58 protein-coding genes (1 of these 58 only partly in view) are annotated in these 57,171 nt (G+C 59.9%); 8 read left to right on the forward strand and 50 right to left on the reverse strand.

Annotated features, from left to right (window positions below; genetic code table 11):
- Positions 1-164: 164 nt before the first annotated feature.
- The gene (locus tag GXB78_RS15295; protein ID WP_329515975.1) at positions 165-1,352 is read left to right on the forward strand and encodes an MFS transporter; all 1,188 of its coding nucleotides are present in this window, start codon (positions 165-167) and stop codon (positions 1,350-1,352) included.
- Between the two features lie 98 nt (positions 1,353-1,450).
- On the opposite strand, the gene GXB78_RS15300 is transcribed toward GXB78_RS15295, so the two are convergent.
- The 12 genes from GXB78_RS15300 to ccmA all read right to left on the reverse strand — a co-directional run bounded on the left by GXB78_RS15300 (position 1,451) and on the right by ccmA (position 10,894).
- The gene (locus GXB78_RS15300) at positions 1,451-2,053 is read right to left on the reverse strand and encodes an HNH endonuclease family protein (RefSeq protein ID WP_329515976.1); all 603 of its coding nucleotides are present in this window, start codon (positions 2,051-2,053) and stop codon (positions 1,451-1,453) included.
- Positions 2,050-3,369 carry an AAA family ATPase gene (locus GXB78_RS15305; RefSeq protein WP_329515977.1) on the reverse strand — a complete coding sequence of 440 codons (1,320 nt, stop codon included), beginning with the start codon at positions 3,367-3,369 and terminating at the stop codon, positions 2,050-2,052. The genes GXB78_RS15300 and GXB78_RS15305 overlap by 4 nt, the downstream gene beginning before the upstream one ends.
- A gap of 131 nt (positions 3,370-3,500) precedes the next feature.
- Positions 3,501-3,902 carry a hypothetical protein gene (locus tag GXB78_RS15310; RefSeq protein WP_329515978.1) on the reverse strand — a complete coding sequence of 134 codons (402 nt, stop codon included), beginning with the start codon at positions 3,900-3,902 and terminating at the stop codon, positions 3,501-3,503.
- Positions 3,903-3,927: 25 nt separating this feature from the next.
- Positions 3,928-5,127, reverse strand: a complete 1,200-nt coding sequence (ccmI, locus tag GXB78_RS15315) for a c-type cytochrome biogenesis protein CcmI (RefSeq protein ID WP_329515979.1) — start codon at positions 5,125-5,127, stop codon at positions 3,928-3,930.
- Entirely contained in the window at positions 5,124-5,594 is a 471-nt protein-coding gene (locus tag GXB78_RS15320) for a cytochrome c-type biogenesis protein (protein WP_329515980.1), read from the reverse strand. Before GXB78_RS15320 ends, ccmI begins: the two co-directional genes overlap by 4 nt.
- A complete protein-coding gene (locus GXB78_RS15325) occupies positions 5,591-6,127 on the reverse strand; it encodes a DsbE family thiol:disulfide interchange protein (protein WP_329515981.1) in 537 nt (178 codons plus the stop codon). Before GXB78_RS15325 ends, GXB78_RS15320 begins: the two co-directional genes overlap by 4 nt.
- The gene (locus GXB78_RS15330; RefSeq protein WP_329515982.1) at positions 6,124-8,112 is read right to left on the reverse strand and encodes a heme lyase CcmF/NrfE family subunit; all 1,989 of its coding nucleotides are present in this window, start codon (positions 8,110-8,112) and stop codon (positions 6,124-6,126) included. Before GXB78_RS15330 ends, GXB78_RS15325 begins: the two co-directional genes overlap by 4 nt.
- 3 nt (positions 8,113-8,115) lie before the next feature.
- Positions 8,116-8,571, reverse strand: coding sequence for a cytochrome c maturation protein CcmE (gene ccmE, locus GXB78_RS15335; protein WP_329515983.1), 456 nt, complete (start codon positions 8,569-8,571; stop codon positions 8,116-8,118).
- Entirely contained in the window at positions 8,568-8,744 is a 177-nt protein-coding gene (ccmD, locus tag GXB78_RS15340) for a heme exporter protein CcmD (RefSeq protein ID WP_071171457.1), read from the reverse strand. The genes ccmE and ccmD overlap by 4 nt, the downstream gene beginning before the upstream one ends.
- Positions 8,741-9,496 carry a heme ABC transporter permease gene (locus GXB78_RS15345; protein WP_329516231.1) on the reverse strand — a complete coding sequence of 252 codons (756 nt, stop codon included), beginning with the start codon at positions 9,494-9,496 and terminating at the stop codon, positions 8,741-8,743. The genes ccmD and GXB78_RS15345 overlap by 4 nt, the downstream gene beginning before the upstream one ends.
- Positions 9,497-9,593: 97 nt before the next feature.
- Complete coding sequence (gene ccmB, locus GXB78_RS15350) at positions 9,594-10,262, reverse strand: heme exporter protein CcmB (protein WP_039763615.1); 669 nt, start codon at positions 10,260-10,262, stop codon at positions 9,594-9,596.
- Entirely contained in the window at positions 10,259-10,894 is a 636-nt protein-coding gene (ccmA, locus tag GXB78_RS15355) for a cytochrome c biogenesis heme-transporting ATPase CcmA (protein WP_329515984.1), read from the reverse strand. The genes ccmB and ccmA overlap by 4 nt, the downstream gene beginning before the upstream one ends.
- Before the next feature lie 197 nt (positions 10,895-11,091).
- On the opposite strand from ccmA, the gene fliK reads away from it, so the two are divergent.
- Both fliK and GXB78_RS15365 read left to right on the forward strand, forming a co-directional pair.
- Complete coding sequence (fliK, locus tag GXB78_RS15360; RefSeq protein ID WP_329515985.1) at positions 11,092-12,666, forward strand: flagellar hook-length control protein FliK; 1,575 nt, start codon at positions 11,092-11,094, stop codon at positions 12,664-12,666.
- Positions 12,663-12,992: an EscU/YscU/HrcU family type III secretion system export apparatus switch protein gene (locus tag GXB78_RS15365; RefSeq protein WP_041479625.1), complete on the forward strand. Its 330-nt coding sequence runs from the start codon at positions 12,663-12,665 to the stop codon at positions 12,990-12,992. The genes fliK and GXB78_RS15365 overlap by 4 nt, the downstream gene beginning before the upstream one ends.
- Positions 12,993-13,112: 120 nt before the next feature.
- Here GXB78_RS15365 and GXB78_RS15370 read toward each other — a convergent pair whose 3' ends face one another.
- From GXB78_RS15370 to flhA, 14 genes are all read right to left on the reverse strand, one after another.
- The gene (locus GXB78_RS15370) at positions 13,113-13,508 is read right to left on the reverse strand and encodes a DUF2802 domain-containing protein (RefSeq protein WP_016771049.1); all 396 of its coding nucleotides are present in this window, start codon (positions 13,506-13,508) and stop codon (positions 13,113-13,115) included.
- A 1-nt stretch (position 13,509) separates the two neighbouring features.
- Positions 13,510-13,995 (reverse strand): chemotaxis protein CheW, encoded by a 486-nt coding sequence (locus GXB78_RS15375; RefSeq protein ID WP_186552045.1) that lies wholly within the window; start codon positions 13,993-13,995, stop codon positions 13,510-13,512.
- Between the two features lie 90 nt (positions 13,996-14,085).
- A complete protein-coding gene (locus tag GXB78_RS15380) occupies positions 14,086-15,039 on the reverse strand; it encodes a CheW domain-containing protein (RefSeq protein WP_329515986.1) in 954 nt (317 codons plus the stop codon).
- A 118-nt stretch (positions 15,040-15,157) separates the two neighbouring features.
- Positions 15,158-15,946, reverse strand: coding sequence for a ParA family protein (locus GXB78_RS15385; RefSeq protein ID WP_329515987.1), 789 nt, complete (start codon positions 15,944-15,946; stop codon positions 15,158-15,160).
- A gap of 43 nt (positions 15,947-15,989) precedes the next feature.
- Positions 15,990-16,883 (reverse strand): flagellar motor protein MotD, encoded by an 894-nt coding sequence (gene motD / locus GXB78_RS15390; RefSeq protein ID WP_408005133.1) that lies wholly within the window; start codon positions 16,881-16,883, stop codon positions 15,990-15,992.
- Positions 16,884-16,895: 12 nt separating this feature from the next.
- Positions 16,896-17,636: a flagellar motor protein gene (locus GXB78_RS15395; RefSeq protein WP_329515988.1), complete on the reverse strand. Its 741-nt coding sequence runs from the start codon at positions 17,634-17,636 to the stop codon at positions 16,896-16,898.
- Positions 17,636-18,772, reverse strand: a complete 1,137-nt coding sequence (locus tag GXB78_RS15400; RefSeq protein ID WP_329515989.1) for a protein-glutamate methylesterase/protein-glutamine glutaminase — start codon at positions 18,770-18,772, stop codon at positions 17,636-17,638. The genes GXB78_RS15395 and GXB78_RS15400 overlap by 1 nt, the downstream gene beginning before the upstream one ends.
- Before the next feature lie 49 nt (positions 18,773-18,821).
- Entirely contained in the window at positions 18,822-21,092 is a 2,271-nt protein-coding gene (locus GXB78_RS15405) for a chemotaxis protein CheA (RefSeq protein ID WP_329515990.1), read from the reverse strand.
- A gap of 36 nt (positions 21,093-21,128) precedes the next feature.
- On the reverse strand, positions 21,129-21,917 hold the full coding sequence (locus GXB78_RS15410; RefSeq protein WP_042607546.1) for a protein phosphatase CheZ: 789 nt from the start codon (positions 21,915-21,917) through the stop codon (positions 21,129-21,131).
- A gap of 18 nt (positions 21,918-21,935) precedes the next feature.
- Positions 21,936-22,307 (reverse strand): chemotaxis response regulator CheY, encoded by a 372-nt coding sequence (locus tag GXB78_RS15415; protein ID WP_024012118.1) that lies wholly within the window; start codon positions 22,305-22,307, stop codon positions 21,936-21,938.
- Positions 22,308-22,474: 167 nt separating this feature from the next.
- Positions 22,475-23,215 (reverse strand): RNA polymerase sigma factor FliA, encoded by a 741-nt coding sequence (gene fliA, locus GXB78_RS15420; protein ID WP_016771059.1) that lies wholly within the window; start codon positions 23,213-23,215, stop codon positions 22,475-22,477.
- A complete protein-coding gene (fleN, locus tag GXB78_RS15425; RefSeq protein ID WP_016771060.1) occupies positions 23,212-24,042 on the reverse strand; it encodes a flagellar synthesis regulator FleN in 831 nt (276 codons plus the stop codon). Before fleN ends, fliA begins: the two co-directional genes overlap by 4 nt.
- A gap of 116 nt (positions 24,043-24,158) precedes the next feature.
- Positions 24,159-25,499: a flagellar biosynthesis protein FlhF gene (gene flhF / locus GXB78_RS15430; protein ID WP_137216012.1), complete on the reverse strand. Its 1,341-nt coding sequence runs from the start codon at positions 25,497-25,499 to the stop codon at positions 24,159-24,161.
- An 11-nt stretch (positions 25,500-25,510) separates the two neighbouring features.
- Positions 25,511-27,640 carry a flagellar biosynthesis protein FlhA gene (flhA, locus tag GXB78_RS15435; protein WP_329515991.1) on the reverse strand — a complete coding sequence of 710 codons (2,130 nt, stop codon included), beginning with the start codon at positions 27,638-27,640 and terminating at the stop codon, positions 25,511-25,513.
- A gap of 618 nt (positions 27,641-28,258) precedes the next feature.
- Between flhA and GXB78_RS15440 the strand changes: the two genes are divergently transcribed.
- The 5 genes from GXB78_RS15440 (at position 28,259) to GXB78_RS15460 (ending at position 35,343) form a co-directional block, all read left to right on the forward strand.
- Positions 28,259-28,618, forward strand: a complete 360-nt coding sequence (locus tag GXB78_RS15440) for a DUF6124 family protein (protein WP_016771063.1) — start codon at positions 28,259-28,261, stop codon at positions 28,616-28,618.
- Between the two features lie 272 nt (positions 28,619-28,890).
- A complete protein-coding gene (locus tag GXB78_RS15445; RefSeq protein ID WP_329515992.1) occupies positions 28,891-31,146 on the forward strand; it encodes a hypothetical protein in 2,256 nt (751 codons plus the stop codon).
- Positions 31,147-31,608: 462 nt separating this feature from the next.
- Complete coding sequence (locus GXB78_RS15450) at positions 31,609-31,968, forward strand: DUF6124 family protein (protein ID WP_217850644.1); 360 nt, start codon at positions 31,609-31,611, stop codon at positions 31,966-31,968.
- 289 nt (positions 31,969-32,257) lie between these two features.
- Complete coding sequence (locus tag GXB78_RS15455; protein WP_329515993.1) at positions 32,258-34,462, forward strand: Ig-like domain-containing protein; 2,205 nt, start codon at positions 32,258-32,260, stop codon at positions 34,460-34,462.
- A gap of 521 nt (positions 34,463-34,983) precedes the next feature.
- Complete coding sequence (locus GXB78_RS15460; protein ID WP_329515994.1) at positions 34,984-35,343, forward strand: DUF6124 family protein; 360 nt, start codon at positions 34,984-34,986, stop codon at positions 35,341-35,343.
- Between the two features lie 184 nt (positions 35,344-35,527).
- Here GXB78_RS15460 and flhB read toward each other — a convergent pair whose 3' ends face one another.
- The 24 genes from flhB to fliD all read right to left on the reverse strand — a co-directional run.
- Positions 35,528-36,667 carry a flagellar biosynthesis protein FlhB gene (flhB, locus tag GXB78_RS15465; RefSeq protein ID WP_329515995.1) on the reverse strand — a complete coding sequence of 380 codons (1,140 nt, stop codon included), beginning with the start codon at positions 36,665-36,667 and terminating at the stop codon, positions 35,528-35,530.
- A gap of 3 nt (positions 36,668-36,670) precedes the next feature.
- Positions 36,671-37,456 carry a flagellar biosynthetic protein FliR gene (gene fliR, locus GXB78_RS15470; protein WP_073472764.1) on the reverse strand — a complete coding sequence of 262 codons (786 nt, stop codon included), beginning with the start codon at positions 37,454-37,456 and terminating at the stop codon, positions 36,671-36,673.
- Between the two features lie 3 nt (positions 37,457-37,459).
- Positions 37,460-37,729 (reverse strand): flagellar biosynthesis protein FliQ, encoded by a 270-nt coding sequence (gene fliQ, locus GXB78_RS15475; RefSeq protein ID WP_101158647.1) that lies wholly within the window; start codon positions 37,727-37,729, stop codon positions 37,460-37,462.
- Positions 37,726-38,484 (reverse strand): flagellar type III secretion system pore protein FliP, encoded by a 759-nt coding sequence (gene fliP, locus GXB78_RS15480; RefSeq protein WP_329515996.1) that lies wholly within the window; start codon positions 38,482-38,484, stop codon positions 37,726-37,728. Before fliP ends, fliQ begins: the two co-directional genes overlap by 4 nt.
- The gene (fliO, locus tag GXB78_RS15485) at positions 38,484-38,936 is read right to left on the reverse strand and encodes a flagellar biosynthetic protein FliO (protein ID WP_329515997.1); all 453 of its coding nucleotides are present in this window, start codon (positions 38,934-38,936) and stop codon (positions 38,484-38,486) included. Before fliO ends, fliP begins: the two co-directional genes overlap by 1 nt.
- Positions 38,937-39,395 (reverse strand): flagellar motor switch protein FliN, encoded by a 459-nt coding sequence (gene fliN, locus GXB78_RS15490; protein WP_016771070.1) that lies wholly within the window; start codon positions 39,393-39,395, stop codon positions 38,937-38,939.
- Between the two features lie 55 nt (positions 39,396-39,450).
- Positions 39,451-40,419, reverse strand: a complete 969-nt coding sequence (gene fliM, locus GXB78_RS15495) for a flagellar motor switch protein FliM (RefSeq protein WP_003222890.1) — start codon at positions 40,417-40,419, stop codon at positions 39,451-39,453.
- A gap of 9 nt (positions 40,420-40,428) precedes the next feature.
- The gene (gene fliL / locus GXB78_RS15500) at positions 40,429-40,932 is read right to left on the reverse strand and encodes a flagellar basal body-associated protein FliL (protein WP_016771071.1); all 504 of its coding nucleotides are present in this window, start codon (positions 40,930-40,932) and stop codon (positions 40,429-40,431) included.
- A gap of 298 nt (positions 40,933-41,230) precedes the next feature.
- Complete coding sequence (locus GXB78_RS15505) at positions 41,231-42,598, reverse strand: flagellar hook-length control protein FliK (RefSeq protein ID WP_329515998.1); 1,368 nt, start codon at positions 42,596-42,598, stop codon at positions 41,231-41,233.
- A 105-nt stretch (positions 42,599-42,703) separates the two neighbouring features.
- Entirely contained in the window at positions 42,704-43,051 is a 348-nt protein-coding gene (locus tag GXB78_RS15510) for an Hpt domain-containing protein (RefSeq protein ID WP_329515999.1), read from the reverse strand.
- Positions 43,052-43,081: 30 nt separating this feature from the next.
- Positions 43,082-44,785 carry an ATP-binding SpoIIE family protein phosphatase gene (locus GXB78_RS15515; protein ID WP_329516000.1) on the reverse strand — a complete coding sequence of 568 codons (1,704 nt, stop codon included), beginning with the start codon at positions 44,783-44,785 and terminating at the stop codon, positions 43,082-43,084.
- Between the two features lie 5 nt (positions 44,786-44,790).
- A complete protein-coding gene (locus GXB78_RS15520; RefSeq protein ID WP_137216031.1) occupies positions 44,791-45,096 on the reverse strand; it encodes an STAS domain-containing protein in 306 nt (101 codons plus the stop codon).
- Between the two features lie 191 nt (positions 45,097-45,287).
- Complete coding sequence (fliJ, locus tag GXB78_RS15525) at positions 45,288-45,737, reverse strand: flagellar export protein FliJ (RefSeq protein WP_016771076.1); 450 nt, start codon at positions 45,735-45,737, stop codon at positions 45,288-45,290.
- A 6-nt stretch (positions 45,738-45,743) separates the two neighbouring features.
- A complete protein-coding gene (gene fliI, locus GXB78_RS15530; RefSeq protein WP_016771077.1) occupies positions 45,744-47,102 on the reverse strand; it encodes a flagellar protein export ATPase FliI in 1,359 nt (452 codons plus the stop codon).
- Positions 47,092-47,898 (reverse strand): flagellar assembly protein FliH, encoded by an 807-nt coding sequence (fliH, locus tag GXB78_RS15535; RefSeq protein ID WP_329516002.1) that lies wholly within the window; start codon positions 47,896-47,898, stop codon positions 47,092-47,094. The genes fliI and fliH overlap by 11 nt, the downstream gene beginning before the upstream one ends.
- Before the next feature lie 4 nt (positions 47,899-47,902).
- The gene (gene fliG / locus GXB78_RS15540; RefSeq protein WP_039761172.1) at positions 47,903-48,922 is read right to left on the reverse strand and encodes a flagellar motor switch protein FliG; all 1,020 of its coding nucleotides are present in this window, start codon (positions 48,920-48,922) and stop codon (positions 47,903-47,905) included.
- Positions 48,915-50,702, reverse strand: coding sequence for a flagellar basal-body MS-ring/collar protein FliF (gene fliF / locus GXB78_RS15545; protein ID WP_329516003.1), 1,788 nt, complete (start codon positions 50,700-50,702; stop codon positions 48,915-48,917). Before fliF ends, fliG begins: the two co-directional genes overlap by 8 nt.
- A 14-nt stretch (positions 50,703-50,716) precedes the next feature.
- Complete coding sequence (gene fliE, locus GXB78_RS15550; protein WP_016771081.1) at positions 50,717-51,046, reverse strand: flagellar hook-basal body complex protein FliE; 330 nt, start codon at positions 51,044-51,046, stop codon at positions 50,717-50,719.
- A 128-nt stretch (positions 51,047-51,174) separates the two neighbouring features.
- Positions 51,175-52,557, reverse strand: coding sequence for a sigma-54-dependent transcriptional regulator (locus GXB78_RS15555; protein ID WP_329516004.1), 1,383 nt, complete (start codon positions 52,555-52,557; stop codon positions 51,175-51,177).
- A 5-nt stretch (positions 52,558-52,562) separates the two neighbouring features.
- On the reverse strand, positions 52,563-53,774 hold the full coding sequence (locus GXB78_RS15560) for a sensor histidine kinase (protein WP_329516005.1): 1,212 nt from the start codon (positions 53,772-53,774) through the stop codon (positions 52,563-52,565).
- 110 nt (positions 53,775-53,884) lie between these two features.
- The gene (locus tag GXB78_RS15565; protein WP_041479014.1) at positions 53,885-55,360 is read right to left on the reverse strand and encodes a sigma-54 dependent transcriptional regulator; all 1,476 of its coding nucleotides are present in this window, start codon (positions 55,358-55,360) and stop codon (positions 53,885-53,887) included.
- Positions 55,361-55,532: 172 nt separating this feature from the next.
- Positions 55,533-55,829 (reverse strand): hypothetical protein, encoded by a 297-nt coding sequence (locus tag GXB78_RS15570; RefSeq protein ID WP_016771085.1) that lies wholly within the window; start codon positions 55,827-55,829, stop codon positions 55,533-55,535.
- An 11-nt stretch (positions 55,830-55,840) separates the two neighbouring features.
- Entirely contained in the window at positions 55,841-56,239 is a 399-nt protein-coding gene (gene fliS / locus GXB78_RS15575; RefSeq protein WP_041479013.1) for a flagellar export chaperone FliS, read from the reverse strand.
- 129 nt (positions 56,240-56,368) lie between these two features.
- A protein-coding gene (gene fliD / locus GXB78_RS15580) for a flagellar filament capping protein FliD (protein ID WP_329516007.1) crosses the window boundary here: on the reverse strand, positions 56,369-57,171 show its 3' portion. 652 nt of this gene lie beyond the right edge of the window; the window shows 803 of its 1,455 coding nt (coding positions 653-1,455); the start codon falls outside the window, past its right edge — the gene reads right to left on this strand; the stop codon is at positions 56,369-56,371.

Consider the following 57,171-nt stretch of genomic DNA (forward strand, 5'->3'; position numbering starts at 1 on the left):
CTAGGGTGAGGGGCTTTTGTTGAATGAACAAACACATCCAGCCTTCCTCCGTAACCATCCAGAAGTTACACAACGTAATAACAGTTATCATCCGAAAACGTCTTCTGCCAGTCCACATTGTCCATTAGCCTCAGCCCTTTCCTGTGCCCGACCCGAGATTCCCTATGACCACCACTCCTCACACAATGACCCGAGGCATGGTCCTGCTGTTCGCGTTCTGCTGCGGCGCCATCGTTGCCAACATCTACTACGCACAACCGATCATCGGCCTGATCGCGCCGGACATCGGCCTCTCCGACACCATGGCCAGTTTCATCGTCTCGCTGACTCAGATCGGCTATGCGTTGGGCTTGTTCTTTCTGGTGCCGTTGGGGGACCTGCTGGAGAACCGGCGGCTGATGATCATCACTACGCTGGTGGCGATCGCCAGTCTGCTCGGCGCAGCGTTTACCGAGCAGCCCAACGTATTTCTGCTGATCTCGTTGCTGGTCGGCTTCAGCTCGGTGTCGGTGCAGATTCTGATTCCGCTGGCCGCGCATCTGGCACCGGAAGAATCCCGTGGCCGGGTGGTCGGCGGGATCATGGGCGGCTTGCTGCTGGGTATTCTGTTGGCGCGACCGGTGTCGAGCGTGGTCGCCGATCACCTCGGCTGGCGCGCCATGTTCATGATCGCCGCGGCGTTGATGGCGGCGATCAGCGTGGTGCTGGCGCTGACCGTGCCCAAGCGCCAGCCCGATCACAGCGCCACCTACGGCCAGTTGATCGGCTCGCTGTGGACACTGCTGCGCCAGCAACCGGTGCTGCGTCAGCGGGCGTTTTATCAGGGCTGCATGTTCGCCACGTTCAGCCTGTTCTGGACCGCCGTGCCGCTGGAACTGGCGCGCAACTATGGCCTGTCGCAAAGCGAAATCGCGATCTTCGCCCTGGTCGGTGCTATCGGAGCCATCGCTGCGCCAATCAGTGGCCGCCTCGCCGATGCCGGTCACACACGCATCGCTTCGCTGCTGGCCATGCTCTTTGCCAGCCTGAGCTTCCTGCCCGCCTTCATCCACCCGGCCTACAGCGTCATCGGTCTGGCCGTGACCGGCGTGGTGCTCGACTTCTGCGTACAAATGAACATGGTTCTCGGCCAACGCGCGGTGTACTCGCTGGACGCGAAAAGTCGCGGCCGCTTGAACGCGCTGTACATGACCAGCATCTTCATCGGCGGCGCCTTCGGCTCGTCGGTGGCCAGCGCGGTGTACGAGCATGGCGGCTGGTTGTGGATCGTGATTGTCGGCAGCGTGTTTCCGTTGTTGGCGTTGTTGCGGTTTTTGAGTGTCTTGCAGGAACGGTCACTGGCGCCTGCCTGAGTCATTGAAAGCGCATTCCCTTTGGGGCTGACAATCAAAGACTGCCTGAGTCAAAGCATTGTTTGTGCAACAGCAAGCAGCCGCCATGGACTAAGCGTCTAGAGTTTCAGCAATCCCTGACGTCGAGCCTCTGACCAAATGAATGGGTATTTACTCCTGAAGTAGTCGTTATCGAGATTGTATTTCACATATTCTTCATAAACTCTAGCTCTTGTATCCCGACAGAGAGCGTCATCAAGACTCAGTGTTTCTATCGTCAACTCAATTAATCGCATCGCTTTCGCATCTAGCCTGGGATTTGGATAGATATGACCGGTACTGAGTTGCAGACGAAACAAGTCAGGGGCCAGAAGAAATGGGTCAAGCACCGTACTGTAGTCACGCTTACGGCTGTTCAACGTTGAGCAAGCGAGACGATAGTTACTCCATTCGTAGATATCCTTCGCGCTTACAGACTTGGCAATGAAGTGATCTACGCTGGAACCTGCAACGCGCTCGAAAAACATTCCGAGGTAGGCACAGATGCCTCCATAAGCCACATGAAGGTCTGTCAGACTTTCGCGCCATAACGGGGCGACTTCCGTACCCGGTGGAAGAGCTCCGTTCAAGGCGATGCCTTTCGCCTTGAGGTGAGCAAGCCCCTTGGCCCGCACCTTCTTGTCAAAATCATCTGGTTCCGGTTGAGGCTGGACATAGATCATTTAAGCCAGCCCTGTTTTTCCCCGACATACCTCCATCGAATCCAGAAGGGGTCGGTATCTCCCAACAATTTGCGCAGCCTTTTATCCAAAGACAACGCAAGTTCTTCGTTAATAACCTCTTCGGATAGTATGAGAGATGCCTCGTCCAGCGTCTTTTCTGCCTCGATTGATCTGGCACTTCCTAAATCGAAGGCATCACTCATTAACCAACGAGACACCTCTCCCAGACGAACGAATTCACGCTGCCTGAAATGAACTTCGGTTTTGCCGGACTCGCGGTTTTTTTCCAAATCCAGATCAAACCAGGCATCTTGTGACTTATCAAAACGGGGTTCTACAGAAGCCATGACCAGGGGCGAGTGCGTCACCAGCAGGATCTGAACCTGTGCCGTCGGAGACAGAGCGGTCACTACATCGAGCAGCGCACCGACGACAGAACGCTGCCAGCGAGGATGAAGGTGAGACTCCACTTCATCGATCAGAAAAGTAAGTCGAGGAGTCGTCTCCTGTCCAAGAAGTGCAGAAGCCTTTACGTGCTCCTGCCAGCTCCAGACCAATAAATAGGCTATTGCCAATACTCGCTTCATGCCCGAGGACGCATGCACTACAGGTACGTCCTGACCATAGGGCATTTTTAGAGTCGGAATGTCTCTAGGGTCGTCCAGACTGATTCGCGTGAGTGGTCCGGGAACGAGACTTTCACCTTCTTCAGGTGACAGTTTTGCAAGGGCTGCACACAAGTGGTCATAGGATTCTCCTTTCTCCTTGTACCAACTCGCCCAATCCGCTATCAGTCCGTTACACAGTAGCCCACGCTCGCTATCGACTAGGCCATCCCAAATTTCCCGGGCACTGAAAACATAACCTGGCACACGGTCCTGTACGTCAAGATTGCCTTTTTTCAGCCAATAGTTTCTGGCCGGATCCCATGCAGCGAAACTTCCATCCGCCATGGCGTAAAGCACTAGCCCCGGGTTGATCGGGCGTCCCGCCTTGCCCGTCCATGCCTGATCCAACGCCGAAAAAGAGGTTGTATAGGAAACATCCCTGGTTTTCGCTGAAACGGAGAATTCAATGCTCGCCTTGGAAGGATCCGTTGGGCGAACCATACCTGCTCCAGTCAAAACACGGTTCAGATCTCCTGGCCATTTTCGCGTCAAGGCCCACCACGCGATATCGAGCAGGAAGCTTTTACCCAGACCATTATCACCAGTGATCAAATTCAACCGACTGGAGAACTTCACATCCAGTTCTGGAAGCGGCCCTACGTGGCTTAGTTTCAAGCTCTTTAACACAATCCATTCCCCAGTTTTCATCCTGTGGATTTGGCACACAGGATCATAAAATTACATCGCGCCACTGTTGCAGCGCTTCTCGCAAAACTCAAGCAGCACTGGCAACTTTCACGTCATGTAAAAACTGGGAAGCAGGTCGTGAATATGCGCTTTTATTGAAACTTCTTGCCCAACCCCGGCGGGACGCCGTGGATGTTGGTGTCTTCCCACGGGCCGTTGGGGCTGACCGAGCGGCTCCAGCCGTTGTTCCAGCGGTAGTAGGTGCGCTGGCGGTAGAAGGTGTTGGTCTGGTCGTCGAGGACGTAGACGCCGAGTTTCTGGTCCCAGTGGCTGTTGCCGCCCGGTGGCGGGGCGAAGCTGGCCGAGGTGCGGGGCACAGGCTTGGCGGGTTTGGCCGGGATGCTTTTGCCGGGGGTCGGCGACGTCGACGGAGTTGGACTTGGCTGCGAGGGCGGGATCGGCGGCAGACTGGTGGTGGGTTCCGGGCGTTGTACCGCACATGCACTCAAGCCCAGGGCCAGTGTGAGGACTGTGATGCGGGCGATGGTGTGCATGGCGGTGCTTTCCTGTTGGGTCCGGTTACTGGTCCGGGCTGTCGATGGTCAGTTTTTGTGGCGCGGTGGTGCTGCTGGCCAGCGGGCCGCTGCGACCGATCCACTCCCCGGCAGTCGGTTGACCGGCCCGTGAGATGCGCGCAACCAGTTGGACTTCAGGGAAGTTGGACAGTTTCAACTGCGGCATCATTGCGTCGGCATCGCCCAGTTCGACGGTCACCGGCAGGTCGGCGACGGTCAGGCGTTTGGCCGCCAGCGGCGCCGGGGGGCCAGAGGTGGCGCGGGCAAAAATGAACACGCTGTCGCCCGGCCGCACTTTGCCTTTGAGTTCGCTGGCCAGATCGACGCTGACTTTCAGCAACGCAGCTTTCGGCGCCGGCGCCTGAGCAACCTGGCCACCGCTGGCCTTCAGGCGTTCGGCGGCACGCTCGATGCCGCCTTGCAGCGCAGCGCGAGAGTTGTCATCCGGCGGCAGTTGCGCGAGCAGGCGATTCCAGTAATCGATCGCCTCTTGAAATCGCTCGCCTTCGAACGCGGCGATGCCGAGCAGGCCGAGGCTGGTGACTTCTTTCGGATCGGCCTTCAATGCTTCGTCAGTCAGTTTCTGAATCTTCTCCGACCACTTTTTACCGTCGGCAAAATACTGCGCCTGCGCCCACTGGCCGAGCAGTTCCGGCTGGCGACCGGCGAGGTTGGCGGCGCGCTCGAACATCTTCGCCGCGTCCGCCGGGCGATCCTGAGCCATGTAGGTACGGCCGAGGAAATACAGACCTTCGGCGGAATCCGGTTGCGCGGCAACCGCACGTTCCAGACGCTGAGTCATCTCCTCCATCGACTGTGGGGCCTGGGCGAATTCGCGGGTCAGTTCGACCTTGTCGGCGGCGCCGAAATGCAGGTACAGACCGAGGCCCAACACCGGCACCAACACAGCGGCCAGCAGCGGCAATGGCTTGCCCAGGCGCGAGACACGCGGTGCGGCAACGCCTTCGGTGTCAGCGAGCAATTCACGCGCGGCTTCCGCGCGGCCGCTGTCCAGTTGCGCGGCGTCGAGCACGCCTTCGGCCTGCTGCGCTTGCAGCTCGGCAACCCGTTCCTGATACAGCGCGACGTTCAGCGCGGTGCGATCTTCTTCACGCTGGGCGCGGCGCTCGCGCAGCACCGGGATCAGCAGAAAACTCAGGGCGACCAGAAGCAACAGCCCTGCGGCAAGCCAGAAATCAATCATTCTTGGTTTTTATCCAACAGTTGGTCGAGGCGCTGACGCTCTTCGGCAGACAGAGATGACGGCGTTTCGGCACGTTGCCCGCGGCGCCTGCGCACGATCAGCGCGATCACTACGAAACCACCGAGCAGCAGCCCGGCAGGGCCGAACCACAGCAGTGCGGTCTGCGCATTCAGCGCCGGTTTGTAGCGGACGAAATCACCGTAGCGATCGACCATGAAGTCGATGATCTGCTGATTGTCCTTGCCCTCGCCAAGCATGCGGAAAATCTCTTTGCGCAAGTCGGCGGCGATCGGCGCGTTGGAGTCGGCGATATCCTGGTTCTGGCATTTGGGGCAGCGCAGTTCCTTGGTCAGTTCGCGGAAACGCTCGCGATCGCCCTCTTTGGCAAATTCGTAGGTGTCGATAGCCGCGTGGGCGACACCGGTCAGACTCAAGCCCAACACCACTGCTGCGAGAAAACGCTTCATGGCTTGGCCTCATCGACCAGCGCCTGATATTTGGCCGCGAGTTTCTCGCGCCAGACCTGCTCATCGATCACCCCGACGAACTTGTCGCGGATGATGCCCTTGGCGTCGATGAAGAAGGTTTCCGGCGCGCCGTAGACCCCGAGGTTGAGGCCCAGCGAGCCTTCGTCATCACGAATATCCAGCGCGTACGGATTTTGGAACTCGGCCAGCCATTTCAAGGCATCGGCATTGGTGTCCTTGTAGTTGATGCCGTAGATCACCACGCCGCGCTCGGCGAGTTTGTTCAGCACCGGGTGCTCGACCCGGCAGGAAATGCACCAGGTGCCCCAGACATTGACCAGTGCCGGTTTGCCGAGAATGTCGGCCTTGGTCAGCGTCTTGTCGCCCTGCACGCTCGGCAGGGAAAACTCCGGGAACGGCTTGTTGATCATCGCCGACGGCAGCTCCGCCGGATCCAGGTACAAGCCGCGATAGAGAAATACCGCCACCAGCAGAAAAATCGCCAGCGGCAACAACATCAACCAACGCCTCATGCCGCCGCTCCCGTCATGCCCAGCGCTTCGCGCACTTTGCTTTTCACCTTGACCCGATAACGCCGATCCAGCGCTGCCAACAATCCACCGAAACCGGTGAGCAAGCCGCCGAACCAGATCCAGCGCACGAACGGTTTGACGTGTACGCGCACGGCCCAGGCGCCGTTATCCAGCGGCTCGCCGAGGGCGACGTACAGATCGCGGGTGAAACCGGCATCGATGCCGGCTTCGGTCATCACCGAGTTCTGCACGGTGTACAGACGTTTTTCCGGATGCAGCACGCTGATTTCCTTGCCGTCGCGAATCACGCGGATGGTGCCTTTGTCCGAGGTGAAGTTCGGCCCCTCGAAATGCTTGGCGCCTTCGAAGATGAATTGGTAGCCGCCCAGGTCCATCGACTCGCCCGGCGCCAGACGCAGGTCGCGCTCGGCACTGTTCTGGCTCGACAACACCACCCCCAGCGCGCACACGGCGATGCCCAGGTGGGCGATCTGCATGCCCCAATAACTGCGGGTCAGCGTTGGCAAACCTTTGATCAGGCCTTTGTGCCGAGTCTTGTCGAACAGATCGCGCACGCCGGCAAGCAACACCCACGCCGCCAGCAGGAACGTCGCAATCACCGCCCAGTTGAAATCGCCGTAAGCCACGCCGGCCACCACGGCCAGTGCGACGCTGCCGAGCAGCACCGGAGTGAGCATGTTTGCCAGCCATTTCACCGGCGTGTCCTTCCAGCGCACGATCACACCGATCGCCATCACCAGCATCAACAATGCCATCGACGGTATGAACAACGCATTGAAGTACGGCGGGCCGACCGACAGTTTGGCGCCGCTGATGGCATCGAGAATCAGCGGATACAAGGTGCCGAGGAGGATCATCGACGCAGCGACCACCAGCACCAGGTTGTTGCCCAGCAGCAGGGTTTCCCGCGACCACAGATTGAAGCCGACCTGGCTTTTCACTACCGGTGCGCGCAGTGCGAACAGGGTCAGCGAACCGCCCACCACAAACAGCAGGAAAATCAGAATGAACACGCCGCGCTCCGGATCGGAGGCAAACGCATGCACCGAGGTCAGCACGCCCGAGCGGACGAGGAAGGTGCCCAGCAGGCTCAACGAGAACGCAGCAATCGCCAGCAACACCGTCCAACTCTTGAACACGCCGCGTTTTTCGGTGACCGCCAGCGAGTGGATCAGCGCAGTGCCGACCAGCCATGGCATGAACGAGGCGTTTTCCACCGGATCCCAGAACCACCAGCCGCCCCAGCCGAGTTCGTAATATGCCCACCACGAACCGAGGGTGATGCCGATGCCGAGGAACGCCCAGGCGACGATGGTCCACGGCCGCGACCAGCGCGCCCACGCCGCATCGAGGCGACCGCCCATCAACGCCGCGATGGCGAAGGCGAACGCCACCGAAAAGCCGACATAGCCCATGTACAACATCGGCGGGTGAACGATCAGGCCGATGTCTTGCAAGAGTGGATTGAGGTCAGCGCCATTGCTCGGCATCTGCGGCAGGATGCGTTTGAACGGGTTGGACGTGAGGATCAGGAACAGCAGGAAACCGCTGCTGATCATGCCCATCACCGCCAGTACCCGGGCGAGCATGACTTGCGGCAATTGCCGGGAGAACACCGACACGGCGAAGGTCCAGCCACCGAGAATCAGCGCCCACAGCAGCAGCGAACCTTCGTGGGCGCCCCACACCGCGCTGAACTTGTAGTACCACGGCAAAGCGGTATTGGAGTTGTTTGCCACGTAGGCAACAGAGAAATCATCGGTCATGAATGCGTAGGTCAAAATGCCGAACGCGAACAACAAAAAGGCAAACTGCCCCCATGCGGCGGGCTGCGCCAGACTCATCCAGAAACGGTCGCCGCGCCAGGCACCGACCAATGGCACCACCGCTTGCACCAGCGCAAAACACAGCGCGAGGATCATCGCCAGATGGCCCAGCTCAGGAATAAACAGTGCGGCAGCCATCGATCAACCCTCCTTCACAGGCGTCGGTGCGGATTGACCGCTGTCCTTCAGCGCTTTGGTCACTTCCGGCGGCATGTACTTCTCGTCGTGCTTTGCCAGCACTTCATCGGCCACCACCACGCCGTCGGCATTGAGTTTGCCGAGGGCGACGATGCCCTGCCCTTCGCGGAACAGATCCGGGAGAATGCCGCGATAAGCGATGGTCACGGACTTGTTGAAGTCGGTGACGACGAATTTGACGTCCAGCGAATCCTTCGATCGTTGCAGCGAACCGGCCTCGACCATGCCGCCGGCGCGGATGCGCGTGTCCTGCGGCGCTTCACCGTTGGCGATCTGCGTCGGCGTGTAAAACAGATTGATGTTTTCCTGCAGCGCGCTCAGGGCCAGGCCGACGGCAGCGCCGACTCCGACCAAAATGGCCAGAATGATGAACAGACGTTTTTTGCGCAGCGCATTCACTTGCCGTTCTCCCGGCGCAGACGACGCGCCTCTTGTTGCAGATAACGCTTGCGCGCCGCAATCGGCGCCACCACGTTGAGGGCCAGCACCGTCAGACAGATGCCGTAGGCCGACCAGACATACAGGCCGTGATGGCCCATGGCGAGGAAGTCGCCGAATGAAGCAAAACTCATCGCGCCGCCTCCGGATTCTGCTGCACTTCGGCTTTCACCCAACTGGCGCGAGCTTCGCGCTTGAGCACTTCAAGACGCATGCGCAGCAACAGCACAGCGCCGAAGAAGCAGTAGAAACCCAGCACCGTCAGCAGCAGCGGCAGCCACATTTCCGCCGGCATCGCCGGTTTTTCCGTGAGGGTGAACGTCGCGCCCTGGTGCAGGGTGTTCCACCACTCCACCGAGTATTTGATGATCGGAATGTTGATCACGCCAACGATGGCCAGCACCGCGCAGGCCTTGGCGGCGCTGTCGCGGTTGCTGATGGCATTGCCCAGCGCGATCACGCCGAAATACAGAAACAGCAGAATCAGCATCGAAGTCAGGCGCGCGTCCCACACCCACCACGAGCCCCAGGTCGGTTTGCCCCAGATCGCCCCGGTGACCAGCGCCACGGCGGTCATCCACGCACCGATCGGTGCGGCGCATTGCAGCGCGACATCGGCCAGTTTCATCTTCCACACCAGACCGACCACGCCGCACACCGCGAGCATCACGTAGATCGACTGGGCGAGCATCGCCGCCGGCACATGGATATAAATGATGCGAAAGCTGTTGCCCTGCTGGTAGTCCGGCGGCGCGAACGCCAGCCCCCAGACCACACCAATGCCGATCAGCAACAACGCTGCGATGCTCAGCCACGGCAGGAACCTGCCGCTGATGCCGTAGAACCACTTGGGCGAGCCGAGCTTGTGAAACCAGGTCCAGTTCATACTGTTTCCATCACGGTTGCCGCTCATCATCGCGAGCTGGCAGAGGGTCATGCCTTTCTTCTTTCAGAAGTGGTCAATTTTTGACCAGGCCTCATTATTATTCGCCGACGCTGATCTTCAGGCCAGCTGCTATTGCAAAGGGTGTCAGGGTGATCGCCAACGCTGTGAGGCTGGCCATCCACAACAGGTATCCGGTCGCCGGCATGCCTTGCAACGCCGCTTGCAACGCGCCGCTGCCAAGGATCAACACCGGGATGTACAGCGGCAGAATCAGCAATGCCAGCAACAGACCGCCGCGCTTCAAACCGACTGTCAGCGCCGCGCCCACTGCGCCGAGCAGGCTCAACACCGGCGTACCGAGCAGCAACGACAGCAGCAGCACCGGCAGACACGCGGCCGGCAAACCGAGCATCAACGCCAATAACGGCGACAGCAAAACCAGCGCCAGACCGGAGAACAGCCAGTGTGCCAGCACCTTGGCCAGGACCAGAAGCGGCAGCGGGTGCGACGAAAGGACCCACTGTTCCAGCGAACCATCTTCGAAATCACTGCGAAACAATCCGTCCAGCGACAGCAGGACCGACAACAACGCCGCCACCCAGACTAACCCCGGGGACAGGTTTTGCAAGACTTGAGTTTCCGGGCCGACGGCCAGCGGGAAAAGGGCGATGACGATGGCGAAAAAAATCAGCGGATTGGCCAGCTCCGCCGGGCGGCGGAACAGCAGGCGCGATTCGCGGGCAAGCAGCAGGCCGAAGACACTCATACCGCCCAATTTCCCAGATCGAGGTCGCGATAACCGACCGGCATCCGGCTCAGCGTATGGTGCGTGGTCAGCACCACGAGACCGCCGCGCTCGCAATGCCCGGCCAGATGTTCTTCGAGTTGCGCGACGCCCTGCTTGTCCAGCGCGGTAAAAGGTTCGTCGAGAATCCACAACGGCGGGCTGTCCAGATACAACCGCGCCAGCGCCACACGGCGCTGCTGGCCGGCAGAAAGACTGTGGCAGGGAACGTCTTCGAAACCACGCAAGCCTACCGCTGCCAGTGCCTGCCAGATCGCCTCGCGCTCGGCGGGGTGATGCAGGGCGCAGAGCCACGACAGGTTTTCTTCGGGAGTGAGCAGATCCTTGATCCCGGCGGCGTGGCCGATCCACAACAGGTTTCGCGCCAGTTCGCTGCGTTGCTCGGTCAGCGGCTGACCGTTGAGCAGCACTTGGCCATCGGTGGGTTGCATCAAACCGGCGAGCAGACGTAAAAGACTGGTCTTGCCGCTGCCGTTGGGGCCGCTGATCTGCACCATGTCGCCACTGACCAGGCGCAATTCGAGGTTTTCGAAAAGCAGCCGCAGGTCGCGTTCACACGCCAGGGCAACGGTTTGCAGGACAGGACTGGTCAAGGGATCACGGGCCTTATACGGTTCAAGTCGGCTCTGGAGCGGCCGTTAAAGAGATGCAGCATAGATGCTTTGATCGCTCGATCTGGCGAGCTGGATCAAACAATTGCCAGGTTTTTTGAACGAAGCGCACGACGCGCGGCATTATACATGCCGTGCCTTACTCTCAAGAGTGCAATTTCCTCAGGTTGTGTCCGCGTATGACAGGCGAAATGAACATCCTCCCGCTGCCGCCCACCGTGCCGGCGAGCGCTCGCCCGCAGATGGGTGAACTGCTCAAGCTGCTGACGCCGGTCGAGGGCTTGATCGGCGCGGGGCAAAGCGCCAAGGCCGAGGTGTTATCGCTCAAGCAGGCCGATCAGACCTTTGAATTGCTGCTCAAAGTGACCCTCGACAGCGGTCGCCAGACCACCGTGCAGGCCAGCAGCAATCTGCCGTTGCCGCAGGGCACCAATCTGGCGATCACCCAGCCGTCAGCCGGCAATCTGGCGATTACCGTGCAGCAAGCGATCGCCAGCAGCGTCGCCACCCTCACCCGCATCGATACCGCGCAATTGCCCGCCGGCACCCTGTTGCAGGGCAAAGTCGTGACCTCGCAAGCGCTGCCGCAGACGCCGGGACAAGCGGCGGTGTTCCGTTCGATGGTGACCCTGCTCAACACCGCGCTGAGCGGCAGCACCTTGACCGTCGACAGCCCGCAACCGCTGCGCATCGGCACCTTGTTGTCGGCACAGGTGCAGGACGCGCAAACCCTCAAATTCGTGCCGCTGAGCAGCCGTCAGGAGCAACTGGCGGTGAGTCAGCAATTGCTCGGCCAGCAAAGTCGCCAGGGCTCGCTCGATGGTCTGCTGAAATTGCTGCAGAACCTGCCACCGGCCAGCGATCAGACCTCGGCCGATCTGCGCGCGGTGGTCGACAAGTTGCTCGCCAGCCTGCCGGACGTGCAGCAAATGAGCACGGCCAAAGGCGTGGCGCTGGCTTTGGCCAACAGCGGCGCGTTCCTCGAAGCGAAATTGCTCGGTGGACAAAACCCGGCGCTGGCCCCGGACATGAAAGCCGACCTGCTCAAGCTGATCGCGCAACTGACCCCCGGCCTGCCGAGCAACACCAATTTCAATGCGATCATCGCCGCCAACACCCTTGCGCAGGCGCTGCCGAGTTTCGTTCGAAATGCCTTGGGCACCCTCGGTCAGGTCAGCGCCAAACCGGTGCCAAGCAGCTTCCCGTTGCCCGAACGGCTGCTGGCGAAACTGGAAGGCGAAGGCGATCTCGAACAACTGCTGCGCCTCGCCGCCGCTGCGGTGTCGCGCCTGCAAAGCCATCAGCTGTCGAGCCTGGAACAGACCGGCGTCACCGACGATGGCCGCCTGCTCAGCACCTGGCAGCTGGAAATACCGATGCGCAACCTGCAGGACATCGTGCCGCTGCAGGTCAAGTTTCAGCGTGAGGAAGCGCCGGAGCGGGAACCGCAGCCGCATGAACGCCGCGACGAGCGTGAAGCGAAACAGCAACTGTGGCGCGTCGACCTGGCGTTCGATCTGGAACCGCTCGGGCCGATGCAGATTCAGGCGCAACTGATCGCCGGCAGCCTGTCCAGTCAGCTGTGGGCCGAGCGCCCGTACACTGCCGACCTGATCGAGAACAATCTGTTCGCGCTGCGCCAGCGCTTGCTCGATTCCGGGCTCAACGTCGGCGACCTCGACTGCCACCACGGCACCCCGCCGCAAGGCAACCAAACCCGCCTCGAACACCGCTGGGTCGACGAAACCGCATGAACGATTCCACTGCCCCACGCCAGGCCATCGCCCTCAAATACGACGGCAACCACGCCCCGACCCTCACCGCCAAGGGCGACGAAGAACTGGCCGAAGAAATCCTGCGCATCGCCCGCGATTACGAAGTGCCGATCTACGAGAACGCCGAACTGGTGCGCCTGCTGGCGCGGATGGAACTGGGCGACAGCATTCCCGAAGAGCTCTATCGCACCATCGCCGAGATCATCGCGTTTGCGTGGAATCTGAAAGGCAAATTTCCCGAGGGACAGGACCCGAATGCGCCGATGGTCGAGAAAGACATCACCGCCCGTGGGGATGATTATTGAGGTTTCAAAGACGCCTTCGCGAGCAGGCTCGCTCCCACATTCGACCGTGATCAAATGTGGGAGCGAGCCTGCTCGCGAATGGCGTTTTTGATCTTGCTTGAAGCTTGGAGCTTGAAACTCCTAGCTGCCCTTATGCAACTTGCGCATCAACTCCGCCTCAGCCTGGGTCAAGCCGCACGACTGAGTCAGTTCATCGACGCTGGCGCCCATGCCCACCAGTTTCGCCGCCTGGGCGAATGACAGGCTTGACGGGTCGCGTTGTTCCAGTGCAACGATCTTGTCCGGCAACGGGCTTACCACCGCGCGCAATTCGTGCAGGGCTTCGCCCATGCGCACGTTGCCGTTCTGGTAATCGTCGACGCGTTTGGCCAGTTCCTTGATGCGCTGATCACGCAGCGCATCACCCTGGGCCTGCTGCGCAGCGATCACTCGCTGCGCCTTGATGTACGAGACGAACATCGCCAGCGTGCCGGCCCAGAACAGGAACAGGACAATTACCGCAACCTCGAGAATCAAATCAGATGCTCTCCAGTTCCGACCATTCTTCTTCGCTCATCATCTTGTCCAGCTCGACCAGAATCAGCAGCTCGTTGTTCTTGTTGCACACGCCCTGAATGAACTTGGCCGACTCTTCGTTACCGACGTTCGGTGCGGTTTCGATTTCCGACTGACGCAGGTAAACCACTTCGGCGACGCTATCGACCATGATGCCGACGACTTGCTTGTCGGCTTCGATGATGACGATACGGGTGTTGTCGCTGATCTCGCCGCTGTTCAGGCCGAAGCGCTGGCGGGTATCGATCACGGTGACCACGTTACCGCGCAGGTTGATGATGCCCAGCACGTAGCTTGGGGCACCCGGCACCGGAGCGATCTCGGTGTAGCGCAGCACTTCCTGCACGCGCATCACGTTGATGCCGTAGGTTTCGTTATCCAGTTTGAAGGTCACCCATTGCAGGATCGGATCTTCAGAACCTTTTGCATTCGACGCCTGACTACTCATACCCTGACCCCTCGAAAAAACCGCCCTGGGCGGTGTGTGTTCTGTGTGGTGGCATTGAAAAATGCCATCGCCTGATTGTTATGTCGGCTGCTATGTCGGTTTATGTAGCGGCTTGTTGCCGCCCAAGTGCTTTGCCCCGCCGCTGGCGATCAACTCGGCCAGCGCGGATACGTCAAGCAATGCACACATGTGCTCGATCACGGTGCCGGCGAGCCATGGCCGCTGACCCCGGTGACTTCTCCATTTGATTTCATTCGGGTCCAGGCGCAACGAGCGGCTGACCTGATGCACCGCCAGCCCCCACTCGTAACCTTGCACCGAAATCACGTATTGCAGGCCCTGACGGAAGTCATCGCGGTAACGATCCGGCATGACCCAGCGCGCGGTGTCCAGGACCTTCAGGTTGCCGGCCTGGCTCGGCAGAATCCCGAGGAACCACTCCGGCTGACCAAACAGCGGCGTCAGCTCGTGGCCGGCCAGCGAATAGATCGACCCCAGGCACACCAGCGGCACCGCCAGAGTCAGCCCGGCGACATCGAACAGCAGACATTCGAACGCTTCGGCAGCCCAGGCGGGACGCCCATCGGGTTCTACCGGTGGCGGCGGGTTGTTCGGTGGCAGATGTACTTCGACCAGAGGCGGAATCAGCACCTGCGGCTCCGCCACTGGCGGCGCGGGTTCCGGCTCGGGTTCTGGTTCCGGCACGGTCAATAATTGTGTTTGCAGCAGCGGCGCCAGGGTCGACAGCGGCGCGCGCGGTTCGTCGATCAGCGCCACCGGTGCTTTGGCCACGGGGGCAGCAGCGGGCGCGGCAATCGGGCTGGCGGTTTTCTGCGCGTCGCGTGCCTGCTCTTCGAGCACGGCGGCCTGGAATTCGTCCATGGCCTCGGCGCTTTCTCGCACTTCTGGCTGCGCCTGTTCGACGACTGGCGGCTGCGCTTCGACTGGCGGCGGCACGTCTTCGGGCAGGTCCAGCAGCAGGTCTTCCAGATAGGACTGCAAGGCCTGTTGCGGACGTGAAGTCAGCTTGACCGGCCGGTTCATGCGCAACCCTCTGTAGGAGCTGCCGCAGGCTGCGATCTTTTGATCTTCTCGGGAACACTGACAGGCAAGATCAAAAGATCGCAGCCTTCGGCAGCTCCTACATGGATGGAGATCATGTTCAGGCCACCTGCGGAACAAGTTGCTGCGCGAGCAGGTGCTTGAGCAGCGCGCGGTAGGCCAGCACGCCGCGGCTCTTGCCGTCGAATTGCGAAGGCGTGACGCCGGCGCGGCTCGCATCGCGCAGTCGGGTATCGACCGGAATGTAGCCGTGCCAGATATCGTCGGGGAATTTGTCGCGCAGCACGCGCAAGGTGCCCATCGACGCCTGCGTGCGGCGGTCGAACAGGGTCGGCACGATGCTGAACGGCAGCGGCTGTTTGCGCGAACGATTGATCATCGCCAGTGTGTTGACCATGCGCTCCAGACCTTTCACGGCCAAGTGTTCGGTCTGCACCGGAATCACCAGTTGCTGGCTCGCCGCGAGTGCATTGACCATCAGCACGCCGAGCAACGGCGGGCTGTCGATGATCGCGTAATCGAAGTCCTGCCACAGCTGCGCCAGACTCTTGGCGATCACCAGACCCAGACCACTCTGCCCCGGCGACTGCCGCTCCAGCGTGGCCAGTGCGGTGCTCGATGGCAGCAGGGAAATGCGTTGGTCGCTGGTCGACAGCAGCAACTGCCCCGGCAGGCCTTGCGGCACGCTGCCCTTGTGCAGAAACAGGTCGTAGTTACTGTGTTCCAGGCTGTCGGGGTCGTAGCCGAAATAGCTGGTCATCGAGCCGTGCGGGTCGAGATCGACCACAACCACGCGCTTGCCCGCCTCGGCCAGCAATCCGGCTAAAGCGATGGAGGATGTGGTTTTACCGACACCACCCTTTTGATTGGCGACTGCCCAGACTCTCATTCAGTTCGTTCCTCCCGGCCGGGTTGATTGGCCGAGACATGCTTCAGCGTGTTAATGCGGGCGACGGAGAATTGACGGCACTCTCGCGTCCCGGCGTCTTGACCGGGGTCGGTGCAGTTTGTGTGCCAGCGCGCTTCAGTGCCGCATCAGGCTGCGCATTGGCGGTTCCGGTGCCGGTGAGGCTGCGGCGCACATCGAGATTGCGCGACACCACCAGCACCACGCGACGGTTCTTCGCCCGGCCTTCGACCGTGGCGTTGTTGGCCACTGGCTGGAATTCGCCGTAGCCCACCGACGCCAGACGCCCAGGGTTGACACCCTGCATGGCGAGCATGCGCACGATGCTCGCCGAGCGTGCCGAGGACAGTTCCCAGTTGGTCGGGTACTGCGCGGTGCGGATCGGTTGATCGTCGGTAAAGCCTTCGACGTGGATGGGGTTGTCGAACGGTTTCAGGATCGCTGCGACCTTGTCGATGATGTTGAAGGCTATGTCGCTCGGCATCGCATCACCGCTGCCGAACAGCAGGCTGGAGTTGAGCTCGATCTCGACCCACAACTCGTTGCCGCGCACGGTCATCTGGTTGGAGCTGATCAAGTCACCGAACGCGGCGCTGATGTCATCGGCGATGCTTTTCAGCGGATCGCTGGCCCCGGAAATGCCAGCGTCGACCTGCTCGGCATCCTTGACCAGCGGCTTGGCCGGGGTCACGGTTTTCGGTCGCTCGTCGCCGATCGGAATCGGTTTGAGCGAGCGATCGGAGTCAGTAAATACGCCGATCAGCGCTTCGGAAATGACTTTGTACTTGCCTTCGTTGATCGACGAGATCGAGTACATCACCACGAAAAACGCGAACAGCAAAGTGATGAAATCCGCGTAGGACACGAGCCAGCGCTCGTGATTAACGTGTTCTTCCTGATGCCTGCGACGAGCCATGATCCATTTCCCCCATCAATCCATGAAGCCCTGAAGCTTCAGCTCGATAGAGCGCGGGTTTTCACCTTCGGCGATCGACAAGATTCCTTCCAGCAACATTTCGCGATAACGCGACTGCCGCAATGCGATGGACTTGAGCTTGGCCGCGACCGGCAAGAGGATCAGGTTGGCACTGGCCACGCCGTAGATCGTCGCGACGAAAGCCACGGCAATGCCGTTACCCAGTTGCGACGGATCGGCGAGGTTGCCCATCACGTGGATGAGGCCCATCACCGCACCGATGATGCCGATGGTCGGCGCGTAGCCGCCCATGCTTTCAAAGACCTTGGCCGCTTCGATATCGCGGGATTCCTGAGTGTAGAAATCCACTTCGAGAATGCTGCGAATGGCTTCCGGCTCGGCGCCGTCGACCAGCAATTGCAGGCCCTTGCGCGAATAATTGTCAGGCTCGGCATCGGCCACGCCTTCGAGGCCGAGCAGACCTTCCTTGCGCGCTGTCAGGCTCCAATTGACCACGCGGTCGATGCCGCCGGCCAGGTCGACACGCGGTGGAAAGAAGATCCAGGCGAGAATCTGCATGGCGCGCTTGAACGCGCTCATCGGCGATTGCAGCAGCGCGGCACCGACGGTGCCGCCCAGCACGATCAGCGCCGCCGGGCCGTTGGCCAGCGCGCCGAGGTGACCGCCTTCGAGGTAGTTGCCACCGATGATGGCGACGAACGCCATGATGAGGCCGATAAGGCTGAGAACATCCATCAGATACACGCCTCGACGATGTGCTTGCCGATATCGTCCAGACCGTACACCGCGTCAGCCAGATCGGCTTTGACGATGGCCATCGGCATGCCGTAGATCACGCAGCTTGCTTCGTCCTGCGCCCACACCGAGCTGCCGCCCTGCTTGAGCAGACGTGCGCCTTCGCGGCCGTCAGCGCCCATGCCGGTCAGCACCACTGCCAGAACTTTGTCGCCGTAGGATTTCGCTGCCGAGCCGAACGTGATGTCCACGCACGGCTTGTAATTCAGACGCTCGTCACCCGGCAAAATCTTCACCGCGCCACGGCCGTCGATCATCATCTGCTTGCCACCCGGCGCCAGCAGCGCCAGGCCCGGACGCAGGATGTCGCCATCCTCGGCTTCCTTGACGCTGATGCGGCAGAGCTTGTCGAGACGTTCGGCAAAGGCTTTGGTGAACGCTGCCGGCATGTGCTGGATCAGCACGATCGGCGCCGGGAAATTCGCCGGCAATTGCGTCAGCACGCGTTGCAGCGCAACCGGGCCGCCCGTCGAGGTGCCGATGGCAACCAGTTTGTAGGCTTTGCGTTTCGGAGCCGACGACGAAGCGCTGGCAGCGGATGCACGAGCAGGCGCTGGCGCAGGAGCCGGACGCGCTGGCACAGGGCTGCTGTGGCTGCTGTAGCTCGTGGCTGCCGGGGCAGGCGTCGGCGCTGGCGCAGCGGCGGGAGCCGGCGCGCTGTAGGCACTGAAACGACGGTTGCTGCGCGAGATGCTGTGGACTTTCTCGCACAGCAACTGCTTGACCTTCTCGGGGTTGCGCGAGATGTCTTCGAAATTCTTCGGCAGGAAATCCACCGCGCCGGCGTCCAGCGCATCAAGGGTGACCCGGGCGCCTTCGTGCGTCAGCGAGGAGAACATCAGCACCGGGGTCGGGCAGCGCTGCATGATGTGCCGCACCGCCGTGATGCCGTCCATCATCGGCATCTCGTAGTCCATGGTGATCACGTCAGGCTTGAGGGCCATGGCCTGATCGATCGCCTCTTTACCGTTAGTGGCCGTGCCGACCACCTGGATGCTCGGATCCGCCGAAAGAATTTCCGAGACGCGGCGGCGGAAAAAACCCGAATCGTCCACCACCAGGACTTTGACTGCCATAAACACTCCATTAGGTGCAGCGGCGCGTCATCGCGCCGCCGCCCCGGATTCAAATACGCTTTGTGGCGTAACGCTTGAGCATGCTTGGAACATCGAGAATCAGCGCAATGCGGCCGTCACCGGTGATGGTGGCGCCGGACATGCCCGGAGTTCCCTGGAGCATTTTGCCCAATGGCTTGATGACCACTTCTTCCTGGCCGACCAGTTGATCGACGACGAAGCCGATCCGCTGAGTGCCCACCGAAAGAATCACCACATGGCCTTCGCGCTGCTCTTCGTGAGCGGCGGAGCTGACCAGCCAGCGCTTGAGGTAGAACAATGGCAGCGCCTTGTCGCGCACGATCACCACTTCCTGACCGTCGACGACGTTGGTGGTCGACAGGTCGAGGTGGAAGATTTCGTTGACGTTGACCAGCGGGAACGCGAACGCCTGATTGCCGAGCATGACCATCAGCGTCGGCATGATCGCCAGGGTCAGCGGCACCTTGATGACGATCTTCGAGCCTTGGCCCTTGGTCGAGTAGATGTTGATCGAACCGTTGAGCTGGGAAATCTTGGTCTTCACCACGTCCATGCCGACACCGCGGCCGGACACGTCGGAGATCTCGGTCTTGGTCGAGAAACCCGGGGCGAAGATCAGGTTGTAGCACTCGGTATCGCTCAGGCGATCGGCCGCGTCCTTGTCCATCACGCCGCGTTTTACCGCGATCGAACGCAGGACGTTCGGGTCCATGCCTTTGCCGTCGTCGGAGATCGACAGCAGAATGTGGTCGCCTTCCTGCTCGGCCGCCAGCACCACGCGACCACCACGGGCCTTGCCCGACGCTTCGCGTTCTTCCGGCGACTCGATGCCGTGGTCGACGGCGTTGCGCACCAAGTGGACCAGCGGGTCGGCCAGGGCCTCGACAAGGTTTTTGTCGAGGTCGGTTTCTTCACCCACCAGTTCCAGGTTGATCTCTTTCTTCAACTGACGCGCGAGGTCGCGAACCAGACGCGGGAAGCGCCCGAAGACCTTCTTGATCGGCTGCATCCGTGTCTTCATCACTGCGGTCTGCAGGTCAGCGGTGACCACGTCGAGGTTCGACACGGCCTTGGACATGGCTTCGTCGCCGCTGTTGAGACCCAGGCGCACCAGACGGTTACGCACCAGCACCAGCTCGCCGACCATGTTCATGATCTCGTCGAGCCGCGCGGTGTCGACGCGTACGGTGGTTTCCGCTTCGCTGGCCGGTTTTTCTGCCGGTGCAGCGGCTGGCGCGCGGGCCGGAGCCGGTGCCGCAGCGGCAGCCGGTTTCGGCGCCTCGGCTTTCGGTTCAGGCTTGGCCGCAGGTTTCGGTGCAGCAGCGGCAGCCGGAGCTTTCGCGGCTGGCGTGGCGATGCTTGATGCGGAGCCGGCAGTCGCCGCGGCGGCGTCAAACTTGCCTTTGCCGTGCAATTCGTCGAGCAGCGATTCGAATTCGTGATCGCTGATCAGATCGCTGCCGGCCGCAGCGGCGGCCGGTGCAGCAGGTGCTGCCGGCGCCGAAGCGATGGCCGACTCCAGCGCGTCAACGGCGAAGTTGCCCTTGCCGTGCAACTGATCGAGCAAGGCTTCAAATTCGTCGTCGGTGATGTCCGAGCTGTCGCCCTTGGCAGGCGCTGCCGGAGCTGCTGGCGCCGCTGGAGCGACCGCATCGACAGCGAACTGGCCTTTGCCGTGCAGTTGATCGAGCAGCGATTCAAATTCGGCGTCGGTGATTTCATCGCTGGCGGCCGTGTCGGCAACCTGCGCTGGAGCAACAACAGCGGCCGGGGCCTCGGCCTGGGCCTTGACGGCATTCAGCGAGTCCAGCAGTTGTTCGAATTCATTATCGGTGATGTCTTCCGATGCGTTTTCAGCGACCGCTTCTTCCACCACTTCTACTGGCGCAGCAACAGCTTCATCAGCCGATTGCGGCTCGGCCAGACGCGCCAGCGCGGCCAGCAATTCCGGCGTGGCGGCGGTGATCGGTGCACGTTCACGGACTTCGCTGAACATGCTGTTCACCGCGTCCAGTGCTTCGAGCACCACGTCCATCAGTTCTGCATCAACGCGACGTTCACCCTTACGGAGGATGTCGAACACGTTTTCGGCGATGTGACAGCACTCCACCAGCTCATTGAGCTGAAGGAAGCCGGCGCCCCCTTTTACAGTGTGGAAACCGCGAAAAATTGCATTGAGCAGATCAGCATCATCCGGGCGGCTTTCCAGCTCGACCAGTTGTTCGGACAGTTGCTCAAGAATCTCGCCGGCCTCAACCAGGAAATCCTGAAGGATCTCTTCATCGGCGCCGAAGCTCATTAATGGGGTGCTCCTAACAGGTCTAAAAACCTAACTTCAAAATCCAAGGCTGGATAGCAAATCGTCCACATCGTCCTGACCGGACACAACGTCTTCTCGTTTATCGGCATGAATCTGCGGACCTTCACCCTGCGAGAGATGTTTTTGTGGATCTTTTTCGGCGAGCATTGCGGCGCGGTCATGTTCGATGCCCGCAAAGCGGTCGACCTGACTGGCCATGAGCACGAGTTTGAGCAGATTGCTTTCGACTTCGGTGACCAATTGAGTCACACGCTTGATCACCTGACCGGTGAGGTCCTGGTAATCCTGGGCCAGCAGAATGTCGTTGAGGTTGCTCGACACCGCACGGTTGTCCGTGCTGCTGCGTGACAGAAAACCGTCGACCCGGCGCGCCAGTTCGCGGAACTCTTCAGCCCCGACCTCGCGACGCATGAAACGTCCCCAATCGGCGCTCAACGTCTGCGCTTCATCAGCCAGACTGTTGACCACCGGCGTGGCGCTTTCCACCAGATCCATGGTGCGGTTGGCCGCGGCTTCCGTCAGCTTGACCACGTAGCCCAGGCGTTCGGTCGCGTCGGTGATTTGCGACACTTCCTCGGCCTGCGGCATGTGCGGATCGATCTGGAAATTGACGATCGCACTGTGCAGTTCACGTGTGAGCTTGCCCACTTCCTGATACAGGCCGCGGTCACGGGTCTGATTGAGCTCATGGATCAGTTGCACCGCGTCGCCGAACCTGCCTTTTTCAAGGCTCTCGACCAGTTCGACCGCGTGTTTTTTCAGGGTCGATTCAAAATCGCCCTGTGAAGATTCGTTATGCTCCATAGCTCCCCCGCGCATTCATCAGCCGATGCGTTCGAAAATCTTCTCGATTTTGTCTTTCAACGCTTGAGCCGTGAAAGGTTTGACCACGTAACCGTTCACACCGGCCTGAGCGGCCTCGATGATCTGCTCGCGCTTGGCTTCGGCAGTCACCATCAATACCGGGAGATGCTTGAGTTTTTCATCGGCACGCACGTGGCGCAGCAGATCGATACCGGTCATGCCCGGCATGTTCCAGTCCGTTACCAGAAAGTCGATGCTGCCGCTGTTGAGCACCGGAATGGCAGTGGTGCCATCGTCGGCCTCGACGGTGTTGGTGAACCCAAGATCGCGCAGCAGGTTCTTGATGATCCGCCGCATCGTTGAGAAGTCATCAACGATGAGGATTTTCATGTCTTTGTTCAATTCGACCTCCAAGCAGTCTTAAACGCGCCCAGCACCTGGACGCGCCACTTCAATCAATCGGCGCAGCACTTAAAGTTTGTCTGGAGCACAACGGATCGAGACCGGCGCCGTTGATCACCGCACCAGCCTCGTTTCGCAGTGTCCCCACACTGCCTTCAGCGCGCTCGCCACTCCCCCAAACGCCCCCGCAGACGGGCCGCGCACTGGCTGTGTAACTGGCTGACCCGCGATTCACTGACGCCAAGGACCTCACCGATTTCCTTGAGGTTCAGCTCTTCGTCGTAGTACAGCGCCAACACCAGTCGCTCACGCTCCGGCAAATTGGCAATCGCGTCCGCCAGCGCCGCCTGGAAGCGTTCATCTTCCAGATCGCGTGACGGCTCCATATGAGCACTGGCGCCATCCTCGTGCAGCCCTTCGTGTTCGCCGTCCTGCAACAGGTCGTCGAAACTGAACAGGCGACTGCCCAAGGTGTCATTCAGAATCCCGTAGTAATCGTCGAGACTCAATTGGAGTTCGGCCGCAACCTCGTGATCTTTAGCGTCACGGCCGGTTTTAGCTTCAATCGAGCGAATCGCGTCGCTGACCATCCTGGTATTGCGGTGAACCGAGCGTGGCGCCCAGTCCCCTTTGCGCACTTCATCGAGCATCGCGCCGCGGATTCGAATGCCCGCGTACGTTTCGAAACTGGCGCCTTTGCTGGCGTCGTATTTGGTCGAGACTTCGAGCAGGCCGATCATCCCGGCCTGGATCAGGTCTTCGACCTGCACGCTGGCCGGCAGGCGTGCCAGCAAGTGATAGGCAATGCGCTTGACCAGTGGCGCGTAGCGCTCGATCAATTCGTATTGCGCGTCACGCGCCGACTTTTTGTAAAGATTCATGCCACTGGCGGTCATATCACAGGCCCTGCGGTTTGCTGCACGAGACGCTCGACGAAAAATTCCAGATGACCGCGCGGGTTGGCCGGCAGCGGCCAGGTGTCGACCTTCTGGGCGATGGCCTTGAAGGCCAGCGCGCACTTGGAACGGGGAAAGGCTTCATAGACGGCGCGCTGCTTCTGCACTGCCTTGCGCACACTTTCGTCGTACGGCACAGCGCCGACGTATTGTAGGGCGACGTCGAGGAAGCGATCCGTGACCTTGGTCAACTTGGCGAACAGGTTGCGCCCTTCCTGCGGGCTCTGCGCCATGTTGGCCAGCACGCGGAAGCGGTTCATGCCGTAGTCGCGGTTGAGCAACTTGATCAGCGCGTAGGCGTCGGTGATCGAAGTTGGCTCGTCGCAGACCACCAGCAACACTTCCTGGGCTGCGCGAACGAAACTGACTACCGAGTCACCAATCCCGGCAGCGGTGTCGATCACCAGCACGTCGAGATTGTCGCCGATGTCGCTGAACGCCTGGATCAGGCCGGCGTGTTGCGCCGGGCTCAGGTGCACCATGCTCTGCGTGCCGGAGGCCGCCGGCACGATGCGAATCCCGCCCGGGCCCTGCAACAGCACGTCGCGCAGTTCGCAACGGCCTTCGATAACGTCAGCCAGTGTGCGCTTGGGCGTCAGCCCCAGCAGAACGTCGACGTTGGCCAGGCCCAGGTCGGCGTCCAGCAGCATGACCCGACGGCCAAGCTCTGCCAGCGCCAGCGACAAGTTCACTGACACGTTAGTCTTGCCGACGCCACCTTTGCCGCCGGTCACCGCGATCACCTGTACGGGATGCATGCTGCCCATGTTATTTCTTTACCTTGTCTTGCATAGACGGAGGCCACATTACTGGCTGCGCGTTCCCGATCGGAACAATGCGTGGCAGACCATCGATGTAGGTACAAAAACTGTTCATGATTACCTCAGCCAACCTGCTTGGTCGGGCTGTGATAGATATCAGCGAACATGTCAGCCATGGCTTCTTCGCTGGGTTCTTCCTGCATTTGCACGCTGACGGCGCGGCTGACCAGTTGATGACGGCGCGGCAGATGCAGATCATCCGGAATCCGTGGGCCATCGGTCAGGTACGCGACCGGCAATTCATGACTGATCGCCAGGCTCAACACTTCGCCGAGACTGGCCGTTTCATCCAGTTTAGTCAGGATGCAGCCGGCCAGCCCGCAACGCTTGTAACTGTGATAAGCGGCGGTTAGAACCTGTTTCTGGCTGGTGGTTGCCAGCACCAGATAATTTTTCGAGCGAATGCCACGCCCGGCCAGGCTCTCAAGCTGCATGCGCAACGCCGGATCACTGGCTTGCAGGCCGGCAGTATCGATCAAAACCACGCGTTTGCGTAGCAGTGGATCCAATGCCTGCACCAGCGACTGACCCGGATCGACGTGCGTCACCGGCACGTTGAGAATGCGCCCGAGGGTTTTCAGTTGTTCCTGCGCGCCGATGCGGAAGCTGTCCATGCTCACCAGCGCAACGTTCTGCGCGCCGTACTTGAGCACATAACGCGCGGCAAGCTTGGCCAGCGTGGTGGTCTTGCCCATGCCGGCGGGGCCGACCATGGCAATCACACCGCCCTCTTCCAGTGGCTCGACTTCCGGTACGGCAATCATCCGCGCCAGGTGCGCCAGCAGCATGCGCCAGGCCTGACGCGGCTCTTCGATATCGGTGATCATCGCCAACAGGTCGCGCGACAACGGGCCGGACAGGCCGATGCGTTGCAGACGGCGATACAGATTGGCCTGGGCGGGACGGCTGCCCTGCAGCTGATTCCAGGCCAGGGTGCCGAGCTGCACTTCCATCAGCTCGCGCAGGCTGTTCAATTCAAAACGCATCGACTCCAGCGCACGCGGATCGACGCCCGCCGAAGCTTGCGCAGGTGCTGCGGCCGGACGCGCCGGGGCAGCGTAGGTTGGCTCGCTCAGCGGTTCGGCAGCGGTCAGCGGCAGGCCTGCGGTCAATGGCAGCCCGGCGAACAACTGCTGATTGGTGTTGCCGTCGGCTTCGCCACGCAGGCTCAGCTCGGCCTGGGCGGTGACGATGCGCGACTGGGTCTTGCGCAGCTCGTCTTCGAGCTCCATGTTCGGAACCCGCGGTGCCAGCGCCGACAATTTGTAATCCAGTGCCGCCGTCAACTCGACGCCGCCGGCGATGCGGCGGTTGCCGATGATGGCGGCATCAGCGCCCAGCTCATCGCGAACCAGCTTCATGGCCTGACGCATATCGGCGGCGAAAAAACGCTTAACTTGCATAAACCACTACCTCAGCCGTTGGGCCCTACTGTCGCAACGATGGTCACTTGCTTGTTGTCCGGTACTTCCTGGTAGGCCAGCACATGCAGCCCAGGGACTGCGAGGCGGCCAAAGCGCGAGAGCATCGCGCGAATCGGGCCTGCCACCAGCAGGATCACCGGTTGGCCTTGCATTTCCTGACGCTGGGCCGCTTCGATCAACGAACGTTGCAGCTTCTCGGCCATGCTTGGCTCCAGCAGAACGCCCTCTTCCGAGCCTTGTCCTGCCTTCTGCAGACTATTGAGCAATATTTGTTCCAACCTTGGTTCCAATGTGATCACAGGCAGCTCGGACTCAGTGCCTACAATGCTTTGGACGATGGCACGGGATACGCCGACCCGCACCGCGGCAACCAATGCGGCGGTATCTTGACTCTTGGCGGCGTTGTTCGCGATCGCTTCGGCAATGCTACGAATGTCACGCACCGGCACGTGTTCGGCGAGCAGCGCTTGCAGCACCTTGAGCAACTGCGACAGCGACACCACGCCCGGCACCAGCTCTTCCGCCAGCTTCGGCGAGCTCTTGGCCAGCAATTGCATGAGTTGCTGCACTTCCTCGTGGCCGATCAGCTCACTGGAGTGCTTGTAGAGAATCTGGTTCAAGTGCGTGGCGACCACGGTGCTCGCGTCGACCACGGTGTAGCCGAGCGATTGCGCCTGGGCGCGCTGGCTGATTTCGATCCACACCGCCTCGAGGCCGAAAGCCGGATCTTTGGCGTTGATCCCGTTGAGCGAGCCATAGACCTGGCCGGGGTTGATCGCCAGCTCGCGGTCCGGGTAGATCTCGGCCTCGGCGAGGATCACGCCCATCAGCGTAAGCCGATAAGCGCTCGGCGCCAGATCGAGGTTGTCGCGGATGTGCACGGTCGGCATCAGGAAGCCCAGATCCTGCGAGAGCTTCTTGCGCACGCCCTTGATCCGCGCGAGCAGTTGCCCACCCTGATTGCGGTCCACCAGCGGAATCAGGCGATAGCCGACTTCCAGGCCAATCATGTCGATCGGCGTGACGTCGTCCCAGCCCAGCTCTTTGGTTTCCATGGCGCGGGCCGGCGACGGCAGCAGTTCCTGCTGACGCTTGACCTCTTCCAGGGCCACGACCTTGGCGACGTTCTGCTTCTTCCAGAACAGGTACGCGCCGCCCGCGGCCAGCGCCGCCATGGTCAGGAAGGAGAAATGCGGCATGCCCGGCACCAGGCCCATCACCGCCATCAAACCAGCGGCCACGGCCAGCGCTTTCGGCGAGGCAAACATCTGGCGGTTGATCTGCTTGCCCATGTCTTCCGAGCCGGAAGCACGGGTCACCATGATCGCCGCCGCTGTCGATAACAACAGTGATGGCAATTGCGCCACCAAACCGTCACCGATGGTCAACAAAGCGTAAACCCGACCGGCATCGCCGAAGGTCATGCCGTGCTGGAAGATACCCACGGCCATGCCGCCGATGAGGTTGATGAACAGAATCAGCAGACCGGCGATGGCGTCACCGCGGACAAACTTGCTGGCACCGTCCATCGAACCGTAGAACTCGGCCTCCTGGGCGACTTCCTGACGGCGCGCCTTGGCCTGGTTCTGGTCGATCAGGCCGGCGTTGAGGTCGGCGTCGATCGCCATTTGTTTGCCGGGCATCGCATCGAGGGTGAAACGCGCGCTCACCTCGGAAATCCGCCCGGCACCCTTGGTCACCACGACGAAGTTGATGATCATCAGAATCGCGAAGACCACGATACCGACCACGTAGTTACCGCCGATCACCACCTCACCGAAGGCCTGAATCACCTTACCGGCCGCGGCGTGGCCATCCTGACCGTGGAGCATCACCACCCGCGTCGAGGCCACGTTCAAGGCGAGTCGCAGCAGCGTCGCCACCAGCAGAATCGTCGGGAACACGGCGAAATCCAGCGGCCGCAGCGCATACACGCAGACCAGCAGGACGACGATGGACAGGGCAATGTTGAAGGTAAAGAAGACGTCGAGCAGGAACGGCGGCACCGGCAACATCATCATCGCCAGCATCACCAGCAACAGCAACGGCACGCCCAGATTGCCTCGACTTAAATCGGCAACGTTTGTGCGTGCTGTGTTGAATAACTGAGAGCGATCCACCGGTTTTCCCCGTTCCTTTAAAGCAAACTTTTGACGCCCGGAGCGGGCGCAGGGCGGCTATTGCAAGAAGCTTTCCAACTTTTGCCGGGGAATGAAATAGAGAGGTTTTACTTGGGATCATCGGCTGATTGGGATGGCCCCTTCGCGAGCAGGCTCGCTCCCACAGTTTGAAATGCATTTCCAATCGGACATTTGGAATACGGCCCCTGTGGGAGCGAGCCTGCTCGCGAAGAGGCCATGAGGTCCGGCGCAATTCTTAGATTTAAACGAAGCCGTTTAAAAGACACCTCAAGACACGGTCTCAAGGCTACAAATCCTTGCGCCATTGCCTACAGCCAAGCCAGAATCCGCCGGCTTGTGCGCTTTGGAGTCGGGTTCTATTGTGGTTCGGTCGCTGACGAATCAGCGATCGGGTTTAGCGACCCGATTCTATGTAGGCGCACCAGCGCTCCAAACTCAATTGCAGACACTCTTTCTGCAACTGATGTCATGGCGGCTGTGCGTGGGAGACCCTCGGGTCTGCCGGGCGCCTACACCCGGTTCGCTAACCTGCGTCCAGCCGCCACCCATTCTTGTTTAGCGACAGGTTTTGGTGGCCTCACATGTAGGAGCTTCAAAATGATCAAACCAACACCCAACCCACCCGAATCCGACCCCACCTCGCCCTACGAATCCCTCGATTCAAAAAAACTCCACCAAGCCGCCGACCGCGCCCTCGACCATTACCTCTGCCCGCCCGGCTCCACCCCGCCGCCCTTCAGCCCCCGCGCCATGTACGCCGTGACCGCCGACACGAAAAACGAAGACCTGCTGGCCAACGCTTGCGAAACCCTCGCCTCGGCCAAAACCATCGCCCAGGAATTCGCCGGACTGGTGAAGCCATCGCAGCGTCGAACGCTGATGGGCATTGCGCAACTGATCATGCTTGGGGAATTGGCGGTGAATCGGGTGCTGGATAATCTGGAGATGCCGCAGTAGCTCGGCGCAATGATCGTTCCCACGCTCCGGCGTGGGAATGCAGCCCGGGACGCTCTGCGTCCCATCTGGAGCCGAACGTTTGGTGTCCAATCGAGGCATCCGTTGCTGCCCGGACATAATCAAATGTAGGAGCTGTCGAACGCTGAGATCTTTTGTTTTTGTCGTTTCCGGAAGTGACCATTCGTCGCGACTGTCAGATCTTACAGGTGTGCGATTCTCGATTTGACGCTCTCATCAATCTTGCCGATACCCACCGCACAGGAGCACGATTGATGAGCCAATCCACCCAACCGGACAACACCGTTCTGGCGCTAGCGCCCCCAATCGTCAACGGTCGCACCGTGCCAGTAGAAGGCGCAATGATTGGCCTTTCCATAGTGGCCTACGATCTGGTCACCGACGGCGAAGGCGCCATTGTATTTGCGGATCCGCCCTTGTCAGGCACCATGGATCCTAATGACGTAATGGAGCTATGGCTCGAGGCGGAATCGGCGGTACTGGATAGTGAAACCATTGTCGATCCTGATAAGCGCACCACCTTGCGCATCCCGAGGGGTCGATTGCATCCGGACCGGATAAACGAGCTGTACTACACCGTCAGACGCGGCAGCGACAATATCGGCACCTCCACAACACTGACGATCCACTACAACCGCATTCGTCCCGGCCTGAAGGATCGATACGACGCACCTGGCGGCCACTCAGAACTTGAATTGCTGCTACCGGACGTGATCAAGAACGGCGTCGGCCCAGACTTCGTCAGCGCCGAGGTGTGCGTCCAGTACCCGTATTGCCGGGCGCACGACGTCATCACGCTGAAGTGCAACGGTGACTTTCTCGAACCAAAACCCAGAGTCCTTCCGACCCAGGCGCCCCTCTTCCCCGGCTCCGAGGCTCCCATCAAAATCTGTTTCACCGTCACCCGCGCGTTTCTCGACAAGGCGAAACGGCAAGACAAGAAACTGCATTTTTCTTACACCGTCACCGACCAGATCGGCAACGGCCCAGACACCGATGCGCCGTGGTCACCGGTGCAGACGGTGAATGAGGATTTGGACGGCGCCCTTCTGCCGAAGCTGATCCTGCTGGAACGCAAAGAAGACTATCCGGGTGACGTTGCCGAGATCATCGATCTGGAGAAGCTGGGGAATAACAACTTGCTGATGGTTGTGCTGACCAAAGATCCGCGCATTGAAGTGGGTGACGAAATCGTAGCGACTTACACTGCGACCGACACCGGGCAACCTACGGATGTGGTGGAGATTGTGACGGGTAAAGTCGAAGAGGATCCGTTCGTAGGGAAACTGCCCTGCTTCCTCGAAGTGACCAGAAACGAGGTCTTCGCTGGCAGTAAAGTGACGGCGACTTATGAAGTGCGTAGACCCGGGGTTGGTTTGGTAGGCACGTCCAACATAGCCAGCGCTGTCGTGATCGGCACTGCTCCGATCGAACTACCACCGCCAGCCTTGATGCCAGCAACAGTGCCGATTGACGTTTTGGATAATCCGGCAGGAGTGAAGCTGCAGGTAACAGGTTTCACACCACAGAAAGATGATAAAGCCCAATTCGTCCAAGTAAACGCGCCGGCCGGAGCGCCGCCGTTTCCGGTGGTGGATTTTATTGATGGGGTTGCTGAGATTTTATTGACTGCTGCGTTTTTGGCGGCGTGGCACGGGAACGCGATTGAGTTTCGGTGGGATTTGATTCGTAGCGGAGTTCCGGCCGGCGAATCGCCAACGGACAGATATGAAATTATGAAAATCGCTGATAAAGACCCTCGCCTACCAATTCCAAACATTGAGCGCAAAACAAGTCAGGAGCTGGAGATCTACAGCTTGCCTGAAGATTCGAAAATCCATGTAGACCTATGGAGTTTTCAAAGAGAAGGACAGCTGATTGACTTAACCATTGAAGGAACTGACAACAACAACATAATCGTTCGCAAGGTGCTACTCGACGGATATGAAAATCCGTCTACAGAAGGCTTGATATTTCCGGCACCCTTCGATTGGCTAACGAAACTCAAAGACATGAGCAGAGCACAGATGTTATTGAGCGTAAGAGCCAGCGACACAACAACGAAAATAATGTTTCCTGAGCGGAATTATATAGTTTACGCCTCAAATCCCGCAGGTATCGAGAAATGGGAAAACGAACCAGTTAATACGGCTTTCCCGCTGAACACCCCGGTAACCATTAAGAGCGGGCTAACCGTAACATCTCTATCTTCAGCTGGTAATTGCTACATTATCTCAAAGGGAAACCTACTGGTTGCAAAACGCTGCAAGTTTAATTGGAAAGAAGGAGGAAAACGTAAAGTTACTGTTTCACTTATATCATTTTGGACTACCATCGGAAACACGATCTCGTCACATGACATCGCTGGCAATATCATTCAGAGCTTTGATACTCATCAGCGCCCCGCTATTTTCACGGGAACTCCAAACCAATTAATTCACTCCATTACAATTAACGCGATTCAAGAACCCGACATAGGCGGCTATTGTACAGAAGTAGCTTGGGAATAAGCTCCATAAAGGTATCGAGAGAAGCGATTAATCTACTTTTTTGCTTAATAAGCAACCCAGGAGGGCTTTATAGCTCATATTTTTACATGCCGCACAATCCACTTTTAAACTCAGGCGTTTAAAAGACACCTGCAGACACGGTCTCAAGGCTACAAATCCTTGCGCCATTGCCTACAGCCAAGCCAGAATCCGCCGGCTTGTGCACCTGGGGGTCGGGTTTTATTGTGGTCCGGTCGCTGACTAATCAGCGATCGGGTTTAGCGACTCGAACTCAAGTCAAAGGTGCATCAGCGTTCCAGGCTGCGTTGCGGATCTGTATTTTCGCGATTTCGTCATGGTGGCTGTATGCGGGAGACCTTCGGGTCTGCCGGGTGCCTTTGACCGGTTCGCTAACCCGCGTACAGCCGCCACCCTCCTGTTTAGCGACAGGGTGTAGCGGCTCCACTTCAAAGGAGCTTCAAAATGATCAAACCAACACCCAACCCACCCGAATCCGACCCCACCTCCCCCTACGAATCCCTCGATTCAAAAAAGCTCCACGAAGCCGCCGACCGCGCCCTCGACCATTACCTCTGCCCACCCGGCTCCACCCCACCGCCCTTCAGCCCCCGCGCCATGTACGCCGTCACCGCCGACACGAAAAACGAAGACCTGCTGGCCAACGCCTGCGAAACCCTCGCCTCGGCTAAAACCATCGCCCAGGAATTCGCCGGACTGGTGAAGCCATCGCAGCGGCGGACGCTGATGGGGATCGCGCAACTGATCATGCTGGGTGAGCTGGCGGTGAATCGGGTGCTGGATAATCTGGAGTTGCCAGGTTGATGCGGTTCGGCTGAGTGATTCTGGTGAGAGTGCCGGCCTTTTCGCGAGCAAGCTCGCTGCCACATTTTGATCCTCTTGGATGCAAACCTTGCAACGGCTGAAGATCCTGTGGGGTGCAGCTTGCGCGAGCCAGGCCTCTCGGCGGCGCAGGAGCGTCCACCCCTTCAGCGATACCATTGGTCGGAAAACCGTCCTCACCTGTCAGATCTGACAGGTGACGGACGCCTCGTTCTGCGTTGTGATGAACCTTGCCTGCCATTGTTCATCACCATTGTTCCTGGAGAACAAAATGAGCGTTCAAGTCCATTCAACCGAAGCCAACGCAGCCCTGGCCTTGTATCCCGTTTACCCCCCGCAATGGATCACACCGGTGCTGCCTCCAGGTACTGCTGATGGTGGCCTTCCCCTCTCGGCATTCACTCCGTCTGGCGTAGAACTTGTCATCGACCCCATAACCGGCTTGCGGAATTGGATCATGGCGGCTTATGACGTCGTGACTATTTTTGTCAACGCAGTCAGCACCGGCATCAGCAAAACCATCTATCCCGGTGAGGAGCAGGAACGCATTCTTTTGCGCGTGCCGGCGATCTGGTTCACAAACGGTGTCAACGATGTCCGCTACAAGGTGACCCGACCCAGCGACAACGACGCAGACTCACCCACACTCAAGCTGCTCTACAACAACCCGGCGCCTACCGTCACCGTCAGCCATCCACCCAGCGTCGTACCGGGGCAGACGGCAGTCATCACGATCACCGTCGGTTACCCACGGCCTCACGACACGGTCACGCTCACCATAGGCACCTGGAGCATCACATTTCCCAACCCTACAAGCCCGATTAACCACACCCTGACGGCTGCCGAATTGCAGTTGATTGGCGACGGTACCCATTCGGTCTTCGCCACGGTGCGCGATCAATTGACCAACAACAATGAGTCGGCGAAGACCCCGATCACTATCACCGCCAATCAGAAGGTGTACAACGCGCCGATAATCGCTGAGGCCGTGGACGGCATGCTGGATGTGGCCGCACTGAAGGGCCAGGACGCCACGCTGCGAGCACGCGACTGGACGGGAATCCAGGTCGGTCAGCAGGTGTGGTTGAAGTTCACCGGCCAGAAATCCGACGGCTCGGCGCACGTCCTGCAATTCTGGAATGGTGACACCCATAAGGTGAATGCAACTTGGGTCAGTCAAGGCTTCTGGGATAAATCGCTGCTCATCGCTTTCCTGAGAGCATTGAAAGAAGGATCGCTGTTGAAACTGGAATTCTGGGTATCGGAGGACAAAAGCAATGACTTCGCTAGCGCCACGCGTTTTCCGGATCAGGTGTATACCGTCACAGGCCTGCAACTTGACCTGCCTGCCCCGACCTTGACACCACCCACGGTGCCAATTGACGTTTTGGCTAATCCGAATGGAGTGAAGCTGCAAATAAAAGACTTCGCAGCAGAGAAAGACGATAAGGCTCAATTCGTCCAGGTGAACGCGCCGGCCGGTGCGCCGCCGTTTCCGGTGGTGGATTTTGTTGGTGGGACTGCAGAGATTTTATTGAGCGCTGCGTTTCTGGCGGCTTGGCATGGCAAGGCGATTGAGTTTCGGTGGGATTTGATTCGCGCTGGACAGCCGGCCGGGGAATCTGCACCAGCCAAGTTTGATGTTAAGAAAATTGCGGATGGGGATGCACGTTTTCCGACACCGAACATCGCAGGCAACACGAGTGATGTGCTGGATGTTCAAGCACTCATGCCAGCCGCACAGATTCTTGCGGAGAAATGGCTTCTGTTCGAGCCAGGGCAACCGATCTGGGTAACGTGCCAAGGTATTGATAAGAATGGCAATCCTGTCAGCCAGGACGTCAGGTCGGGGGAGCTCAATGATTCGCCGAATGGATTATCAGTTGAAGCACCGGTTGAGTGGTTGAAAAAACTCAAGGGTGGGACTGATCAGAAGATTCTCGTGAAAGTAAATCTCGATGGGATCGTCAATGCTGCTACCGCGGTGGGCTTACCAATACGAACATATGCAGTCAAGGCGATCGAAGCACCGACAGAAGAAACTTTTGACTATTTCCCTTGGTCCTCCTACCACATTGGACCTGGAGAATCAATAGAAGCCCGTAGTATGCTGATCACCAACTTACCCTATTCAGAACACGAAGTAGGAATTGCGCCAGTTCTAGACCCGCAACCCGGCAAACTGGAAGGAAAAGGTCTTACAACTTCAAACTCGAAAATAAGAATCAGGCTTGACCTAAAAGCAACATACTCAAACATATCTTTTTGGTGTTCAAATACATCTGCAAGAAACACAGCAACCAGTTATAACGAAGCTGGTCTCATTATAGAAACGATTTACCTACCAATAGACCAGTACAACCCACAACAGGCATTTTTTACCCAACCGGGCATAAACCGAATAGAAATCGAAAATGCATTTGAGGGTTCTACATACGACGCCTTTTACATAGATAGTTTTAAATTTTATGTTTGAGGCTTTGGATATCTTGAAAACAGAGGGGATGAATTTATTTAACCATTGATTCAAACAGCGGGGCTTGATCGAGATTTTGCAGCTGACCCGGTTGACCCTTTCGCGAGCAAGCTCGCTCCCGCAGGGAAACGCATTCCAAATGTGGAAGCGAGCTTGCTCGCGAAGGAGTCACTGAAGTCAGCGCAAATGGACTTTTAAACTCAGGTGTTTAAAAGACAACTTCAGACACGCCTTCGCGGCTACAAATCCTTGCGCCATTGCCTACAGCCAAGCCAGAATCCGCCGGCTTGTGCGCTTTGGGGCCGGGTTCTATCGTAGCTCGGTCGCTGCTTTTCCTCAGCGATCGGGTTTAGCAGCCCGGGTTATCTCTAGACGCACAAGGTGTTGCCGTTATGGCGGCTTTGCGTGGGGCACTTCGGTGCGCCGGGTTCTAGAGTCCTGGTCTGCTAACCCGCGTATAGCCGCCACCTCCTTCGTTAGCAGCGAACGGTGGCTGCTTCACCACTCTAGAGGCTTCACCCATGATCAAACCCACACCCAACCCACCCGAAACCGACCCCACCTCTCCCTACGAATCCCTCGATTCAAAAAAACTCCACCAAGCCGCCGATCGCGCCCTCGACCACTACCTCTGCCCACCCGGCTCCACCCCACCGCTCTTCAGCCCCCGCGCCATGTATGCCGTCACCGCCGACACCAAAAACGAAGACCTGCTGGCCAACGCCTGCGAAACCCTAGCCTCGGCCAAAACCATCGCCCAGGAATTCGCCGGGCTGGTGAAACCATCCCAGCGCCGGACGCTGATGGGGATCGCGCAACTGATCATGCTCGGGGAGCTGGCGGTGAATCGGGTGCTGGATAATCTGGAATTGCAGCAGTAGCGCCTCCCCTGATGCTAGTTCCCACGCTCTACGTGGGAACTAGCATCAGGGGACGCTCCGCGTTCAGCTTCGGAAGGGACGCGGAGCGTCCCGGGCTGCATCCCCACGCAGAGCGTGGGAACGATCAGAAAAAAACGCCGCCCCGTTCAATCGGGACGGCGTTTTTTTGTTTCACATGGGAAAGTCAAGAATCCCGGCGCAAATCCGGCGGAATCGGCAGATCATCCTTAAGCGGATCCGGCCGCTTGCCCTTGCCCGCTTGATGCTGGCGGATCTGGTAGACGTAGGCCAATACCTGCGCCACCGCCAGATACAACCCACCGGGAATTTCCTGCTCAAGCTCAGTGGAGTAGTAGATCGAGCGCGCCAGCGCGGGCGACTCAAGCAGCATGACGTTATTGGCAACAGCGATCTCGCGGATTTTCAGAGCGATGAAGTCGCTGCCCTTGGCCAGCAGCACCGGTGCGCCGCCCTTTTCCGAGTCGTATTTGAGCGCGACGGCGTAGTGGGTCGGGTTGGTGATGACCACGTCGGCTTCAGGAATCGCCGCCATCATGCGGCGCTGGGACATTTCGCGCTGGGTCTGGCGAATGCGTTGCTTGACCTCCGGACGGCCTTCCTGATCCTTGTGTTCGTCGCGCACTTCCTGCTTGGTCATCAGCAGCTTCTTGTGCGCTTCCCAGAGCTGCACCGGCACGTCGACAGCGGCGATGATGATCAGGCCGCAGGCCAGCCACAAGGTGCTCCAGCCCACCAGCAAAACGCTGTGGATGATCGCCATATCCAGTGGCTCGTGGGCGATGCGCAGGAAGTCATCGACGTCGGCGGACAACACCACCAGCGCCACGCCCAGGGTAATCAGAAACTTCGCCAGTGCCTTGAGCAGTTCGACCACAGCCTTGAACGAAAACATGCGCTTGAGGCCGGCGGCCGGGTTCATCCGGCTGAATTTCGGTGCCAGGGAGCTTGCGGCGAACAGCCAGCCACCGAGGGAGATCGGCCCGATCACCGCGGCGAGCAACAGCGTGATCATGACTGGCTGAATCGCCAGCAAGGCAATCAACCCTGACTCCAACAGAAAACGGCCCATGGCGCCCTGGTCCATCACCACTTCGCGGGACAGGGTGAAGTTCAGGCGCATCACGTCCATCAGTTCCTGCGCGAGCATGCCGCCAAAAATCAGCAGGGCAGCGGCGCCGGCCATCATCACCGCAAGGGTGTTGAGTTCTTTGGAGCGGGCAATCTCACCCTTCTCACGGGAGTCCTTTTTGCGTTTCTCCGTGGGGTCTTCTGTTTTGTCCTGACCGCTTTCGCTCTCTGCCATGACTCAGCGCGCCCGTGCCAGTTCGCGTAGCAACTGCAAGGCCTCGCTGGCCAGCGGTTGATACTGGTTGAGAATGTCCGCCAGGCCCACCCAGACGATGAACAGGCCGAGCACCAGGGTCAGCGGAAAACCGATCGAGAAGATGTTCAGTTGCGGCGCGGCGCGGGTCATCACGCCGAAGGCGATGTTGACCACCAGCAATGCAGTGACGGCCGGCAATACCAGCAGCAACGCAGCGCCGAGGACCCAGCCGAGCTTGCCGGCCAGTTCCCAGTAATGCGCAACCATCAAGCCGCCGCCGACCGGCAACGTGGTGAAGCTCTCAGTCAGAACTTCAAACACCACCAGGTGGCCGTTCATTGACAGGAACAGCAGCGTCACCAGCATGGTGAAGAATTGCCCGATCACCGCCACCGAAACGCCGTTGGTAGGGTCGATCATCGAGGCGAAGCCCATGCCCATCTGCACCGCGACAATCTGCCCGGCGACGGCGAAGGCCTGGAAGAACAGTTGCAGGGAAAAGCCCAGTACGGCGCCGACCAGAATCTGCTCGCCAATCAACAGGAGGCCACTGAGGTCGAGCGGACTGACGGCGGGCATCGGCGGTAGCGCCGGGGTGATGACCACGGTGATCGCCACGGCGAAATACAGGCGCACGCGGCGCGGAATCAGGGTGGTGCCGAATACCGGCATGACCATCAGCATCGACGCCACGCGAAACAGCGGCAACATGAACGACGCCACCCAGGTGCTGATCTGGGTGTCGGTCAGCTGAAGCAGCGACTGCATGGCTTAGCCGATGACCATCGGAATGTTTTTGTACAACTGGATGATGTATTCCATGAACGTCTGCACGATCCACGGACCGCCGATGATCAGGGTGACCAGCATCACCAGCAGACGCGGCAGGAAGCTCAGGGTCTGTTCGTTGATCTGCGTGGCGGCCTGGAACATCGACACCAGCAGGCCGACCAGCAGACTCGGCACCACGAGGATGGCGACCATCACGGTGGTCAGCCACAGCGCTTCACGAAAGATATCGACCGCGACTTCCGGCGTCATGGCGAAACACCTCCGAAACTGCTGGCCAGGGTGCCAATAATCAGCGCCCAGCCATCGACCAGCACGAACAGCATGATCTTGAACGGCAGCGAGATGATCAGCGGCGAGAGCATCATCATACCCATGGCCATCAGCACGCTCGCGACAACGAGGTCAATGATCAGGAACGGGATGAAGATCATGAAGCCGATCTGGAAAGCGGTTTTAAGCTCGGAAGTAACGAACGCCGGCACCAGAATGGTCAGCGGCGCCTGATCCGGGCTGGCGATGTCGGTGCGCTTGGACAGGCGCATGAACAGCTCCAGATCGCTGCTGCGGGTCTGCGCGAGCATGAAGTCCTTGATCGGCACCTGGGCTTTTTCCACCGCTTGTTGCGCGGTCAGCGTTTCGGCCAGGTACGGTTGCAGCGCGTCGTTGTTCACCCGATCGAACACCGGCGCCATGATGAACAGCGTCAGGAACAGCGCCATGCCGGTGAGGATCTGGTTCGACGGCGTCTGTTGCAGGCCGAGGGCCTGCCGCAGGATCGAGAAGACGATGATGATCCGCGTGAAGCTGGTCATCAGGATGACCGCCGCCGGAATAAAGCTCAGCGCGGTCATGATCAGCAGGATCTGCAGACTGACCGAATATTCCTGCGCGCCGTCGGCATTGGTGCCCAGCGTGATCGCCGGGATCGACAACGGATCGGCGGCGAACGCCAGCGGCGCGGCCAGCAACAGGACCAGCGTCAAGACGATGCGGAGCGCACCCATTACTTCGTATCCTTCTGATCCTTGCCGAGAATTTTCAGCAGATGCTGGGCAAATTCCGGCGTCGCTTTTTCACTGGCGGAGGGGACTTCGACCGGTTCCTTGAGCACATGCAGCGCGGTGATGGTGCCGGGGCTGAGGCCAAGCAGAATCTGCTCGTTGCCGACCTGCACCAGCATCAAGCGGTCACGCGGGCCGAGCGCGCGCGAGCCGATCAATTCGATCACTTGGCCCTTGCCCGCCGGCCCTGCCTGTTGTACGCGGCGCAGCAACCAGGCGAGGAAGAAGATCAAGCCCAGCACCAGCAGCAAACCGAACACCAGTTGCGTCAACTGACCGGCCACGCCGCTGTTGACCATTGGCGCGGTGGCGGCAGGCGCAGCAGCGGTTGCGCCCGGCTCGACGGCCAGCACGCTCAACGGCCATGCCAGCAGCACCCAGAGAAACCTTTTCACTCAGCGCAGCTTCTTGATGCGTTCGCTAGGGCTGATCACGTCGGTCAGGCGGATGCCGAACTTCTCGTTGACCACCACTACTTCGCCGTGGGCGATCAAGGTGCCGTTGACCAGCACGTCGAGCGGCTCACCGGCCAGACGATCGAGCTCGATCACCGAACCCTGGTTGAGTTGCAGCAGGTTGCGAATGTTGATGTCGGTGCTGCCGACTTCCATGGAAATCGACACCGGAATGTCGAGGATCACGTCCAGGTTCGGGCCGTCGAGGGTCACCGGATCATTGTTCTTCGGCACACTGCCGAACTCTTCCATCGGCAGACGGTTGGAGCTGGAAGTGCCGGCGTCGGCGGCCAGCAGTGCATCGATGTCAGCCTGGCCGGCGTCACCGGTTTCTTCCAGGGCCGCAGCCCATTCATCGGCCAGTGCCTGATCGTCCTGCGCGTTCATATCGTCGTTCATCATGTGTCCTCGGCGGGCAACAATTCGGTTAAATACGGGGGTGAAAAGCGCCGCCTCAGCGACGCTCGATCGGCTCGATCACCTGCAACGCGAGGTTGCCTTTGTGCGAGCCCATCTTGACCTTGAAGGCCGGCACGCCGTTGGCGCGCATGATCATGTCTTCCGGCATCTCGACCGGGATCACATCACCCGGTTGCATGTGCAGGATGTCGCGCAGCTTCAACTGGCGGCGGGCAACAGTAGCGCCAATCGGCACGTCGACATCGAGCACGTCCTGGCGCAGGGCGTTGACCCAGCGCTCGTCCTGATCGTCGAGGTCGGACTGGAAACCGGCGTCGAGCATCTCGCGCACCGGCTCGATCATCGAGTACGGCATGGTCACGTGCAGATCGCCGCCACCGCCATCGAGTTCGATGTGGAAAGTCGACACCACAATCGCTTCGCTCGGGCCGACGATGTTGGCCATGGCCGGGTTCACTTCCGAGTTGATGTACTCGAAATTGACTTCCATGATCGCCTGCCAGGCTTCCTTCAAATCGACGAAGGCCTGCTCGAGAACCATGCGCACCACGCGCAGTTCGGTCGGGGTGAATTCACGCCCTTCGATCTTGGCGTGACGGCCATCGCCGCCGAAGAAGTTGTCCACCAGTTTGAACACCAGTTTGGCGTCGAGGATGAACAGCGCGGTGCCGCGCAGCGGTTTGATCTTGACCAGGTTGAGACTGGTCGGCACGTACAGCGAGTGCACGTATTCGCCGAACTTCATCACCTGCACGCCACCGACGGCAACGTCCGCGGAGCGGCGCAGCATGTTGAACATGCTGATGCGGGTGTAGCGGGCGAAACGCTCGTTGATCATTTCCAGCGTCGGCATGCGTCCACGGACGATGCGATCCTGGCTGGTCAGGTCGTAGCTTTTGACACTGCCGGGTTCGGCAGCATTATCGGTCTGTACCAGACCATCATCGACGCCATGCAACAGCGCATCGATTTCATCCTGGGACAGCAGATCCTGCACGGCCATGTCGTGTTCCTACTGCAGTACGAAATTAGTGAAAAGCAACTGTTCGATAACCACTTTGCCCAGCTCTTTCTGCGCCACTTCCTGGACGCTGGCGGTGGCCTTCTGGCGCAACATCTCCTGGCCGACCGGAGTCGCCAGTGTGGCGAAATCCTGACCGGAGAAGAGCATCACCAGGTTGTTGCGGATAACCGGCATGTGCACTTTGAGCGCGTCCAGATCGGCCTGGTTACGCGCCAGCATGGTGATGCTCACCTGCATGTAGCGCTGACGGCCGTTCTGGTTGTAGTTGGCAACGAAGGCTGGCGCCATCGGCTCGAAAATCGCTGCCTGCTTGCCGACCGGCGCTGCTTCAGCGGCCTCGGCAGGCTTGCTCTGCGCGCCGTGCATGAAGAACCAGGTCGCCCCAACGGATGCACCAATGGCCACCAGCAACGCCAGCACGATCACGATGATCAGCTTGAGTTTGCCTTTGGTTGCGGGGTCTTTTACTGCTGCAGCTTCGCTCTTCGCCATGCCAATAATCCGTCACTAATCGGGGGTTTCACAGTCGCACGGCAAGGCAAGAGCAAGTGTTATGCCAGAAGTGTCAGTGGTAGTGGAGACAACGCTAAAGTCAAAGGCACCCTCACCCCAGCCCTCTCCCGGAGGGAGAGGGGGCCGACCTGGTTGTCTTGAGTCAAACATCGACCTGAGCGATCGAGTCGATTGTGGATTCACAGCAGAAGTATCAGGTCGGCGTACTCCACGAGCATCCCCCAATCAGTCCCCTCGCCCTCCGGGAGAGGGCTAGGGTGAGGGGCTTTTGATTTGCTCAGGCGTAATAGTCGACCGCACTGCTACCGATGACGCTGGTAGTCTGCGCCGCCACTTCAGCCACAGTAGGCTGCGCCAATTCCTCATCCGCCGAATCCAGGCGACCACCAGCCGCGCTGGTCCGGCCACTCTGGCCCTGCTGCGCCTGTTCCTGCCCCTGCTGACCCTGCCAGCCACGGTTCTGGTCGGAGACGTTGACGTCGACCTGGCCCATGCCCTGCTGGTTGAACATGTCGCGCAGGCGATGCATCTGGCTGTCCAGCGCTTCACGCACGCTCGGGTGCGCGCTCATGAAGGTAACCTGGGTCTGCTGATCGGGAACCATGTTCACGCGAATATCCAGACGCCCCAGCTCAGCCGGCTGCAACTGAATATCGGCGGCTTTCAGGTTGACGCTTGACAGGTACATGACGCGGTTGACCACTTCTTCGGTCCAGCCGCTCTGGTGCATGGCGATCGGCTGATTCACCGGCAGTGCATTCGCGGTTTTCGGCGTGGCGGCCTGAGTCAAAGCCGCCAGACGGTTGGCGAAGTCATCGACGCGGGTGTCGCTGGTGGCCGATTTCAGATCCTTCAGACCATCATCGATCAACCCGCTGAAAGCTTTTTCACCGCCCTGACTGGTGCTGTCCTTGTCGGCCTGCACGTCGAGCATGCTGGCCATGCCGGCGGCGAAGTTCTGCGCGGCGGTCAATTCACCGTCGGCCTGAGCCTGGGCGGGAGAGGCTTTCGGTTGTGCCTGGCTGGCGGCGGAAATATGCCCACCCTGCTCCATCGCCATGCGCACGGCCGGCAGCGAGTCGAGCGGATCGGCCGAAGGATCGAAATCGCTGTCGGTTGCCGCCGGATCTTTGACCATGCCCGGCACGGTGGTCAAGGCAGGCGTTTCGGTTTCAGGCTGAGCTGGCGTTGCGACTGCCGGAGCCGGCACGACAGGCGCTGCCACCAATGGCTGGACGACTTGCACCAGTGCCGGATCCAGCGCCGGGTCTACAGGCGCAGCATCGGCCACGGGGGTTTGTACGGTTTCAGTGGTGTCATCGGCAGTGGCAGTTGCGTCGTCGCTCGCCGCCGCCTTGTCGGCAGGCAACGCTTTGCCGCTATCGGCAACCGCTGGCTCGGGCGCGGCAGACTGATCTTTGCCGATATCCTTTTTGCCGCTGTTGTCAGCGACCTTGTCGCGCGCCGGTTTGACTGAATTGTCGGCGCTCATCGCAGGCTTGGCCGGCGCCTGATCGGCGAACACTTTGGCGAAGCTCGAAGCCTTGTCCCCGGCGTCTGCGGCCATTGCCGACGATTTGGCAGAGGCGGCTTGCGCCTTGGCCTGAGCGGCGGTCTGAAGAAGAATGTTGGGGGTCGCAGGCATGACACGGTCTCCGCTGCACTGGGATCGTAGGTACAGTTGAGCAAGATGAATGCAAGTGCCGGGCCAGTTTGGCCAGGCACTTGCAAAAAGCGCCGGATGGCGACTTCAGTGGGTGTGGAGGTGGTGCTTTTCGTTTTCGTACACCGGGCGTACGTCGGCGAATTCAGAATGGATGTCGGCAACCAGTTGAGCGAGTGCTTCCGGGCTTTTGTCCTTGGCATTCGACTCCAGGTCCTGGCACAACGCAGCGAGTCGAGCCGCGCCCATGTTGCAGGCGCTGCCTTTGAAACTGTGGGCACAACTCATTAGCTGATCGGCGTCTTTGGTTGCGCGCAAGTTGCGCAAGCGCTCCTCAGAGTCATTCAGAAAAGTATCCAGAAGCTCTGGATAATCGCTCTCCATTACCTCGCGCAAGGCATCCAGAACGTTGCGATCTACATGTGGGTCAGTCACTTGCTCACTCCTTGATCAAGAATGGGCGGATTATGCCTCAATCTCCCAGAAAAACTCCACGCTGGCACTACGACCTTGGTCCGACCAACTGGCATTGCGCCCCAGTTGCCGGACCAGACTGATGCCGCGCCCCGACAAGCGGACGCTATCCAAGGGCCGCTCCATGACTCGCGCTACATCAAAACCTTTGCCGCTGTCCTCGACACGGATAACCAGGCAACCGCCCTCGCCTTGCGATTGCACCTGCATGTGCACCCGCACAAAACCATCCTGCAGCGCTTCCAGCCGCGCCGCGCGCATTTCGTAGTACCGGGCAAAACCAGCGGCATCGGCCTTGAGGCGCGAATCCAGCCCGAGCACGCCATGCTCCAGCGCATTGGAATACAACTCGGCGAGCACGCTGTACAGCGCCCCGCTTTGCGCGCGCAGGCCGTGGACCTCGAGCAGCAGTTGCAAGAGAAACGGCAAAGGATTGAACCGTCTGAGCGTGGCCCCGCGAAACTCGAAACTGGCCGACCAGTCCAGCGGGCTCGACTGGCCGCTGTCGGAATATATCGGCGCGGCGCCATGGGTCGGCGCCGACTCAAGCAGACTGACCTCGACCATGCTCACATCGTCACGGGCCTGGCCGCGAAAATCGCGCAGGGCCTGCTCGATATCCTCGAACAGCCGATCCGGCTCGCGGTTTGCCGCAAAGACCTGCTGCAAGCGCTCAACGCCGAACAACTGATCATTGGCGTCGCAAGTATCGATCACTCCATCCGACAGCAGAAACACCCGGTCATCAACGGCCATCGGATAGACATCCGTACGGTCATCGAAGGCCTGCGCACTGAGAATCCCCAGCGGCAAATGCCGCGCCGGCAAAGGCACGCGTTCGCCGCTGGCCACGCGGTGCAAGTAACCGTCGGGCATGCCGCCGTTCCACACCTCCACCGAACGGCTCTGGAAACTCAGACAGAGCAACGTGGCGCAGCAGAACATGTCCACCGGGAGAATGCGCTTGAGCTTGGCGTTCATCTCGCGCAACGTCTCGGCCAGACCGTAGCCCTTGGCGGTCATGCCGTAAAACACTTCGGCCAGCGGCATCGCCCCGACCGCCGCTGGCAAACCATGCCCGGTGAAATCGCCAAGCATGACGTGCATGTCACCGGCCGGCGTGTACGCCGCCAGCAACAAATCGCCGTTGAACAGGGCGTACGGCGATTGCAGGTAACGGATGTTCGGCGCACTCAGGCAGCCAGAATGCGCAACCTTGTCGAACACCGCTTTGGCCACGCGCTGTTCGTTGAGCAAATAGTCGTGATGTCTGGCGATCAGGTCGCGCTGCTGCAGAACCGTCGCCTGCAAACGGCGCAAGCGATCCATCGCCTTGATTTTGGCGGCAAGAATGACCTGGTTGTACGGCTTCGCCAGAAAATCGTCGCCGCCGGCTTCAAGGCAACGGGCCAGCGCTTCGCTCTCGGTCAGCGAGGTGAGAAAGATGATCGGCACCAGCGCTTCACCCGCCAGCGCCTTGATGTGCCGCGCCGCTTCGAAACCGTCCATCACCGGCATCAGCGCGTCCATCAACACCAGATCGGGATGCTGCGCTTTGAACGTTTCGACCGCCTCGGCGCCATTTGACGCCGTCAGCACCTGGTGACCCTGACGACGGACAATGGTCGACAGCAGCAGCCGGTCGGCTGCGCTGTCTTCGGCGATGAGAATGGTCAGCGGCTCTTGCGCCTGCATGGGCGTCAACTGATATCGAAGAGTTTGTCGAAGTTGGAAATCGCGAGGATTTTCTTCACATCGGAGCTGCTGTTGACGACGCGGATATCCGACTCGTCGCCACCGGCGTGGTCACGCAGCAGAAGCAGCATGCCCAGCGCGGAGCTGTCGAGGTAAGTGGCCTTCTTCAGATCCACCACTATAGATTCAGGCTTCTCGTTGAGTCGCTCATAGGACTCGCGAAATTCCTGATGCCGACCGAAATCGAATCGACCCTCGATCGAAATCGTCAGTTTTTTCCCATCTTGAGAGACTTCTGTAACGACTGACATTGACTGGCTTCCTTGTCATTGACGAACCTGTACAAGGTTTAGCAGCTGGATAGGGTTGGGGCAAGGCGCAACGGTGGAACAAGTGTGGGAGCGAGCCTGCTCGCGAAGGCATTCTGTCAGTTGACTACAGCGTTGACTGACACGGCGCTTTCGCGAGCAGGCTCGCTCCCACAGGGGTTTGGCGGTGAGGTTTAGAAGGCATCACGCCGCGGCAAGCGCTGCGACAGTTCATCCAGCAGTTTCTGCTCGCGCTTGTCCTCAAGGCGCTGCGCCTCGTCGCGATAACGCTGCACCAGTTTGCGCAAACCTTCGACGCGGGCAAACGCCTGCTGCCACTCTTCACGGGCCTTGTCGAGCTTGTTCTGGTGCCAGACCAGGCTCTGCCGTTGCTGATCGACCGCTGTGTCGAGTTGCGCCAGAAAGCCCTGAAAACCCAGCAACCATTGCCCGGTCACGCCGGTGCTGCCGCGCACGATCCATTGCTGCGAATAATCCAGACGAAAGGCATTGAGGTCGGCCAGTTTGCTTTCGGCGACCTTGACCTGGCCCTGAAAGTAGGCGAGGCGCTGCACGGCGGCTTTCTCGGCCTTTTCGGCCATGTCCACCACCGGTGCCAGGCGAGCGGCGCGGCTGACGGCCATGGCTGGTTACCCGCCCGCCGCAGGGGCGAACAGGGTTTCCAGATAGGCCTGGCTCTCACCCAGATTGATTTTGTCGTTGAGGCCCTGGCGCTGATACCTGACCAGTTGCGGTTGCAGGGAAATCGCCAGATCGGTCTCGCGATCGCCACCGGCGACGTAAGCGCCGACGCTGATCAGATCGCGGCTCTGCTGGTAGCGCGACCACAACTGCTTGAAGTACTGCGCACGCTGCATGTGATCCGGCGAAACCACCGCCGGCATGACCCGGCTGATCGACGCTTCGATATCAATCGCCGGATAGTGACCTTCCTCAGCCAGACGCCGCGACAGCACGATGTGGCCGTCTAGCACGCCCCGCGCCGAGTCGGCAATCGGGTCCTGCTGGTCATCGCCTTCGGAAAGCACGGTGTAGAACGCCGTGATCGAACCACCGCCCTTCTCCGCGTTACCGGCGCGCTCCACCAGTTTCGGCAGTTTGGCGAACACCGATGGCGGATAACCCTTGGTCGCCGGCGGTTCGCCGATGGCCAGAGCGATTTCCCGCTGGGCCTGGGCGAAACGGGTCAGCGAGTCCATCAGCAGCAGAACGTTCTTGCCCTTGTCGCGGAAATACTCGGCGATGCGCGTGCAATACATCGCCGCGCGCATACGCATCAGCGGCGCATCGTCCGCCGGCGAGGCGACCACTACGGAGCGCTTGAGGCCTTCTTCACCGAGGATGTGCTCGATGAATTCCTTAACTTCGCGACCACGCTCACCGATCAGGCCGACGACGATGATGTCGGCCTCGGTGAAGCGGGTCATCATGCCCAGCAGCACCGATTTACCGACACCGGTACCGGCGAACAGACCCAGACGCTGGCCACGGCCGACCGTCAGCAAACCGTTGATGCAACGGATGCCGACGTCCAGCGGCACGCTGATCGGGTCACGGTTGAGCGGGTTGATTGTCGGGCCATCCATCGGCACCCAGTCTTCGGCTTTCATGCCGCCCTTGCCGTCCAGCGCGCGGCCGGCGCCGTCAAGAACCCGACCGAGCATGCTCATGCCCATTGGCAAACGACCGGTGTCGGCCAGAGGCACCACGCGGGCGCCCGGGGCGATGCCGGCGACGCTGCCGACCGGCATCAGAAAGACTTTGCTGCCGGAAAAGCCCATGACTTCCGCTTCCACCTGAGACGGGTGGTAGCTGTCATCGTTGATCACCATGCAGCGGGTGCCCATGGCGGCGCGCAGGCCTTCGGCTTCGAGGGTCAGGCCGACCATGCGCAGCAGCCGACCTTCAAGGATCGGCGCGCCGGCAATCTCGGTGGCCTCGGCGTAGGTGCTCAGGCGCTTGGCGAAACTGGTGCGTTCAAGGCGCATCGCGGGCGTCCGCGCGCGGCTCGTCAGAGTCGACAGCCGCTGGGGTGTCTGCGGGAATTTCCAGGCTCAGGTCAGGCGCTGCCGGGTGCAGGGCCTGCTCGTGCAACTGGTCGAACAGCTTGGCCATGACCTGGGTCACCCGCGATTCGACGCTGGCGTCGATGCGGCTGTGCTCGGTTTCAACCCGGCAGCCGCCCGGCAACAGCGACTCGTCTTCGACGATGCGCCAGGTTTCTTCGTGGCGCTCGCGCAGGGCTTTGACCTGGGCGAAATCCTGCGGATTGACGTACAGACGCACGTTTTCCACGCCCAGCGGCAACAGCTTGAGGGCATCGCGCATGACGTGTTCGATCTGCGTCGAGTCGATGGCCAGTTCGCGCTTGATCACTTGTCTGGTGATGTGTTGCACGAGGTCGACCAGCGACTTTTCAATCTGTGTGTCTTGCTCGGCGATCGGTTCGAACAGGTTGGCCATCAGCAGCTCAAGGCTGGCGATTTTCGCCGCCAGCGCTGTTTCGGCTTCCTGACGCACCTTCAGCGTGGTGCTGTGAAAACCTTCCTTTTCACCAATGGCGAAGCCCTCGTTGTAAGCCTCCTGACGGATGCTTTCGAGTTCTTCCAGAGTCAGTGGCTGGACTTCTTCCAGCGGCACTTCTTCCATTTCCGGCGGTTCGGGTTCCGGCTCAGGCTCGGGTTCCGGTTTCGGCGGATCGAAGCTGGGCAGCGCCCAGGATTCGAAGCCGCGAACATCGCGGGCGCGGATCAGATCCGTCACAGACTCGTCAGGCTTATCCATGGGCTTAGATCATTTCCTCGCCGCCCTTGCCACCGAGCACGATCTCGCCGGCTTCGGCCATACGACGGGCGATGGTGAGGATTTCCTTCTGTGCGGTTTCCACGTCGCTGACGCGCACCGGGCCTTTGGCCTCGAGGTCGTCGCGCAACAATTCGGCGGCACGCTTGGACATGTTCTTGAAAATCTTTTCCTTGACGCCTTCGTCCGAACCCTTGAGGGCCAGCACCAGCACATCGGAAGAGACTTCGCGCAACAGCGCCTGAATGCCACGGTCGTCGACGTCGGCAAGGTTGTTGAACACGAACATGAGGTCTTCGATCTGACCGGACAGGTCTTCGTCGACTTCGCGGATCGAGTCCATGAGCTGGCCTTCGATCGAGCTGTCGAGGAAGTTCATGATATCGGCCGCACGCTTGATGCCACCCAGGGTGGTGCGCGAGGCGTTCGAGTTGCCGGAGAACTGCTTCTCGAGAATCTGGTTGAGCTCTTTCAAGGCTGCCGGTTGCACGGTGTTCAACGACGAAACGCGCAGGATGATGTCCAGACGCACTTTGTGGTCGAAGTTGCCGAGCACTTCGCCGGCCTGATCCGGGTCGAGGTACGCGACCACGATCGCCTGGATCTGCGGGTGTTCGTAACGGATGACGTCGGCTACGGCGCGCGGCTCCATCCATTTCAGGCTGTCGAGGCCACTGGTGTTGCCACCGAGCAGGATGCGGTCGATTAGGCCGTTGGCCTTGTCTTCGCCCAGGGCCTGGGTGAGCATCTTGCGCACGTAGTCGTCGGAACCGACGCCGAGACTGGTCTGATCGCCGACGATGTCGACGAACTCGCTCATCACCTGCTCGACCTGCTCACGGTGCACGTTGCCCATCTGCGCCATGGCCACGCCGACGCGCTGAACCTCTTTGGGGCCCATGTGGCGCAACACTTGTGCAGCATCGGTCGAACCGAGGGACAGCAGCAGAATCGCGGCTTTGTCGACCTTGGTCAATTTGACGGCGGCGGCTCGGTTATCACTCATCTGCGTTAATCCACTCTTTTACGACCTGAGCCACGCGACCCGGGTCTTCAGCTACCAGACTCTTGATTGCATTCAGCTGCGCGTCATAACCCTCGCTCGGGCTCGGCAACAGAATGCTCTGCGGACCACCGAGGCTCACGCGGTCGTTGGCCAGTTCGCCGTCCAGGCCGCCCATGCCACCGAGTTCCACGTCGCTGCCCAGACCGGCCAGCTCCTTGCCTTTGCCACCGCCGGTGATGTTGTTGAGCACCGGACGCAGCACACCAAACACCAGCACCAGGATAAACAGCACACCCAGCACTTGTTTGACGATGTCCCAGAACCATGGCTGGGAGTAGAACGGAATATCGGCAATCACTTCACCGCGCTCGGCGGAGAACGGCATGTTGATCACGCTGACGCTGTCACCACGGCTGGCGTCGAAACCGACGGCGTCCTGCACCAGACGCGTGAAGCGCGCCAATTCGTCGGCGCTCCACGGCGCACGGCTGGTTTCACCGTTGGCCGGATTGACCTTGACCTGGTCATCGACCACCACCGACACCGACAGGCGATTGAGACGGCCCTGTTGCTGCTTGGTGTGGCTGATCGAACGGTCGAGCTCGAAGTTCTTCGTCGATTGTTGACGCTTGTCGGCGGGGTACGGCGCGAGCATTGGCTGGCCGGTGGCCGGATCCATGATCTGCTGACCGTTGGCGTCAACCAGTGGCTGACCCGGCTGGATCATGCCGGCCGGTGCGGCGGTGCCACCGGTAGTTTGCGGCGCGGAGGCCGGCGACGGCGGCTGGTTGCTCAGGGCACCCGGCACACCTTGCGGGCCATTGCTGGCGGTGCGTTGTTCGTTGACCGACTGCTCGCTGCGCAACGCCGGTTGATCCGGGTTGAACTGCTCGGCAGTCGATTCGACGGCACTGAAATCGACGTCGGCGGAGACTTCAGCCTTGTAGCGATCGTTGCCCAGTACCGGTTGCAGAATGTTGTGCACGCGCTGGGTGAGCATGCTTTCCATGCGGCGGCTGTAATCGAACTGCTTGCCGGCCATGGTCATTTCCGAGTTCTCCGCCTGATCGGAGAGCAGGTTGCCCTTCTGATCGACGACGGTGATCTGCGATTTGCTCAACTCGGGCACGGACGTCGCGACCAGGTTGATGATCGCCACCACTTGACCCGGCTCCAGCGAACGCCCGCTGTACAGCTCGACCAGTACCGAAGCGCTCGGCTTGCGCTCGTCACGGACGAACACCGAACTCTTCGGAATCGCCAGGTGCACGCGGGCACCCTTGACGTTGTTCAGGCTGGAGATGGTCCGCGCCAGTTCGCCTTCGAGGCCGCGACGATAACGGGTCGCTTCCATGAACTGGCTGGTGCCCAGACCCTGTTCCTTGTCGAGGATTTCGAAACCAATATTGCCGTCGCTGGGAGTGACACCAGCGGCGGCGAGTTTCATCCGCGCACGGGACAGGTCGTCGGCCTTGACCAGCAAGGCGCCGGAATTGGGTTCTACGTTGTAAGGGATGTCAGCGGCGGCCAGGGTTTCCATGACCTGCTTGGCGTCCAGGCCCGCAAGGCTGCCGTACAGTGGACGGTAATCCGGCTGCTGCGACCACAGCACCACGGCAAAGCCAATCGCCACGCTCGCCGCCAGACCGACCAACAGGCCGACCTGACGCAGCACGGTCATCTGGGAAAGGTTTTCCAGAAAGGACAGGCCGAACAGCGGCGGTTTGCCGTCGATCGGGGTGGCCTTGGCCGGAACGTTATCAGCGACTGCTTCTGCCATGACTTATTTCGCCCTTAAACCGGCATCTGCATGATGTCTTGGTAAGCCTGGACCAGCTTGTTGCGCACCTGGGTCAGAGCCTGGAACGACACGCTGGCTTTTTGCGATGCGATCATCACGTCGGTCAGGTCGACACCGCTCTTGCCGATCTCGAAAGCATTGGCCAGTTGAGTCGACGCCTGTTGGGTATCGCTGACTTTATTGATCGCCTGACCGAGCATGTCGGAAAAGCTGCTGCCGGCGATTTCAGGGACGGCGGCAGTCGATTTACGCGCAGACATGGCATCCACTTTCATGGCCTGCATGTCCATCATCAACCGATTAAATTCAATACCTTGGCTCATGGTCTACTCTCTTGGGCGGCCCGCAATTTTTTGACACTCACTCGGCGGGTACACAGGTATTAGCAACAAGGGTGCCAGCTCATGGGCACCCTTCTGAGAAAAGCATCTGGACTTTTTTGCAACATCCGTCAGGTGGCGAACAGATAACCTTCGACGTCCATCCCGGCATCGCGCATTTGCGCCAGTTTGTAGCGCAGAGTGCGCGGGCTGATACCGAGTTTTTCGGCAGCTTCCTTGCGCCGGCCACGCTCGGCGCGCAGGGTGTCGATGATCATCTGAAACTCCCGGCGGCGCAGGTCATCGCCCAGGGCGCCGGAAGAATCCGCCTCGATCTCCACCTCGCGGATTACTGGCGCAGCGACCGGCAATGGCGCAAAAGTCACCGCACCGGTCAAGCAGAAATCCTGCGGCTGGATCAAACCACCCTGCTGCAGGATCAGCGCGCGCTGAATGGCGTTGTCCAGCTCCCGCACGTTGCCCGGCCACGGATACGCGGTCAGGCAGGCTTGCGCTTCGGGGGAGAGCTTCGCCGCAGCGTGCTTCATTTTATTGACGTGTTTGGCCAACAACTTTTGCGCCAGCGGCAGGATATCGGCAGTGCGCTCGCGAAGTGGACGCCAGGCCAGGGGGAAAACCGACAAGCGGTAAAACAGGTCTTCACGAAAGCGCCCCGCCGCCACTTCACCGGCCAGATCGCGGTTCGTGGTCGCAACCACTCGGATATCCAGACTGATCGGCTTTCGCGCGCCTACGCGCTCGACTTCACGCTCTTGCAAGACCCGCAACAGTTTGGCTTGCAGGCCCAACGGCATTTCGGAAATCTCGTCGAGCAGAATGGTTCCACCGTCCGCCTGTTCGAACTTGCCGGCCTGCGAAGCGATAGCGCCGGTGAATGAGCCTTTCTCATGCCCGAACAGTGTCGCTTCGAGCATGTTGTCGGGGATCGCCGCACAGTTGATCGCGATGAACGGCTGACTGGCCCGCGGCGATTGTTGGTGAATGTAGCGCGCCAACACTTCTTTACCGGTGCCGGACTCGCCGGAGATCAACACAGTCGAGTCACTGCGCGCGACCCGTGCGGCCAGTTCAAGCAACTGCGCACTGGCCGGTTCAACGGCGACGGGGCCTTCCGCTTCGCCAGCATCTATGCTGCCCAACGCATGCCGCGCCACCAGATCGAGCAATGCCTTGGGTTCGAACGGCTTGACCAGATAATCCGCCGCACCCTGGCGCATCGCATCGACCGCACGCTCGACCGCGCCGTGGGCGGTCATCAGCAGCACCGGCAATTGCGGTTGGCGCGCGCGCAGCAAGACGAGCAATTGATGGCCGTCCATGCCCGGCATATTGACGTCGCTGACCACCAGGCTGAAGGCTTGCTGTGCGACCGCCGTCAGCGCTTCTTCGGCGCTGCCGACGGCGTGGTAATCGTGGCCGGCGAGCAACAGCGTATCGGCCAGCGCTTCGCGCAACGAACGGTCATCCTCGACCAGCAACACCTTGATGCCCATGGCGATTATTCAACTCCCTGTGCAGCGGTAAACAGCGGCAGGCTGACCTGCGCGCAGGTGCCTCGCCCGACTCGCGAACGCAGGGTCAATTCTCCCTGATGGGCACGCGCCACCGCTTTGACCACGGTCAGGCCAAGGCCGGTCCCGGTAACTTTGGTAGTAAAAAAAGGCTCGCCGAGGCGCGCCAAAACTGTCGGCTCAATGCCGCTGCCGCTGTCGCTGACACACACACGCAGAGTGTTGCCTCTGGTGTAGCAATGCACTTTCAAGCGCGCCTCGCCGGCGCTGGCCTGGATGGCGTTTTCAATCAAGTTCAGCAACGCGCCGACCAGCGTGTCGCGGTTGCACAGCAGCTCACCGGCATGGCTGTCGCACTGCCAGCGAATCGGCAGATCCTGCACGTGGGTCAGCGCCGCGGCCTGCAACGCTTGCATCAAGGCATTGGGCGTTATGCGTTCGGTCAGGGGCAATTCACCACGGGCGAACACCAGCATGTCGCGCACTTGATGTTCCAGCTCATGCAGACGCTCTTTCAGGCGCCCGGCAAAGCGCTGCTGGGTTTCCACCGGCAAATGCTGCTCAGTCAAATGACTGGCGTAGAGCAAAGCGGCGGACAACGGCGTGCGAATCTGATGGGCCAGAGACGCGACCATACGCCCCAGCGAAGACAAGCGCTCGTGCCGTGCCAGTTGATCTTGAAGATGACGGGTTTCCGTCAAATCATTGAGCAGCACCAACTGCCCCGGCTCGGCGTCCAGCGAGCGGGTGGAAATCGACAGGCGTCGACCGTTTTTCAAGGAAATTTCATGACCGTCGTCTTCACGCGGAGCAAAGCAGCGTGCGATGACATGGCGCCAGAGTTCGCCTTCGAGTGGCGAGCCGAGCAAGTCGATGGCGGCCGGGTTGGCTTCGCGCACCAGGCCGTGGCCGTCGATGACGATGACGCCGCCGGGCAACAGATCAAGGAGGTTTTGCAGCCGATTGGCCAGGCGTTCTTTTTCCGCCAGCTCCTGCATGCGCTGGGCGCTGACCACCGCCAGCTCACCCTTGAGCTCGGTGACGCGGGCTTCGAGCAGGCTGTAGGAATCGGTCAGCTGGCTCGACATCTGGTTGAACAGCTGAAAGGCCTGCTCAAGTCCCTGACGACTTGCCTGCTCTACGGACGAGGGTTGCCCCACGATATTGGAGGCAGAAGAGATCTGGGCGGCTTGGGGCATTGGGCTCTCTCGCTTGGCTGACCGTCAGTGAAACGGAACGTTGCGAGGGCTATAGCAATACCCGTGCCTAAAAAAAACCGCTTATAAATGAAGCGCTTGAAAAACAGGCGTCAATCATCCGCCTGTTCATCTCCTCCAGCCCGGCTCATGCCGTACTTGCGCATCTTCTCAACAAGCGTGGTGCGACGAATACGCAGCCGTTCAGCAGCACGGGCAACAATGCCATTGGCATCGTCCAGCGCTTGCTGGATCAGGCCCTGCTCCAGACCACCGAGGTAGTCTTTGAGGTCCAGACCTTCCGGCGGCAGCAAAGCGTTGGCGCTGAAGTCCGGGGTATGGCCGTTGATCGCCACGCGCTCTTCAAGATCGCTGCGCAGGCTGTCGACCATCTGTTCGTCTTCGTCGTCGACGTAGCGGAATTTCTTCGGCAACTCGACCACGCCGATCACCCCGTACGGGTGCATGATCGCCATGCGCTCGACCAGGTTGGCCAGCTCGCGGACGTTGCCCGGCCAGCCGTGACGGCACAGCGACATGATCGCCGCGGAGTTGAAACGGATCGAACCACGCTTCTCGTGCTCCATGCGCGAGATCAGTTCGTTCATCAACAGCGGGATGTCTTCGACGCGCTCACGCAGCGGCGCCATCTCGATCGGGAACACGTTCAGGCGATAGTAGAGGTCTTCGCGGAACGAGCCGATCTCGATCATGCTTTCGAGATTCTTGTGGGTCGCAGCAATAATGCGCACATCGACGCTCTGGGTCTTGTTGCTGCCCACGCGTTCGAAGGTGCGTTCCTGCAACACGCGCAGCAGCTTGACCTGCATCGGCAGCGGCATGTCGCCGATTTCGTCGAGGAACAGCGTGCCGCCGTTGGCCAGTTCAAAGCGTCCGGCACGGCTGGTGATCGCGCCGGTGAAGGCGCCCTTCTCGTGGCCGAACAGTTCGCTTTCCAGCAACTCGGCAGGGATCGCGCCGCAGTTGACCGGCACGAACGGCGCGTCGCGGCGCTTGGAGTGGTAGTGCAGGTTGCGCGCGACCACTTCCTTGCCAGTGCCGGACTCGCCGAGGATCAGCACGCTCGCGTCGGTGTCGGCCACCTGCTGCATCATCTGACGGACGTGCTGAATCGCACGACTGGTGCCGACGAGGCTGCGGAAAAGATTGGGTTCGCGATGACGGCCGCGTTCACGGGCCTGGTCGTACATCTCGCGATACACCTGAGCGCGGTGCAGTGAATCGAGCAATTTGCTGTAGCTGGGCGGCATTTCCAGGGTCGAAAGGACGCGGCGACGCTGGTCTTCAGGCAGGTCAACGGAAGAATTATCGCCCATTAACAAAACCGGAAGGAACTCATCCCAGGTTGCGAGTGTCTTTAGCAAGCCCAAAAGCGCGCCAGGAGCATTGACGGTCCCGATCAGTACGCAAATGACCTCACGACTAGACGACAAAGAGCCGACTGCCTGCTGCCAGTCATGGCTGCCGCAGGGTAAATTTTCTTCGCCAAGAAAATTCAAAATCACCGCCAGGTCGCGGCGGCGGACGCTATCGTCATCGATCAGCAGAATTTTGGTTTCACGCCACATGCAATAGCAACTTCCCTAGTCAACTCAATGCCCGAAAAATAAGGCAAGCGAGACGCTTGCAGGACACCATGTGCCTGTAGACGCCCTAAACCTGATAATAGCCACTAGTTAAGTCAAAAAACCGTGCACAGTCAAATTTATGGCGCACATCTTTGGTTCAACTGACGGTTAATCAACCAAACAGATGGTAAACCTTTGCAGCCTTTTGCGCTTGGGTGATCTGCGACATCTCGTTGGCTATCGCCTGGCGCTCCCCCATCGCCACCTCAAGAAGCTCCTTGTAGACGAATAGCAGCTCCTCGAGGTTGTCGCGCAACGCTACTTCGTCCAGCGAAGCTTCCGCCATGACGTCTTCCATGCAGGAACGGCAAGCCAGATCCAGCTCGCCAATGGCTTCCCAGTTTCGCTCGGCCAGAGCACCGACCAACGCTTCACGGGTATCGGCAATTCGCTGCAATACAAGACTCATGGTGCTCTCCTTCAGAATTGCGGAGCCGGCACGGGCGCGATGGCGTCCCAGCCTTCTTTTACCGTTGTCAGCAGGCCGGCCACTTCATCGAGGACACGTGGATCGCTGCTGATATTTGCTTCGGCAAGGCGCTTCATCATGTAGATGTACAGGCCATCCAGATCGGCCAGTGCCTCTGCATTATTTTCGAGATCGAGACCTTCGCGCAGGCCACTGACGATGCCGATGGCCTTGCTGATCGCCGTGCATTTGCCGGGAATGTCCTTGCGCTCGATGGCACCTTTTGCCTGAGCAATACGGGCCAGGCCGCCTTCCATCAACATTTGCACCAGGCGGTGCGGGCTCGCTTCGGAAGTCTGCGCATGGGCGCCGACTTTCTGGTACTGCCGAAGGGCTAACATCGGGTTCATGTTCTACCTCATTGCCACGTTGACTCGTATAACCAGTGTATCGCCAACTGGTCCGAGAACTTTAGATCAAAAGACAAAAACCCGGCGCACGCCGATAAAGCGTAGCCGGGTTTTTGTCGTTACTGACTGTTACTTCGCTGACTGCTGAGCGTTCAGCGAGCTGAAGAACGACGTGATGTTGCTCGCCGTTGCCTTCATCTGGCCCACCAGCAAGTCCATGGCGTTGTACTTGGCGGTCAACGTCTTGGTCAGGTTGGCGACGCGCAGGTCCAGCGCAAGTTGCTGGTTGGTCAAATTGCGTGTGTTGTTAGTGAGAATGGCAAGACGTTGATCCAGCAGACCGGTGGTGACCTTGCCACCCACAGGCGCCTTGAGGTACGGATCAACCGCCTTGCTCATACGTGCCAACAGGCCGTTGGTATCGTTGGTCCCGGTAAACAACTGCTGAACCTGCCCCGTCATTCCGGGCTGGTCCATGGTCTTGTTGAAGGCGGCGGTATCGAAGGTCAGGTTACCGCTGGTGCGGTCGGTCATTACACCCAATTGCGACAGCACAGACAGTGGGCCGCCTGCACCTGGAGCCGTCAGTTCAGCACGAATATCGGCTATCAGTGTCCGCGGCAGCGAATCGCCCGTGAATGCAGCCTGCACGGTCAGCTTGCCATCTTCATCCGGCGTCGCCTTGGACAGGGTATCGATGGTTTTCTTCAGCGTGTTGTAAGCGTCGACAAACGACTGGATCGATGTCTGCAACCCTTTGGTATTGGCATCAACACTGACGACAGTAGGCGCGCCATTGGCTGGCGTGACCGAAGTGAGATTCAGGGTCAGCCCGCTGATTGCGCCGCTCACCGTATTACTCTTGCTGGTTACTGTCAGCCCGTCGATGGTCAGCTGGGCGTCTTGCGCTACGCCGTTGACAGCCCCCGAAG

Source organism: Pseudomonas moraviensis subsp. stanleyae (assembly GCF_036283065.1).
Lineage (GTDB): Bacteria > Pseudomonadota > Gammaproteobacteria > Pseudomonadales > Pseudomonadaceae > Aquipseudomonas > Aquipseudomonas stanleyae.

Bases quoted from the DNA above. Each gene is read 5' to 3' on its own strand.
- ccmB (WP_039763615.1), bottom strand. From the start codon at position 10,262: ATGAGTGTCTTCGGCCTGCTGCTTGCCCGCGAATCGCGCCTGCTGTTC.
- GXB78_RS15450 (WP_217850644.1), top strand. From the start codon at position 31,609: ATGATCAAACCAACACCCAACCCACCCGAATCCGACCCCACCTCCCCC.
- GXB78_RS15325 (WP_329515981.1), bottom strand. From the start codon at position 6,127: ATGAGGCGTTGGTTGATGTTGTTGCCGCTGGCGATTTTTCTGCTGGTG.
- GXB78_RS15345 (WP_329516231.1), bottom strand. From the start codon at position 9,496: ATGAACTGGACCTGGTTTCACAAGCTCGGCTCGCCCAAGTGGTTCTAC.
- GXB78_RS15520 (WP_137216031.1), bottom strand. From the start codon at position 45,096: ATGTCAGTCGTTACAGAAGTCTCTCAAGATGGGAAAAAACTGACGATT.
- GXB78_RS15365 (WP_041479625.1), top strand. From the start codon at position 12,663: ATGAACGATTCCACTGCCCCACGCCAGGCCATCGCCCTCAAATACGAC.
- fleN (WP_016771060.1), bottom strand. From the start codon at position 24,042: ATGGGCAGCATGCATCCCGTACAGGTGATCGCGGTGACCGGCGGCAAA.
- fliP (WP_329515996.1), bottom strand. From the start codon at position 38,484: ATGGGTGCGCTCCGCATCGTCTTGACGCTGGTCCTGTTGCTGGCCGCG.
- GXB78_RS15330 (WP_329515982.1), bottom strand. From the start codon at position 8,112: ATGGCTGCCGCACTGTTTATTCCTGAGCTGGGCCATCTGGCGATGATC.
- fliK (WP_329515985.1), top strand. From the start codon at position 11,092: ATGACAGGCGAAATGAACATCCTCCCGCTGCCGCCCACCGTGCCGGCG.
- GXB78_RS15555 (WP_329516004.1), bottom strand. From the start codon at position 52,557: ATGGGCATCAAGGTGTTGCTGGTCGAGGATGACCGTTCGTTGCGCGAA.
- GXB78_RS15415 (WP_024012118.1), bottom strand. From the start codon at position 22,307: ATGAAAATCCTCATCGTTGATGACTTCTCAACGATGCGGCGGATCATC.
- GXB78_RS15515 (WP_329516000.1), bottom strand. From the start codon at position 44,785: ATGCAGGCGCAAGAGCCGCTGACCATTCTCATCGCCGAAGACAGCGCA.
- GXB78_RS15455 (WP_329515993.1), top strand. From the start codon at position 32,258: ATGAGCGTTCAAGTCCATTCAACCGAAGCCAACGCAGCCCTGGCCTTG.
- fliM (WP_003222890.1), bottom strand. From the start codon at position 40,419: ATGGCCGTGCAGGATCTGCTGTCCCAGGATGAAATCGATGCGCTGTTG.
- GXB78_RS15440 (WP_016771063.1), top strand. From the start codon at position 28,259: ATGATCAAACCAACACCCAACCCACCCGAATCCGACCCCACCTCGCCC.
- GXB78_RS15295 (WP_329515975.1), top strand. From the start codon at position 165: ATGACCACCACTCCTCACACAATGACCCGAGGCATGGTCCTGCTGTTC.
- GXB78_RS15395 (WP_329515988.1), bottom strand. From the start codon at position 17,636: ATGGATGTTCTCAGCCTTATCGGCCTCATCATGGCGTTCGTCGCCATC.
- GXB78_RS15310 (WP_329515978.1), bottom strand. From the start codon at position 3,902: ATGCACACCATCGCCCGCATCACAGTCCTCACACTGGCCCTGGGCTTG.
- fliL (WP_016771071.1), bottom strand. From the start codon at position 40,932: ATGGCGAAGAGCGAAGCTGCAGCAGTAAAAGACCCCGCAACCAAAGGC.
- fliS (WP_041479013.1), bottom strand. From the start codon at position 56,239: ATGAACCCGATGTTAGCCCTTCGGCAGTACCAGAAAGTCGGCGCCCAT.
- flhB (WP_329515995.1), bottom strand. From the start codon at position 36,667: ATGGCAGAGAGCGAAAGCGGTCAGGACAAAACAGAAGACCCCACGGAG.
- fliN (WP_016771070.1), bottom strand. From the start codon at position 39,395: ATGAACGACGATATGAACGCGCAGGACGATCAGGCACTGGCCGATGAA.
- fliF (WP_329516003.1), bottom strand. From the start codon at position 50,702: ATGGCAGAAGCAGTCGCTGATAACGTTCCGGCCAAGGCCACCCCGATC.
- fliA (WP_016771059.1), bottom strand. From the start codon at position 23,215: ATGACCGCCAGTGGCATGAATCTTTACAAAAAGTCGGCGCGTGACGCG.
- ccmI (WP_329515979.1), bottom strand. From the start codon at position 5,127: ATGATTGATTTCTGGCTTGCCGCAGGGCTGTTGCTTCTGGTCGCCCTG.
- flhF (WP_137216012.1), bottom strand. From the start codon at position 25,499: ATGCAAGTTAAGCGTTTTTTCGCCGCCGATATGCGTCAGGCCATGAAG.
- GXB78_RS15560 (WP_329516005.1), bottom strand. From the start codon at position 53,774: ATGCCCCAAGCCGCCCAGATCTCTTCTGCCTCCAATATCGTGGGGCAA.
- GXB78_RS15445 (WP_329515992.1), top strand. From the start codon at position 28,891: ATGAGCCAATCCACCCAACCGGACAACACCGTTCTGGCGCTAGCGCCC.
- GXB78_RS15505 (WP_329515998.1), bottom strand. From the start codon at position 42,598: ATGCCTGCGACCCCCAACATTCTTCTTCAGACCGCCGCTCAGGCCAAG.
- GXB78_RS15305 (WP_329515977.1), bottom strand. From the start codon at position 3,369: ATGAAAACTGGGGAATGGATTGTGTTAAAGAGCTTGAAACTAAGCCAC.
- GXB78_RS15405 (WP_329515990.1), bottom strand. From the start codon at position 21,092: ATGAGCTTCGGCGCCGATGAAGAGATCCTTCAGGATTTCCTGGTTGAG.
- fliQ (WP_101158647.1), bottom strand. From the start codon at position 37,729: ATGACGCCGGAAGTCGCGGTCGATATCTTTCGTGAAGCGCTGTGGCTG.
- fliH (WP_329516002.1), bottom strand. From the start codon at position 47,898: ATGGATAAGCCTGACGAGTCTGTGACGGATCTGATCCGCGCCCGCGAT.
- fliG (WP_039761172.1), bottom strand. From the start codon at position 48,922: ATGAGTGATAACCGAGCCGCCGCCGTCAAATTGACCAAGGTCGACAAA.
- fliR (WP_073472764.1), bottom strand. From the start codon at position 37,456: ATGCAGTCGCTGCTTCAGCTGACCGACACCCAGATCAGCACCTGGGTG.
- GXB78_RS15385 (WP_329515987.1), bottom strand. From the start codon at position 15,946: ATGAGAGTCTGGGCAGTCGCCAATCAAAAGGGTGGTGTCGGTAAAACC.
- GXB78_RS15320 (WP_329515980.1), bottom strand. From the start codon at position 5,594: ATGAAGCGTTTTCTCGCAGCAGTGGTGTTGGGCTTGAGTCTGACCGGT.
- fliJ (WP_016771076.1), bottom strand. From the start codon at position 45,737: ATGGCCGTCAGCCGCGCCGCTCGCCTGGCACCGGTGGTGGACATGGCC.
- ccmD (WP_071171457.1), bottom strand. From the start codon at position 8,744: ATGAGTTTTGCTTCATTCGGCGACTTCCTCGCCATGGGCCATCACGGC.
- GXB78_RS15300 (WP_329515976.1), bottom strand. From the start codon at position 2,053: ATGATCTATGTCCAGCCTCAACCGGAACCAGATGATTTTGACAAGAAG.
- fliI (WP_016771077.1), bottom strand. From the start codon at position 47,102: ATGCGCCTTGAACGCACCAGTTTCGCCAAGCGCCTGAGCACCTACGCC.
- GXB78_RS15570 (WP_016771085.1), bottom strand. From the start codon at position 55,829: ATGAGTCTTGTATTGCAGCGAATTGCCGATACCCGTGAAGCGTTGGTC.
- GXB78_RS15400 (WP_329515989.1), bottom strand. From the start codon at position 18,772: ATGGCAGTCAAAGTCCTGGTGGTGGACGATTCGGGTTTTTTCCGCCGC.
- fliE (WP_016771081.1), bottom strand. From the start codon at position 51,046: ATGAGCCAAGGTATTGAATTTAATCGGTTGATGATGGACATGCAGGCC.
- GXB78_RS15565 (WP_041479014.1), bottom strand. From the start codon at position 55,360: ATGTGGCGTGAAACCAAAATTCTGCTGATCGATGACGATAGCGTCCGC.
- GXB78_RS15375 (WP_186552045.1), bottom strand. From the start codon at position 13,995: ATGAGTAGTCAGGCGTCGAATGCAAAAGGTTCTGAAGATCCGATCCTG.
- GXB78_RS15410 (WP_042607546.1), bottom strand. From the start codon at position 21,917: ATGGAGCATAACGAATCTTCACAGGGCGATTTTGAATCGACCCTGAAA.
- GXB78_RS15460 (WP_329515994.1), top strand. From the start codon at position 34,984: ATGATCAAACCCACACCCAACCCACCCGAAACCGACCCCACCTCTCCC.
- GXB78_RS15380 (WP_329515986.1), bottom strand. From the start codon at position 15,039: ATGAACCGGCCGGTCAAGCTGACTTCACGTCCGCAACAGGCCTTGCAG.